Origin of the sequence: Pseudomonas cyclaminis, assembly GCF_015163715.1 — a bacterium.
Lineage (GTDB): Bacteria > Pseudomonadota > Gammaproteobacteria > Pseudomonadales > Pseudomonadaceae > Aquipseudomonas > Aquipseudomonas cyclaminis.
On sequence record NZ_JADDUM010000065.1, the window covers coordinates 1 to 49,011 of the forward strand.

Consider the following 49,011-nt stretch of genomic DNA (forward strand, 5'->3'; position numbering starts at 1 on the left):
AAAATCTCAGTTTTAGAGGTTTTTTTAACTCTTTAAAATCAGTAACTTATTTTATGTTTGATAAGAGGGGCCCCCATCTACACAACTCTCAAAGGCTTATACATAGCTCCGTGGTGAGCGGGCTTCTGTGTCAGCCTTTAAGAGTTGTTTAGATACCCATGCACAGTTGGATTCGTGGTCAGTTAAGGACGTCACTCAGGGGAATGAAATTGACCCGATCACCCACCTCCAGGGTCGTCCCTTCCAGCACTTCCACAAACCCCTCTGCCCACGCCGCGCTGCGCAGCACGCCGGAGCTCTGGTTGCGGTAGATGATCGCCTTGCCCTGCTCGATGCGCCCGCGCAGATACTCACGGCGGTTGCCCGGCTTGGGCCAGGTGAACCCCACCGGCACTTCGAAACGCAACGGTTCCACGTCGATTACCCCTTGGCGACGCAGAATGTACGGCCGCGCCAACAGGGCGAAGGTCACCAGGGTCGAGGCCGGATTACCCGGCAGGCCGATCACCGGCACACCACGGAAATGCCCGACCGTCAGCGGCTTGCCTGGTTTGATCGCGAGTTTCCACAGGGCCAGTTCGCCCTCTTCGCGCAGGGCGATGCCGAGGAAGTCCGCCTCGCCCACCGACACGCCGCCGGTGGACAGGATCAGGTCGACACTGCCCAGGCCCGCCAATTGCGTGCGGGTCTGTTCCAGGTCATCCGGGAGTATCCCCGCGTCGATCACTTCGCAGCCCATGCGCGCCAGCCAGCTGCACAGCACGCGCCGGTTGCTGTTGTAGATCTGGCCGGGGCCCAGCGGCAAACCAGGTTCGATCAACTCGTCACCGGTGGACAACACGGCCACACGCGGGCGACGCACGACATTCAAATGATCGCAGCCCAGGGAGGCAGCCAGGCCCAGTTCAATCGGACCCAGGCGCGTGCCGGCGGACAACACGCGTTCACCGACGGTGGTTTCCTGGCCCTGGGGGCGGATGTTCTGGTCGGCGTGCAGGGGCTCGGTAAAGCTCACGCGCTGATCGGCGTGGACCACGGCGTTTTCCTGCATCTCTACGCAGTCGGCGCCTTCGGGCACCGGCGCGCCGGTGAAGATGCGTGCACACGTGCCAACGGCCAACGGCTCAGGCGCTTGTCCGGCAAAGATGCGCTGGCTCACGGCCAGAGGCTCACCCGTCCAGTCCGCCAGGCGCAGGGCGTAACCGTCCATGGCGCTGTTGGGCCACGGCGGCAGGTCGAGGGTAGAGACCAGATCCTGCGCCAGTACCCGGCCATCACACTCGGCCAGGGGCAAGGCGTGCGGCTCGCGGATGGGCGCAGCTTCGGCCAGCGCCAGCAGGTGCCGTAGCGCTTCTTCCACCGGCATGAGGGCGCCGGTCTTGCCAGGCTTACCCACGGGATTCACAAGGCTCGGCCTGTTTCAGGTGCGGGACGAAGTTGCAGGGACGATGGCGGTTATCCAACTGCTCGGCAAGAATGCCGTCCCAACCGGTACGCACGGCATTGGTGGAACCCGGCAGGCAGCAGACCAGCGTGCCATTGGCCAGGCCGGCCAGGGCGCGGGATTGCACGGTGGAGGTGCCGATGTCGGCCACGGATATCTGGCGGAACAGTTCGCCGAAACCATCGACCTGCTTGTCCAGCAGGCAGCTCACGGCTTCGGGGGTGCTGTCGCGACCGGTGAAGCCGGTGCCGCCCGTGATCAGCACAACCTGCACCACGTCTTCGGCAATCCAGTGGGCAACCTGGGCGCGGATTTTGTAGAGGTCGTCCTTGAGCAGCACGCGCTCGGCCAGGTAATGACCGGCGGCGGTCAGGCGGTCGACGAAGACCTGGCCCGAGGTGTCGGTGTCCAGGGTGCGGGTGTCGCTGACGGTCAATACTGCAATGTTCAGGGGTACGAAGGGCGCATCTGCCTTGGCTTTCATGGCACGGTCCGGTTGTCGAAGGAACAGCCTGGTGTTATATCACAGGCCCCTGTTTACCTGCCGTAGCGGAACCCCTATGTCGATAGATTCTTCGCCCCTGCCCTGCTCGATTCTGCTCTTGTCCGGCGGACGCGGCCAGCGCATGGGCGGCCAGGACAAGGGCCTGCTGGTGTGGCGCGACCAGCCCTTGATCGCCCATCTGCAGGGCCTGGTGCGACCGCTGACGGATGACCTGATCATCTCGTGCAACCGCAACCAGGACCGCTACGCGCCCTATGCCGATACGCTGGTGAGTGACGACAGCCCGGACTTCCCGGGCCCCCTCGCCGGTATCCGCGCCGGGCTCGCCGTAGCGCGCCATGAGCACCTGCTGATATTGCCGTGCGATGTGCCGAATATCGACACACGACTACTGGCCGACCTGCGCGCGACCGCGCGGCAGAACCCATTGGTGCCCGTGATGGTACGTCACGGCGAATTCTGGGAACCCTTGATCTGCATCATCCCCACCCACCTCAAAAACGAGGTAGAACGGGCCTGGAACACGGGTGAGCGCAGCCCGCGCAAGATCTTCCTGCAGTTGGGCGGCGTGGGCCTGGCGTGCCCGGCAGATGACCCACGCTTGGCAAACCTTAATACGCCCGAGCTGTTAAAGCCGAGCGCTGACGTGTCAGAATGAACTTTCGCACAAGGAACTTTGGCGACGTCTTACGCGTCTCAAGGTCAGCAATCAAAAAGTATTCTCTCGGAGACAAACCCATGACTCAACGGACCATCGCCGCTCTCATGCTTGCACTGGGCCTCGCCACCCTCGCCGGTTGCGCTTCGCCAACAGTGATCACACTGAATGACGGTCGCGAAATCCAGGCCGTCGACACCCCGAAATACAACGAAGATTCGGGTTTCTACGAATTCGAACAACTTGACGGCAAGCGCACCCGCATCAACAAAGATCAGGTTCGCACCGTTAAAGATCTGTAAGTCTTAGCGCTTTCCACCAAGCCCGCCTCGTGCGGGCCTTGTTGTTTGCGGGGGTTACCAGTCGAGGGTGATCTGGCTGCGAAAATGGCGTTCTTCGCCGGTGACCGGGTCGATAAACCGCACGCCCTGGGCCAGCAGCTTGAGGGGGTTGGCGTAATCGTCGACGGCGTCCTGGAGCACGTCCGGGTAGAACGGGTCATTGCAGATGCTCGCCCCCAGCGCCGTCATGTGCACGCGCAGCTGGTGCTTCTTGCCGGTTACGGGAAACAGCCCATAACGCCATAGATCGCCATTTTTTTCCCGCACTTGCACGGCCGTTTCGGTGTTGCTGGCGCCCTCGCCTTCCTGCATGCGGAAGAAGGGTTCGCCATCCACCAAACGGCTTTTGTGCACCAATGGGAACGTTAGCCTTGGTAAGGCCGGGGCAATGGCTTCGTAGAACTTATCGATCTGGCGTGTGGGAAACAGCTGCTGATAAGCCGAGCGGCTGGCGGGGTTGGCCGAGAACAGCACCAGCCCGGCGGTGTGCCGGTCGATACGGTGCAGGGGCACCAGCGACGGGTTGTCCAGGCGACGAATCAGGCGGCGCAGCAAGGTTTGCTCGACGTACTCGCCGGCCGGGGTCACCGGCAGGAAGTGCGGCTTATCCGCCACCACCAGGTGCTCGTCGGCGTACAGGATGGTTTCCTGCACCGGGATCACCTTTTCGTTCGGCACTTCCCGGAAGTAGTAAATGCACAGACCTTCCTTGTAGGCCAGGTCCAGGTGGATGGGGCTGCCGTTGATATCCAACACCCGCCCACGGCCGATGCGGTCCAACCAGTGCTCACGGCTGATCGCCGGGAAGTGTTCGCACAGGCAATCGAGCACGGTCGCCCAAGGGCCAGGCGGCAGATACAGGGTGCTGGCTTGGTGTTGGGACGCGGAAAAACCGGAAGTGGACATGCCGATGCTCGAAGCCTTGAAAAACCGGCGGGCATTATCCCGCATGAAGCGGGACTCAGCCTAGGGCGGATCTCAGGCTTTGGCCAATTGCGCTCGCAGGACAGGCGACGCACTGGCCGCTTCGGTGAACTCCTTGAGCCAGCGCAGCACATCCACCGCTTCCCAGCGGCCCGGATCGTACAAGGCGTAAAGCAGTCCCTGATAACCCACCACATCCAGTTGCTTGTGGTAACCGGCGCGCTGGAACAACGCTTCGATCTCCGCGAAGCAGGTATTGAAATGCACTTTGTTAAAGGGCGTCTTGCCTTCCGTGACCAGGCCATCGAGGCGCAGCTCGTTCACCGCGTCGCGCACGACGTCGGCGGACATGCGATTGACGCTGCTTTTCAGTTGTTCAACATTCACCACGGGCGTTCCCTCTATTCAATCGCTGTACAAACATACAGTAACGTAATAATTGGAAACCCGCCATCGCAGAAGCGTCAGCGCAAGAAGGCGACAACCTGCTCAGTGTCGAAAGGCCAATCCAGTTCGGCACCGGTGTCCACCCGTCTAAGCACCGGAATCCGCAGGCCGTAGGCTTCTGTGAGGTCAGCGGGATCGGTGATATCCACCAGTTCCACCATCAACCCGTGTTCGACGAGCGGCATGATTTCGGCTTCGGCAATCTCACAAAGATGGCAACCCAGGGTGCCGAACAGCTGGCATTCAGGAAGCATGACGAAAGGACCTGATCAGAAAACAGATCAACATTCTAGGCCTGCTCAGTAGCCGTGGCGAGCCGATAAACCCTGATCCAGATCAGCATGGCCTATAACTGATTCAGCGATTCTCGCGGCTTTTTGCCCGCTCATCCTGCAACGGAGATGCTTGTGTTCGCCAACCTGCTGATCATTCTGGCCTCATCCCTGGTGGTGATTGCGTTGTTTCGCCGGCTGCAACTGCCGCCCGTGCTGGGCTACCTGTGCGTGGGCCTGGCGGTGGGGCCTACGGCGCTGGACTGGGTGAATGATAGCGAAGAGCTGCCCGATCTCGCCGAGCTTGGCGTGGTGTTCCTGCTGTTTTCCCTGGGCCTGGAGTTCTCCCTGACCAAGATGCTCGCCCTGCGCCGCGTGGTGTTTGGCCTGGGCAGTTTGCAGGTGCTGGGGTGCAGTGCGCTGCTGGGGGGCTTGTTGATGGGCTTTGGTGTGGCGCCCGGCATCGCCCTGCTGCTGGGGGCGGGGCTGGCGTTGTCCTCCACGGCGATCGTCAGCAAAGAGCTGGGCAGCCTTGGGGAAATCTTCAGCAGCCATGGGCAGAATGCGATTGGCGTACTGCTGTTCCAGGACGTGGTGGCCGTTTTGCTGTTGACCCTGGTGCCGGTATTTGCCGGCAGCAGCGACCAGGCCTGGTACTGGGCGCTGCCGGTGACCCTGGGCAAAACCGTGGTGCTGTTTGTTGGCCTGCTACTGGCCAGTCGCTGGTTGTTGCCGCGCCTGTTCCGTGAGGTCGCCGCGTCCCATTCGGCAGAACTGTTTGTGCTGCTGGCGCTGGTGATCGTGTTGCTGACCGCCTGGCTCACCCACTTGCTTGGCCTGTCCCCGGCCCTCGGTGCGTTCCTGGCCGGCATGCTGCTGGGAGAGAGCCATTACCGCCACCAGATCGAAGCGGATATCCGCCCGTTTCGCGACATCCTGCTGGGGCTGTTTTTCGTCAGCATCGGCATGTTGATTGACCTGCAGTTGTTCATCAGCCACAGCCTGCTGATCCTTGGCCTGACCCTTACACTGATGCTGGTTAAAGGTTGCGTGGTGGCGGTGCTGGTCAAGCTGCGCGGCAGCGACAGCGAAACAGCCTGGCGCAGCGGCCTGGCCCTCGCCCAAGGGGGTGAATTCTGTTTTGCACTGATGGCGCAGATGCAGCAAAGCCGGCTGATCCCGGACCAATTCAATGGCCTGCTGCTCGCCGCCACGTTTTGCTCAATGCTGCTGACGCCACTGCTGTTGCGTGCCGCACCGGCGATTGCCCTGCGCCTGCACCGCAAGCCCAACCAGCAAGTGCAACTGGAAGAAATCACCGCGCTCAATGCCGAGCTACGCGACCATGCGGTGATCTGTGGCTACGGCCGCGTCGGGCAGTCCATCGGGCGTTTTCTGCGCCGCGAGCAACAAGCGTTTATCGCCCTGGATGACGACCCGGAACGGGTACAGGAAACCGCAACCGAAGACAGCAGCGTGCATTACGGCGACTGCCGTCGCGGCGCCCTGCTCAGTGCGGTGGGGCTGGAGCGCGCGCGGTTGGTGGTGATTGCCGTGGACAACAGCGATGTCGCCCTGGTGGTGCTCAAAGAAGCGCGCCGCATCAACCCCGATGTGCCGATCCTGGTGCGTACCCGCGATGACAGCCAGTGGGCTGAGTTGAAAGCTGCGGGCGCCAGCGAAGTGGTGCCCGAGCTATTGGAGTCGAGCCTGATGCTTGCCTCCCACGCCTTGATCCTGTTGGGCCTGCCGGACCAACAGGTGCAGGCGCGGGTCGATGAAGTACGGCATAACCGCTATCGACTGCTCCATGGCTTTTACACGCCGCCGGACAGCGACGACGCGCCGATCAATCCTGACTGACCGCGCCGATCTTGTGGATCGACAGGTCCGCGCCGTAGTACTCCTGCTCCTGGCTCAGGCGCAGGCCGCCGACGCGCTTGATCACGCCGTACACCAGCAGGCCGCCGCCAAATGCGACCGCCACGCCGAGGCCGGTGCCGATCAACTGGCTGATCAGGCTCACGCCGCCCAGGCCGCCCAACGCCGTCTGGCCAAAGATGCCACAGGCAATCCCACCCCACACACCGCACAGACCATGCAGCGGCCACACACCCAGCACGTCGTCAATCTTCCAGCGATCCTGGGCGGCGATAAAGCACCACACAAACAGCCCACCGGCGACTACCCCAGTGACCAGCGCGCCCACCGGGTGCATCAAGTCGGACCCGGCGCAGATCGCCACCAGCCCGGCCAGCGGGCCGTTATGCAGGAAGCCTGGGTCGTTACGCCCGATCACCAACGCGGCCACCGTGCCACCGACCATCGCCATCAACGAGTTGACCGCCACCAGGCCGCTGACGCCGCTGAGAGTTTGCGCGCTCATCACGTTAAAACCGAACCAGCCGACGATGAGAATCCACGACCCGAGGGCCAGGAATGGAATGCTCGACGGGGCAAATGCGACCAGGCGCCCTTCCCTGTAGCGCCCATTACGCGGGCCGAGCAGCAACACCGCCGCCAACGCCAGCCAGCCGCCCATGGCGTGTACCACCACGGAGCCGGCAAAGTCATGGAAGCTGGCACCAAAGGTCGCAAGCAACCAGGCTTGCAGGCCGAAATTGCCGTTCCAGACCATGCCTTCGAAAAACGGGTAGATAAACGCCACGATCAATGCGGTGGCGCACAACTGCGGAGCGAACTTTGCACGCTCGGCAATGCCGCCGGAGATGATCGCCGGGATTGCCGCCGCAAATGTCAGCAGGAAGAAGAACTTCACCAGGCCATAACCGTGGTCGGCGCTGATCACCGCCGCCGGTTGCATGAAGCTGACGCCGTAGGAGATCCAATAGCCTATAAAGAAATAGGCCAGGGTGGAGATGGCGAAGTCGCTGAGGATCTTCGACAGTGCGTTGACCTGGTTTTTCTGGCGCACCGTGCCGACTTCCAGGAACGCGAAGCCCGCGTGCATGGCCAGCACCATGACCGCGCCGATCAGGATAAACAGGGTGTTTGAGCTGTGGACCAGGGTGTCCACCGCACTTTGCAAATTTTCCATGGAGGTTGGCAGGCCTGCATTAAGAGCAAAAAGCACCAAAGCGGTTCAGGCCACGATTGCACGCACTAAATTGGCACCGCCGGTTCCGCCCCTCTTGAGAGGGCGTGAACCGCTTTAGCGCAGCGATCAACACAACAGGCCGTTGCCGACAGGGTTTTTCCGCGGGTTTCAGTTATTTAAGGTAAGGTTTTTGATGGCTTGAGGCCTTACCGCCCAGATTCAGCGCAGGCACTCGTGCATGCGCACCATGGCAAAGCAAAAGCTGTACCACACAATTGCACTGAACCTTCACCGATGCGGGTGACTCGAAACCACACGTACCGATCAGCCAATCACGGAGATAACCATGGCCAGAAAAACAGCACAGACAGCCCAAGAAATACTGATGGCGGATTTTCAAACCCTGGTCAGTGACACCGAAAAACTGCTGGATGACACCGCGATCCTGGCCGGAGACCAGGCCGACGAGCTGCGCAGCAAGATCCATGACAGCCTGCTCAAGGCTCGCGAAACCCTGCAACTGACCGAAGACTCCTTGCGCGAGCGCGGCCAGGCGGCGGTCACTGCGACAGAAGATTACGTACAAGCCAACCCTTGGCAGTCGGTGGGTATCGCGGCCGGCGTGGGCTTTTTGATCGGCCTGCTGGCTACAAGGCGCTAATCATGTCTATCGGCGAAAGCGGCTCGGCTACGGGCGCAAGTTCTACCTCACGACGCCTGGGCGCGGCCGTTCTAGGCTTGCTGCACAGCCACGTCGAACTGTTCGGCATCGAATTGCAGGAGCAGAAAGCACGCACCGTCAGCCTGCTGCTGTTTGCCGGCTTGGCCTTGGTGTTTGCCCTGTTGTTGCTGGTGGGGTTGTCGACACTGGTGATGATCCTGGTCTGGGACACCGGCTACCGTCTGACCGGCATCATCTGCCTCTGCGTGTTCTACAGCTTGGCCGCCGCGTTCTGCGGGGTGCGCTTGAAAGCTGCGGTGTTCGATGAATCCACGCCCTTCCACGCCACGCTTGAAGAGCTGGCCAATGATCGGGAGCGCCTGCTGCCATGAGCCTGACTGAGATCCCGCACAACACATCCCGCCGGGAAATGCGCAAGGCACTGATCCGCCTGCGCATGGAAATGCACCGCCAGGAAATCCGTCACGAGTCCCAACAATTGATGGCACCGCTGCACAAAGTGCGCGACATGCGCCACAACTGGCAGGACAGCCTGGGTATCAAGCACGCGCCGCTGTGGGGCGTGGCGGCGGTGACGCTGATGGGCTTCTTTACCGGCAAGGGCTCCAAGGGCGGCAGTATCAGCAGCATCACCCGACTGGTGCGGCTGGGCGCCGGTTTGATCCCCCTGATCAAATTGGCGATGGCAGGTACTTCACGCAAAGGATAAGCCCTGCTGGCTGCATTCTTGCAAACAGAAACGGCCCGGCCTTCGTCATTGAAGGCGGGCCTCTTTTTTTCGCTATCTCTCATAAGGAGGCCCTGTGATTGACGGGCAACCGCTCGCCTGCTTCCAGCCGTTTATCGACACTGCCACCGGGCGCATTGCCGGCGTCGAGGCCCTGGGACGCCTGCGCCAGGCCGACGGCAGTTTGCAGTCCGTGGGCCCGTTGTTCGCCGACCCGCGCACGCCAGGCACGACCTTGCGCCGCCTCGACCGGCAGTTGCGCGACAATGCCTTGAGCCGTCTGCATGAAGCGCCCGAAGATTGGTTTCTGAGCCTCAACATCTCCCCGCGCTGGATCAACCGATTGCGTCCGGGCCAGGCCCTGCCGAGTCTGAAACAGATCCACGCCCATGGAGTTGACCCGCAGCGCATCGTGTTCGAGATCACTGAACTGGGCGGTGATATCCAGCGCCTGGCCGATGTGGTTGCGCGGTATCGCCAGGCCGGTGCACGCATCGCGATTGATGACTTCGGCGCGGGCTACTCCCAGCTTGACCGGGTACTGGCGTTGCAGCCGGATATCCTCAAGCTGGACATGCGCCTGTTCCAGGAAGCCGCCAAGGGCGGGCCAAGCAGTGATGTGGTGCGGGCACTGGCACAGATGGCGGAGAAGACCGGCTGCTGGATCATTGCCGAAGGCGTGGAAACCGAGGCACAACTGAGCTTTGCCCTGGAATGCGGCTCGCGCTATGTACAAGGCTATCTGTTTGCCCAGGCGCAGTTGGACTGGTTTGCCGCCGACGCTTTCGTACCGCGCTTTGCCCAACTGCGCACGACATACGTCCAGCAGAAACTGGCGGAGCGCGGGCGCATCATGCACCTGCGCCAGCAATTGACCGAGTTGATGAAAATCCTGCAAAGCTGGGCCCTGGGCCAGGCACCGCTTGACCAGTTGCCGCAATTGCCGGATTTCCCTTGGCTGCTGCGTTTTTATCAGTGCGACCGGCATGGCACGCAGCTCACGCCCAACCTGGAATGGCGCCATGACGCCTGGCAAGCCGACAACCGTTACCTGGGCCACAACTGGTCGTGGCGCCCGTATTTCTATCACCTGCTGGCCGAAGGTTGGGACGAGCGGCGCCTGACGCTGTCCTCGACTTATCGCGACGCCACCACCAACCAGTATTGCCTCACCGCCGGACAATTCTTCGATAACGGTCAGCGCTTGCTGTTAATCGATATCGACGCGGCCGGGTTGTAGATTTTCGCTTGCCCCGCCAGGACGGAACCGGGAAGCTGGGGGGGTCATTCACCGCACGGAGAGTACCCGCCTTGGATTGGCCTACCCTGCTTACCCGCGAACGGCTTGGAAAGCCCCTGCATAGCCCGGAAGAACTCGGCCGCAGCCCCTTTCACAAAGACCATGACCGCATTATTTTCTCCGGCGCGTTTCGCCGCCTGGGCCGCAAGACCCAAGTGCACCCGGTGTCCAGCAACGACCATATCCACACCCGCCTGACCCACTCCCTGGAAGTCAGTTGCGTGGGCCGCTCCCTGGGCATGCGCGTCGGCGAGACCCTGCGCAGCGCCCTGCCCGACTGGTGCGACCCGAGTGACCTGGGCATGGTGGTGCAATCGGCCTGCCTGGCCCACGACATCGGCAATCCGCCGTTCGGCATTCGGGGGAAGATGCTATCCGCCACTGGTTCCAACAGGCAGCCGGGCGCGGCTGGCTGGATGACATGAGCAGCGCCGAGCGCAATGACTTCCTCAATTTCGAAGGCAATGCCCAAGGTTTCCGGGTCCTGACCCAGCTCGAATATCACCAGTTCGACGGCGGTACGCGACTGACGTATGCCACCCTGGGCACTTACCTGAAATACCCCTGGACCGCGCGCCACGCCGACTCGCTGGGTTACAAGAAACACAAGTTCGGTTGCTACCAGAGCGAGCTGCCGATTCTCGAACAGATCGCCCACAAGCTCGGCCTGCCACAACTGGAAGAGCAACGCTGGGCCCGTCATCCACTGGTCTATTTGATGGAGGCGGCGGATGACATCTGCTACGCCCTGATCGACCTGGAAGACGGCCTGGAAATGGAGCTGCTGGAATACGCTGAAGTCGAGTCGCTGCTGCTTGACCTGGTGGGCGACGACCTGCCGCAGACCTATCGGCAACTGGGCTCCCAGGACTCGCGCCGACGCAAGCTGGCGATCCTGCGCGGCAAGGCCATCGAGCATTTGACCAACGCGGCGGCAAGAGCCTTCGTCGAACAGCAGGATGCCTTGCTGGCCGGCACCCTGCCCGGCGACTTGGTGGAGCATATGCACGGCCCGGCCAAACGCTGCGTGCTGGATGCCAAAGACATGGCGCGCAAGAAGATCTTCCAGGACAAACGCAAGACCTTGCATGAAATTGGCGCCTACACCACGTTGGAAATACTGCTGAATGCCTTTTGTGGCGCGGCGTTGGAGCAGCATGGCGGGCGTACGCCGTCCTTCAAGAACCGGCGCATTCTCGATCTGTTGGGCAACAATGCGCCGAATCCGGCTTGGCCGCTGCACGCCTCGTTCCTGCGCATGATCGACTTTATCGCCGGCATGACCGACAGCTATGCCACCGAGATGGCGCGGGAAATGACCGGACGTTCGAGCCCTCAGTAACGTCATTGATCAAGTTGCCTGTTCCCTGAAGAGAATCGCCCTACGACGGGAACAGAGCGGCCTGATCGAATTCGCACAAACACCCGAGGAATAATCGCGCACGCTCCGGGCAAATCTGGCGAACCGTTCTTGCGTGCCTCCCATCGACGCTGGACTCACCGTGTGCCTTCTATGCCCAAGTACCCCCTTCGGATCCTGTTGGTGGAGGATCACCCCTTTCAATTGCTCGCCACCCAATGCCTGCTGAAAAGCTTCGGCTTCGAGCACCTGACCCCGGCGGAAAACGCCGAACAGGCGATTCGCCTCATGACACAGGCCGAGGCGCCCTTCGACATCATCCTGTGCGACCAGTGCCTGCCCGATCTGCCTGGGCTTGAACTGATCGAAATCGCCAGCCGCCGTGGCTTTATCAAGGCCGCCATCCTGCTCAGCGGGCTGCCCGTGACAGAACTTTCAACGCTGCGGACCCTGGCGCTCAAACGGGGCCTGCCACTGCTCGGCTACTTGCCGAAGCCATTAAACAAAGATGAACTCGCGAGTTTAACCCTGCCATTACTCACACTATAAATGTAGGACTTAAAACATATAAACCCGTCGAAAACTGCACGCGTTACCTCCGCAAAGTTCCTGGCACCATGATTCAGTTCACCCCCCTGCGAAATGCAGGCATCTCGCCCTACAACGCCTTACCAACCGGTAGGCTTTCACCTTTTTTAATGTAGGAATTTTCCTGTTTTATATCTACTCCCCTTCAAGTTCATGCTCCTGCCTTAGCTTCTGAGCTAATGTGCCCGCTTTATTTGCATACGCATGGAATACGATCATGAACACAGTTTTTATTATTGATGACCACCCGGTTATAAGGCTCGCCATACGAATGTTGTTGGAACATGAAGAGAATTTCAAAGTAGTCGGCGAAACGGATAACGGGTGCGACGCCATCCAAATGGTCCGCGAATGCATGCCGGACCTGATCATCCTTGACATCAGCATTCCGAAGCTCGATGGACTGGAAGTGCTGTGCCGGTTCAACGCCATGAACACCTCGATGAAAACCCTGGTGCTGACGGCTCAATCGCCCACCCTGTTCGCCACCCGTTGCATGCGTTCAGGTGCCGATGGCTACGTGTGCAAGGAAGGCGACCTGAGTGAACTGATGAGCGCCATCCGTGCCGTCTTGTCAGGTTACAACTACTTCCCCAGCCAGGCCTTGAACCCCAATGACGAAAGCTGCAAGGAGCTTGAATTGTTCAAGGCCGTTAACGATCGCGAGTTAATGGTATTGCAACTTTTCGCACAAGGTCGCACGAACAAGGAAATCGCCAAAGGCATGTTTCTGAGTAACAAAACAGTAAGCACCTACAAAAAGAGGCTAATGCAAAAACTTCAAGCCAAGTCTTTGGTAGAACTTATCGAGATGGCAAAACGAAACGCGCTAGTGTGAGAAAGCGGATGCCCAGGCGTATAAAGGACTATTTGATTATATTGAGTGCCGGTTTGTGCTTCAGCACTGCCGTGCCTGCAACCCCTCCAGCGAGTCCGGAACATTTCGACTTATTGAGTCGCGCAAACTCCGTGCAACTGGAAACCCACCTGAACAAGGCCCAGCGCCAATGGCTCCAAAACAAACGGGAATTGGTGCTGGGAACGGCATACCCCGACTATCCGCCGTTTGACATGACCTCCAGCGGGCGCGACTACGAGGGACTCACTGCGGACTACGCCGGCCTGCTGGCCACGGCATTGGCCTTACCGATAAAGGTATTGCGCTACCCCTCCCGAGAAGCCGCCATTCGGGCCCTTGAAGCTGGGGATATCGATTTACTGGGCTCCTCCAACAGTTTTGAAGCGGCAAACCCCAACCTGACCCTGTCTGAGCCCTATGCCGCAGACCGGCCGGTACTGGTGACCCGCGAAGGCGAGACCCGCAGCCTGAGTGACGGACTGGCCGGGATGCGTCTGGCACTGGTCTACCACTACCTGCCGCTGGGCGAGGTGGAAAAGCTGTACCCCAAGGCGATCATCCGCGCCTACCCCTCTTATCAGAACGCGTTGAATGCGGTGGCTTTCGACCAGGCTGACGTTTTTCTCGGCGATACCATTTCCACCCACTACATGATCAACAAGGGCTACCTGAAAAACATCCGCATGGCGAACTTCGGCAAACATGAAGCCTATGGGTTCAGCTTTGCGATGCCCCAAGAACAGCAGTTACTGTTGAGCATCGTCGACACGGCACTGAGGGCCGTGCCTACCACCGAAAGGGAAGCGATCGCCAAGCGCTGGAGTGCCGGCAGCGACATCCTGTTGACCGACCAGAAGCTGCAACTGACGCAGCGCGAGGAACGCTGGCTCAGGGACAATCCGGTGGTCAGGGTGATCGTGAACCCCACCTTTGCGCCGCTGACGTTCTTCGATGCCGATGGCAATTTCCGCGGCGTCACCGCCGACCTGCTGGAACTGATTCGCCTGCGCACCGGGCTGCGCTTCGAGATCCAGAGCGGGCGGGATGTGAACGCGATGATCGAACAGGTCGAGACAGGCAAGGCAGACATCATCGGGGCGATCATCCCGAGCGTCGAACGCGAGGCTCAACTGAACTTCAGTCGCCCCTACCTGGAAAACTCCTACGTAATGCTGACGCGCAAGGACGGCCAGGCCCCCACAGGTCTGGAGGAAATGGAGGGCAAACGCCTGGCGGTCACTCAGGGCAGCCCGTTGAAAAAATTCCTGCGCGAGCAGTTCCCAAAGATCCAGCTGGTGGAAACGGGTGACACCTTCAAGTCAGCCGAGCTGCTCGTACAGGGCCATGTGGAGGGGGCCGTGAATACCCTGGTGGTCGCCAATTACTTTCTGACCTCACAGATGTTCCAGGACAAGGTTCAAATCAGCTTCAGCATTGGCACCATGCCCGCCACCTTTGGATTGGCGACATCACGCAGCGCCACGGAACTCAGCTCGATCCTCGACAAAGCCCTGCTCAGCATCGCCCCGGATGAGCTGGGGGTGATCAACAGTCGTTGGCGCGGCTATACCGCCGCCTCAGACAGTTACTGGCGTGACTATCACCAACTCATTGCACGCATCATCATCGGCACCGGGTTGCTGCTGCTGATTTCCCTGAGCTGGAACGCTTACATGCGCCGCCAGATCACGCACCGGAAAATGGCCGAGCGCGCCCTCAATGATCAGTTCGAGTTCATGCGCGCACTGGTCAATGAAACCCCGCACCCGATCTATGTTCGTGATAGCAGGGGCCTGCTGCAGACCTGCAATGACAGTTACCTGCAGGTGTTCGACGTCAAACGCGAAGACGTGATAGGCAAAAGTGCGGTCCAGATCAGCACAGCCCTTGCAACAGAAGCGGCGCAATACCATGCCGACTATCAACGCGTGGTGGCCGAAGGCGACCGATGATCCTGGACCGTACCCTGCATATTCGCGGAAAAAAACTGACGATCTACCACTGGATCCTGCCGTACCGTGACTCCGTCGGTGAAGTGCAGGGCATCATCGGTGGCTGGATAGACATCAGTGAGCGACGCCAGCTGTTCGACGAACTTCGTACCGCCAAGGAACGAGCCGACGAAGCCAACCGGGCCAAGAGCACGTTCCTCGCGACCATGAGCCATGAAATCCGCACACCGATGAACGCGGTGATCGGCATGCTGGAACTGACCCTCAAGCGGGCGGACCAGGGCCACCTTGATCGCCCGGCCATCGAAGTGGCCTATAACTCAGCCAAGGATCTGCTGGAGCTGATCGGCGACATCCTGGACATTGCGCGTATTGAGTCCGGGCGCCTGAGCCTGGCACCGGAGCGCGTCAACCTGAGGGAAGTGATCGAGTCGGTGGTGCGCGTCTTCGACGGCCTGGCGCGTCAAAAGACCCTTAGCCTGATGCTGGAGTTCACGCCAGACCTTGAAGACATTGAAGTCTTGATCGACCCGTTGCGCTTCAAGCAGGTGCTGTCGAACCTGGTCAGCAATGCCATCAAGTTCACCGAGCGTGGCCAGGTAAAAATCAAGGTGGGAGTATTACCCACTGAGCTGGCGCAACAGGTCGAGATGAAACTGGTGGTGGAAGACACCGGCATCGGTATCAGCCGGGACGACCAGAAACGCCTGTTCGAACCCTTTGCCCAGGCCGACAATTCCGGGCAATTGGCCAGGAGCGGCGCAGGCCTGGGGCTGGTGATCTGCCGCAGCCTATGCGCCATGATGGGCGGACAACTGAGTCTGAGCAGCGTGCCCATGGTGGGTACCCAAGTGCATGTGAGCCTGAGGATGACGCGCCTGCAGCCGGTGACGACGGCGGACGAACTCAAATCCGAGGCGCCTACCAGCGCGACGGTGCTCAATGTGCTGGTGGTGGACGATCACCCGGCAAACCGTTTGCTGATGTGTCAGCAACTCGGTTTCCTGGGCCACCAGTTCACTGCCGCCCAGAACGGGGCCACCGGCTTCCAGGCGTGGCGTCAGGAGCACTTCGACCTGGTGATCGCCGATTGCAACATGCCCATCATGAATGGCTACGAGTTGAGTCGATCGATCCGCGAATATGAACAACGCGAACACCTGAAGCCCTGCGTCGTGCTGGGCTTCACCGCCAATGCACAGCCCGAGGAGAAGCAACGCTGCGCAGAAGCAGGCATGAACGACTGCCTGTTCAAACCCATCAGCCTCACGGCGCTGGAACGGCAGCTGGCAAAGATCAGTCCGCAACCCACCCACATGGTCCTGGACCTCGGCAATTTCGAGAACCTTACCGGTGGCGACCCGCACATGAGCCGTCGCTTGCTTGAAGAGTTACTGAACAGCAGTCGTCAGGATCGCCAGGAATTGGTCGCACTGATGGCTGCGCAGGCCTCGGCCCAGGACATCATCGAACAGGCTCACAAGATCAAGGGCGCTGCCCGCATCGTTCAAGCCAGTACGCTGGCATCGCAATGCGAAGCCCTTGAACAGACCTGTGCCCACGGCGATGAACGCCCCCAGATCAATGCGGGTGTGAAATCCCTGGAAAAACTGATGTTGGAGATGGAAAGGATGCTGCAGATGCAGCTTCACGGGATGGATATTAAATAGGGGGCGGGCTGCGCCCCCTGCTGGATCAGCAGTCGGTCAAACGCAGGAAAATCGCCGCCAGTTGTTCGATCCCCGCCTGGTCCTGAGGGGTAAAGCGGGCCAGCGACGGGCTATCGAGGTCGAGGACGCCAATCAAGTTGCCGTCCTTGACCAGTGGCACCACCAGTTCGCTGTTGGATGCGCTGTCACAGGCGATATGCCCGGGGAACGCATGCACATCTTCCACCCGCTGGGTTTGCTGCGAGGCCGCAGCGGCACCGCAGACCCCTCGGCCAAACGGAATACGCACACACGCGATCTGCCCCTGGAAGGGGCCGAGTACCAGCTCTTCATTGCGGTTGAGGTAGAAGCCGGCCCAGTTCAGGTCATCCAACTGGCTGAACAGGAACGCGGAAAACTGCGCGCTGTTGGCGATGAAGTCGCGTTCATCCGCCAGCAGCGACTCCAACTGTGCGCACAGCAGGGCATAGCCACCGAGACCGGTGCCGGCTTGTTGTAAATCGATCATGGTTGACGCTCCAGCAATTTGAGGCCCACCCAGTAACGGGCGAATTGATACGCGCAACGGCCGTTGCGGTTGCCACGCCCGGTCGCCCAGCGCACGGCCAGGATGTCGAGGGTTTCATCGCGTTGCCACGGCAAACCAGCTTTGTTCGCCAGCTCGCCGATCCAGTGCTCGACCACATCCAGGAAATGTTCCTGGGTGAACGGGTAGAACGACAGCCACAAGCCAAAACGGTCGGACAGGGCAATCTTGTCTTCCACCGCCTCACTCGGGTGCAGTTCGCCATCCACCCGCTTCCAGTTGTCGTTGTCGCTCTGGTTTTCCGGCACCAAGTGACGGCGGTTGGACGTGGCATACAGCAGCACGTTTTCAGGCGCCTGTTCCAGGGAGCCATCCAGTACGCTCTTGAGTACCCGGTAGTCGCCCTCACCGGCCTCGAACGACAGGTCATCACAAAACAGGATGAAACGCTGCGGCAGCTTGAGCAGTTGCTCAACCACACGGGGCAAGTCGGCCAGGTGGTCACGCTCGATTTCGATCAGGCGCAAACCGGCCTTGGCATGTTGGGCGAGCAACGCGCGCACCATGGACGATTTGCCGGTGCCGCGCGAACCCCACAGCAACGCATGGTTGGCGGGCAGTCCATCCAGAAACTGCTGGGTGTTGCGCGCCAGTGTTTCACGCTGCTTGTCCACGCCGATCAGGTCGGACAGGCGCATGTCCAGGCTCACGTCCAGGGGCAACAGGAAACCACTGCGGCCTTCACGCTGCCAACGGGCGGCCAGGCACAGGTTCCAGTCGATGGCTTGGCGTGGCGCGGGCAACAAGGGTTCCAGACGAGCGAGCACTGCATCGGCCCGCTCCAAAAAGGCATTCAATCGAGAGTCCACGATTATTCCTCTGGCAAGTTCTTGTAAAAGATGGCGTATTGGCAACCCCACGACAGACCGTTTGGGGCTGCGTAAAAAACGATTTATGCCGGGCAAGCCTGAGCCTGTGGATGTTCAGCTATGCTTGCCGGGCGAAGGGAAACGTGAAGTGGTTCAACACTCTATGGATATCAAGTTCGCCCACCGCTTGTCTTATAAACAAGCTCGATTGACTGTGCTAGTCGGTTTTGTCTTAGGAACCTTGCTCAGTTTGATTCAAATCGGCATCGATTATGCCAGCGAAGACGCATCCATAAACCGTGAAATACGCTCGCTGATCGAAATCAGCCACAACCCCGCGTCGCGTATTGCCTACAACATCGATGCCGAACTGGCCCAGGAGTTGACCCTTGGCCTGCTGCACTCCCCCGCCATCATTCGTGCGCAGTTGATCGACAACAATGGCGTGGTATTGGCCGACGTCGACCGGCCACGCAAGGAAAGCACTTACCGGCCTATCAGTGACTTCATGTTTGGCGCCAACCGCCAGTTCGAGGACCAACTGTTCCTGAGCCATATGCCTAACGAGTCACTGGGCGCACTACGTCTGGATGTAGACACCTACGCTTTTGGCAGCCGGTTCCTGCGCCGCGCCGAGATCACCCTGTTCAATGGATTTGCCCGCAGCCTGCTGCTGACCGGGATTTTGCTGGGCCTGTTCTATGTGATGCTGACTCAACCGCTGGTGCGCATTATTCGTGAACTGAGCACCCGCAAGCAGGCCGCCTGGATTGCCCGCCGGGGCATGAGCACGATGAAATCGGCGTGTTGGTGAATGTCGCCAACCAGCAATTCGAAAACATGGAAACCGAAATCCAGCAACGCCGTCACGCTGAAGACCGACTCACGGAATACCTGGGGCAACTGGAAGACATCGTTTCCGCTCGCACCCTCGAACTCAAGGCCAGCAACCAGCGCCTGACCCAGACCAACAATGAACTTGAAGCGGCAAAGATGAATGCATTGGGCATGGCTCAGGCCCGGGCGGCCTTCCTTGCAAACATGAGCCACGAAATTCGCACCCCGCTCAACGGCCTGCTGGGCATGATCGCACTGTCGCTGGACAGCCCGTTGAACGCCGAGCAACGCCAGCAACTGTCTATCGCCCATGACTCAGGCAAAGTGCTGGTGGAGTTGCTCAACGATATTCTCGACCTGTCCAAGTTTGATGCCGGGCAGTTGGAGCTGGAGCGCATCCCGTTCGACCTCGGCGCGCTGATCGAAGACACCGCGAACCTGTTATCACAGAACGCAGCGCCGAGCGTGGAACTGACGTGCCTGATCGACCCGCAGTTTCCGGCCCAGGTACTGGGCGACCCGACCCGGGTGCGGCAGATCGTCAGCAACTTACTGTCCAACGCCCTCAAGTTCACACGCTTCGGTCGCGTTGATGTGCGCCTGCACACCCACGACGGCGGCGTGCGTATTGAAGTCTGCGATACCGGCATCGGCATTGCGCAGGATGCCCAAGTGAAGATTTTCCAGCCGTTCACCCAGGCCGGTGCCGGTATCACTCGCCAGTTTGGCGGGACGGGCCTGGGTCTGGCGCTGACCCACAACCTCTGTGAAGCCATGAAGGGACGGTTGAGTATCAGCTCGGAGGTGGGCTTTGGCAGCCAATTCTGCGCAGACCTGCCGCTGCCCACCCATTTGCCCGCCGTGCAGCCGCCGCCTCTCAGCGGCCAGGTCATCGCCATCACCAGCGCTGGCGGCGGTTTGACGGAGTTGCTCACCACACTGCTGCCCAGTTGGGGGCTGACACCGCGTTGTTTCACCATGGATGACGATTTGAGCGGGCAAACGCCTGACCTGCTGATTACCGACTGCCCGGAATGCCTGTTCCGCATACGGCCGGGCATTACCGCGCCCATTTTGCTGGTTACGGCCTATGGCAATTTCATGCCCAGCGAGGAAGTGGCGGCGCTGGTACCACTGCACCAACAAGCGCGCCCTTTGAGCCGCACCGCGCTGTATCAGATCCTGCTACGCAACATGCACAGAGGCACGCAGTTGATCCTTGATCCGATCCAACTGGATGCCGCCCCCCTCGCACATCGGGCGCGCATCCTGCTGGTGGAGGACAACCCGGTCAACCAACTGGTGGCCAAGGGCATGCTCAGCAAACTGGGTTGCGAGGTGATTGTGGCGGCCCATGGTGGCGAAGCGCTCAAACTCCTCGAAGAACAACCCTTCGACCTGGTGCTGATGGACTGCAACATGCCGGTGATGGATGGCTATGAAGCCAGCCGGCAGATTCGCCGCAGCGGGCGCTGGCCGGACCTGCCGATTGTCGCGTTGACGGCCAACGCGCTGTCCGAGGAGCGCGAGCGTTGCCGTGCGGCGGGCATGAATGACTACCTGGCCAAACCGTTCCGCCGCGAAGAACTCAATGCCCTGCTGGACTTGTGGGTGCCTCGCAAGACAACGCTCTGATCTGCGCCAGTAACTGATCCAGACCGTCGCGCAAGGCGTCAGCCTGGTTCAGGTCAACCCCACTGGCGCACAGCAGCCGAGTCTTCAGGGCGAGGGTCTGATCACGCAGTTGTACGCCGCTGTCACTCAGGCTCAGGTGCACCTCCCGCTCATCCTGGGCACTGCGCCGGCGCCGCACCAGCGCAAGTTGCTCCAGACGCTTGAGCAAGGGCGTCAACGTACCCGAGTCAAGCATCAGGCGTTCGCCCAGGGCTTTGACTGTGGGTTGCGGCGCTGGCGTATCGTGCCACTCCCACAACACCAGCATCACCACGTATTGAGGATAGGTCAGGCCCAGTTGCTCAAGCATCGGCTTATAGGCGCGGATAACGGCGCGGGAAGCAGCGTAGAGCTTGAAACACAACTGGTTGTCCAGGGCCAGGGAGACGGCGGGCAGTTCGATCATTTGAGCAGGGCTTCGATCTCTTGGGTCAGGTCCTGCGGCTTGGTGGTAGGGCCAAAGCGCTTGACCACCTGGCCGTCGCGACCAATGAGGAACTTGGTGAAGTTCCACTTAATGCCTTTGGAACCCAGCAGACCCGGCGCCTGTTTTTTCAGTTGCACGAACAGTGGATGGGCATCGCTGCCATTCACGTCGATCTTCTTGAACAGCGGGAAGCTGACACCGAAATTCAGCTCGCAGAATTCCGAGATCGCGCCTTCGTCACCGGGCTCCTGCTTGCCGAACTGATTGCAGGGAAAGCCCAGCACCACCAAGCCCTGATCCTTGTATTGCTGCCAGAGTTGTTCCAGCCCTTTGTACTGCGGAGTGAAACCGCACTTGCTGGCAGTGTTGACCACCAGCACGGCCTTGCCGGCGAAATCGGCCAAGGTCTTTTGCTCACCTTTGATAGTGGTGCAAGGGATGCTCAGCAGGTTGTCGCTCATGGCAGTGCCTCAAGAAAACGGGGAAGAAGGAGAAAGATAGTAGGCGATTCAATTGCGTGCAATTGAATTGATCAGAATGATGGTGCCTTATGGGCGCACGGAATGAGGGAGCAGGCTCCCTCACCACGAAGACTCAGCGCGGGACCAGGTCCAGGCACACCGAGTTGATGCAATAACGCAGACCGGTCGGCGGCGGACCATCCGGGAACACATGGCCCAGGTGCGCATCACACTTGGCGCAGGTGACTTCGGTGCGGATCATGCCGTGGCTGACGTCACGGATCTCGATCATCGCGCTGTCGGCAATCGGCGCGTAAAAGCTCGGCCAGCCGCAGCCGGAATCAAATTTGGTGGTGGAATCGAACAGCGGCTCATTGCAGCAGATGCAGTGGTAAACGCCATCGGTCTTGGTGCCGTTGTACTTGCCGCTGAACGGGCGCTCGGTACCTTTGAGCCGGCACACGTTGTACTGCTCGGGATCGAGCATGGCCTTCCACTCTTCAACGGTTTTCTGCAACTTATCCATCGGTACACCTCGGCAACTGAAAAAGCCTGATCTGTGTCTTTTCCATGGATCAGGCGGCACGTATGATTGCGCCTCTTCAAAACACCAGTCTGGCACCCGCGCTATCGGCATTCAAACGTATTTATGGGTGCGGGCCCCGCAGGTTTCACAGTACGGTAGTGTCCACACCGTCTGGATCGTTCATTTTCAGGATCACATCGCCATGCAGGTCAGCAAATCGAACAAGCTCGCCAACGTCTGCTATGACATTCGCGGCCCAGTGCTCAAGCACGCCAAACGCCTGGAAGAGGAAGGCCATCGCATCCTCAAGCTGAACATTGGCAACCCGGCGCCCTTTGGTTTCGAAGCGCCGGACGAAATCCTCCAGGACGTGATCCGCAACCTGCCTACCGCACAGGGCTACAGCGACTCCAAAGGCCTGTTCAGCGCACGCAAGGCGGTGATGCAGTACTACCAGCAAAAGCAGGTGGAAGGTGTCGGCATTGAAGACATCTACCTGGGCAACGGCGTGTCCGAGCTGATCGTGATGTCCATGCAGGCCCTGCTGAACAACGGCGACGAAGTGCTGGTACCGGCACCGGACTATCCACTGTGGACCGCTGCCGTGACCCTGGCCGGTGGCCACCCGGTGCACTACCTGTGCGACGAGGGCGCCGATTGGTTCCCGGACCTGGCCGACATCAAGGCCAAGATCACACCGAACACCAAGGCCCTGGTGATCATCAACCCGAACAACCCGACCGGCGCCGTGTATTCCAGGGAAGTGCTGCTGGGCATGCTCGAACTGGCCCGCCAGCACAACCTGGTGGTGTTCTCCGACGAGATCTACGACAAGATTCTCTACGACGACGCGGTCCATATCTGCACTGGCTCCCTGGCGCCGGACCTGCTGTGCCTGACCTTCAACGGCCTGTCCAAGTCCTACCGCGTGGCGGGCTTCCGCTCCGGCTGGATCGCCATCTCCGGTCCCAAGCACAACGCCCAGAGCTACATCGAAGGTATCGACATGCTGGCCAACATGCGCCTGTGTGCCAACGTGCCAAGCCAACACGCGATCCAGACCGCACTGGGCGGCTACCAGAGCATCAATGACCTGGTACTGCCCCAGGGCCGCCTGCTGGAGCAGCGCAACCGCACGTGGGAACTGCTCAACGCGATTCCGGGCGTGAGCTGCGTGAAACCCATGGGTGCGCTGTACGCGTTCCCACGGATCGACCCGAAGGTGTGCCCGATCCTCAACGACGAGAAGTTCGTGCTCGACTTGCTGCTGTCGGAAAAACTACTGGTGGTGCAGGGCACCGCGTTCAACTGGCCGTGGCCGGATCACTTCCGCGTGGTGACCTTGCCGCGCGTGGATGACCTGGATATGGCGATTGGACGTATAGGCAATTTCCTCAAGTCCTATCGCCAGTAGTGGATATGGCGCTGTACGACCGGCATTCGGTCGTACAGCGATTATCTGGCAACACTTCTCTGTCTTCCCCCTCCCCTCACACCGCCTTTGCCACTCTATAGCCCCAAGCCCCCTATAATTGTTGGGCCACAAGACAATGAACGACTTATAACGGGTAGCATTCCCGATCGGAAAATCCCTTCAAGACTCTACATTCGAGCTGTAGGACACAGTTTGAAATAGTCGCTCGGTTGAATCACCCCATGCCGCACCTTATATACCCCGCAGTACGCGACATATTAAGCATGAGGAGAACTCTACAACCATGATGCGCATCCTGCTGTTCTTGGCCACCAACCTGGCGGTCGTGCTGATTGCCAGCATCACCCTGAGCCTTTTCGGCTTCAACGGGTTCATGGCGGCCAACGGGGTTGATCTGAACCTCAATCAGCTGCTGATTTTCTGTGCGGTCTTTGGTTTTGCCGGCTCACTGTTCTCGCTGTTCATCTCCAAGTGGATGGCGAAGATGAGCACCAGCACCCAAGTCATCACCCAACCACGCACCCGCCATGAACAATGGCTGATGCAAACCGTGGAGCAGTTGTCCCAAGAGGCAGGTATCAAAATGCCCGAAGTGGGGATTTTCCCTGCTTATGAGGCCAACGCCTTTGCGACGGGCTGGAACAAGAACGACGCGCTCGTGGCCGTCAGCCAGGGCTTGCTCGAACGTTTCTCGCCCGATGAAGTGAAGGCAGTCCTCGCGCACGAGATTGGTCACGTTGCCAACGGCGACATGATCACCCTGGCACTGGTGCAGGGCGTGGTGAACACCTTCGTGATGTTCTTTGCGCGGATCATCGGTAATTTTGTCGACAAGGTGATCTTCAAGAACGAAGGCGGTCGCGGTATCGCCTACTTCGTGGCGACCATCTTCGCCGAAGTGGTACTGGGCTTCCTGGCCAGTGCGATCGTGATGTGGTTCTCGCGCAAACGCGAGTTCCGGGCAGACGAAGCCGGCGCACGCCTGGCGGGCACCAGCGCAATGATCAGTGCGCTGCAACGCCTGCGCTCCGAGCAGGGCCTGCCGGTGCACATGCCTGACAGCCTGACCGCCTTTGGCATCAACGGCGGTGTCAAACAGGGCCTGGCACGCATGTTCATGAGCCACCCACCGCTGGAAGAGCGTATTGACGCGCTACGTCGCCGGGGCTGATAACACGGCAAAGCAAAAAGGGGTGATCGGATCGCCCCTTTTTTGTGGGCGCCCCTTTATACCCGCGCCATTTTGTAGACGCGCTCGTCCAAGCCCGTGACGCCGTCCTGCACGAACTTCCAGCTCTCACCCAGGACGTCTTGCTCCTCGATCACCTGCAGGCTCCAGTGCGTGCCCAGCAGCACCTTCACCTCGTCATCCGTCACCGCAAACGGCGGGCCAGCCTTTTGCGTCTGGTCGTAGTCGAGGGTGATGAGCAACCCTTGGCAGCCTGGCCGCAGAAAGGCGTTCAGATGCTCGGCGTACTGCGCGCGCATCAGCGGTGGCAAGGCGATCAGTGCGGCGCGGTCGTAAAGCGCGGTGCAATCAGCCAGTGCCTCAGCGTCCATGGCGAAGAAATCGCCGCACCACACTTCGATCAAATCAGCCTGGTACACCTTGAACACGCCGTGCCGAGTGATTCGCGGCGTCAGGTTCTGCTCGGCGAAGAAGGCTTCAACCGCCTGGTCCGACAATTCAACGCCGAGCACACGATAACCGTGGCTGGCCAGCCACATCAGGTCCAGGCTTTTGCCACACAGCGGCACCAGCACTTTGGCCCCCTCAGCAAGCCCCAACGAAAGCCAATGCCGTTGCAGGTAAGGGTTGACCTCGGGCAGATGGAAGCCGATCTGATTGCGCGCCCAGCGCTCCTGCCAAAACTTAGGTTCCATGGATCCCCCAGAAATCTCGATCAAAAGGCACTAAAACTTATATTAGATTTAGATCAATGATCTGATTGAAGATGGGCCCATGTTAACGCTCAGGACCCCACTTATGCTCCCTAGCCTGTTTATCTCCCACGGTTCGCCCATGCTCGCCCTGCAACCCGGCGCCAGCGGCCCGGCGCTGCAACGCCTGGCGGCCGAGCTGCCCCGCCCGAAGGCAATCGTGGTGGTGTCGGCGCATTGGGAAAGCCAGGAGTTGCTCGTCAGCGGCAGCGCCGCACCGGAAACCTGGCACGACTTCGGCGGCTTCCCCCGTGAACTGTTTGCCGTGCAATACCCGGCGCCGGGCGACCCACAACTGGCCCGCGAGATTGTCCAACTGTTACACGCCGATGGCCTGAATGCGCGCATTGACGACCGTCGCCCCTTCGACCATGGCACCTGGGTGCCGCTGTCGCTGATGTACCCGGCGGCAGATATCCCGGTGGTGCAGGTGTCCCTGCCCAGTCACATGGGCCCGGCCCTGCAGACCCGCGTCGGGCATGCCTTGGCTAGCCTGCGCGAGCAAGGCGTATTGCTGATCGGTTCGGGCAGCATCACCCATAACCTCGGTGAGCTTGACTGGCACGCCGGACCCGAGACCATCACGCCATGGGCGCTGGCGTTTCGCGATTGGGTCGTCGACAAGCTGGCGGCCAACGATGAAACCGCATTGCACGATTATCGTCGTCAGGCACCGAATGCCGTGCGCAACCATCCCAGTGATGAACACCTGTTGCCGCTGTATTTTGCGCGAGGTGCCGGTGGCGATTTCAGCGTGGCGCACCAGGGCTTCACCCTGGGCGCGCTGGGCATGGATATCTACCGATTCGGTTGACAGGGCCGATAGCCCTGCAATATCAAGTACACAGGCTAGGCTTTCTTTTCAGAGCCCACGCCTTGAAAGGAGAAGTGGATTTCCTTTCCTGCACCGGACTCTTTGGTAATCTGCTCGTTACCCACCATCGAGTTCTTATACCTGCCGTAAAAACCATCACTGTTAATGACGCCCGTTTTAACATTGCCCTTTTCGTCTGTAGTAAAGGGTGCTGAAAAACTGCCGCCCGCTGGAGCAATCTGCGAACTTCGGTTTATTTTCGCGCCATACTGCTCAACAAACCCAACGTCTCTGCCAGCCAGTGCAACTTTTCTGTCGACATCAAGATCTTGAACGTGCTGCTTGGAGCCCAAGTTATCGGGATCCGTGACATCCTGAATATAAGCGCTCAACCGCTGGGGGTTTTGAGGGTCCCGCTCCACCGTCAGGTTATATTTATTCCCAAACTTAAAATCGACCAATGTGCTATTGCTGGCGCCCTTCCCCCCATCAAACTCGGCGCGACCTTGCGGCGCTTTGAAATGCGGACCGTATCCGGAAAATGTAACCAGCGCCTTGCCATCTCCACGTGGCTGCATCCCTATATAGCCGCCACCGAGACGCTTGCCACCGCTGTCATTAACGACAAATTGCATCGCGTGATAAATACCCGGATCCTTGTGTGTCTTTCTTTGGAGGCCTTCGTCAATACTCATTGGGAACGTGATATTGCTCAACCCAGGGTGCGGCGAGGGCACTGAGTAATTCACCTTATATAGCCCATTGGGGGCTGTGGCTTGCTTCTTGATTTCGAGTTTTGGATCGCTCACTGTATCAAGCTTTGAATTATGGACTGTGACCGTGGGCGAAACCGCTTGCGAGGAAACTTCTTTTTTTACACGCCTCGCAGCATCAGTCAACACACTAGAGCCCCCTGACGACCGAAAGCTATTTGTATGTTGTTGGTGCTGATCATTGCGTGGCTCACCAGCCGTATTAACGGATGGTTGCACGGGAGAATGAATAATGGGCTCAGGTATTTTTGATGGGGGACGGTGTGAGTTATCAACGCGCATAACAACTACAGCCTCTTTCCAGTGAGTTCAATCACTCGAAATTAATGACTTATTTACAAGCGGGCTGCCAGACAAGTCACCCATACACCCGGACTTTTCTTAAGCCTGACTTGATCATTAGCTGACAACGAAAACCTATATTTCAGAAAACACCTAACCACCCTCCACCCTATGAAGCACTACCCCACCAAGCGGGTAGCACTTGCGTACGCACCCAACGCCGGGCATAAAAAATCCCCGAACCAGTCGGGGATTTTTTATGTGCGATCAATCAGCCCAAGGGCGGATCAATCTTCGCGGTAGCGACGCAGCTTCAACTGCTTACCGGCAACGCGAGTGTCTTTCAGCTTGGTCAGCAGCTTTTCCAGACCGTCTTCCGGCAGCTCCACCAGGGAGAAGCTGTCACGGACCTGGATGCGACCAATGGCTTCACGTGCCAGGCCACCCTCGTTGAGGATAGCGCCCAGCAGGTTCTTGGCAGCGATACCGTCACGCGCACCCAGCGCGGTACGGCAACGAGCACGACCTTCAGCCAATGGAACCGGAGCACGACGCTCACGATCACCACGATCTGGACGGTCGCCAGTACGCTCTGGACGATCACCGCGTGGCGCGTTGTTCGGTACCAGCGGGCGCTCTTTCTCGATGGCCGCCAGGGTCAGGGCCTGACCATTGGTTGCCTTGCGCAGCAGGGCTGCAGCCAGGGCACGTGGGGTGCAGCCGATATCGGCGGTCAGGCGGTCCAGCAGGTCGCCGTGGGTCGATTCAGCGTCAGCCACCAGTGGCGACAGGCTGTTGGTCAGTTTCTTGATGCGGGCATCGAGAACAGCCTGGGCATCCGGCAGGCGGACTTCGGCAACTTTCTGACCGGTTACACGCTCGATCACTTGCAGCATGCGGCGCTCACGTGGAGTCACCAGCAACAGTGCGCGACCTTCGCGACCCGCACGGCCGGTACGGCCGATACGGTGAACGTAGGACTCTGGATCGTAAGGCATGTCAACGTTGAACACGTGGGTGATACGTGGAACGTCGAGACCACGAGCGGCTACATCGGTCGCTACAACGATGTCCAGACGGCCATCCTTGAGGGAGTCGATCACGCGCTCACGTTGGTTCTGGGCGATGTCACCGTTCAGCGCAGCGGCTTTGTAGCCTTTGGCTTCCAGGGCACTGGCCAGGTCCAGGGTCGCTTGCTTGGTGCGCACGAACATGATCAGGGCGTCGAAGTCTTCGACTTCCAGCAGGCTCAATACAGCCGAGGTCTTCTGGTCAGCGTGAACCAACAGGTGAGCCTGTTCGATCGCGGTAACGGTCTGAGTCTTGGTCTGAATCTTCACGTGTTGCGGATCGCGCAGGTGGCGTTCGGCAATGGCACGGATCGACTGTGGCAGAGTGGCCGAGAACAGTACGGTCTGACGGGTCGGTGGCAGCGCCTTGAAGATGACTTCCAGGTCATCCATGAAGCCCAGCTTCAACATTTCGTCAGCTTCGTCGAGAACCAGGTGGTTCACGGTCGACAGTACTTTTTCGTCGCGACGCAGGTGGTCGCACAGGCGGCCTGGGGTCGCCACAACGATCTGAGCGCCATTACGGATGGCTTTCAGTTGCGGGCCCATCGGCGCGCCGCCGTAAACGGCAACAACGGTAACGCCTGGCATTTGCTTGGCGTAGGTTTCAAAAGCGGTTGCTACTTGCAGCGCCAACTCTCGGGTTGGCGCCAGGATCAGGGCTTGCGGCTCGCGCTTGGCAGGATCGATGCAGTGCAGGATAGGCAGGGCGAACGCGGCGGTTTTACCGGTACCGGTTTGCGCCTGGCCAATCATGTCCTGGCCGGCCATGATGATCGGGATCGATTGCTGCTGAATCGCCGAAGGTTCTTCGTAGCCGGTCGCAATGACGGCAGCAAGAATGTTCGGGTTAAGATTAAAAGCGGCGAAGCCGCCGGTTTCCTGGGTCATGGGTCTGCCTCTAAGTGCATCCGCAAAGACCCATGCTCCAAAGCTGCGCATGCCGTGTTGAGACTCAAGAGTCGCCCTGGCTGCTTTGTCGGCGGGGATTTGCGAAAACGAATGAATGAAAAAGATTCGTCAAGGGAGAGTCCGCTGTGCGGACATGCAGCCGAAGCTGACTTCGGGGAATTGCGCTACCTAAACGCGGCCCGGTTAAAGGCCGGCGCGCACTATACCGGAAATACCTGAAAAAGGGAGCTTTTTTTATCGCAAAGCACCGATAAACCGCGCTGCGTCACAGTCTTTGCAGATAAGCCGGCCAGGGTCTATTTTTCAAAGGCCCGGCCCTGTTGGTGATAACGCTTAAACGATTCACCCCATGTTCGAGACCTTTGGTCCGAAATCCTTCCCTGCGCCCGAGGGCACACCCGATGAATCAAGCCAGCAGCAGCCGCGTCAGCCGTGAACTCCAGGGCCATGTCCTGCTGTTGGGCCTGGACCGGGTGGCCAAGCGCAATGCCTTTGACCTGAATTTGCTTAACGAGCTGAGCCTGGCGTATGGCGAATTTGATCGAAACGACGCAGCACGGGTCGCTGTCGTCTTTGCCCACGGCGACCACTTCACCGCCGGGCTGGACCTGGCCAATGTCAGCGCGGTGATGGCCGGCGGCTGGCAACCGCCGCTGGGGGGCTGCGATCCGTGGGGCGTGTTCGCCGGTCCGCGGGTAAGCAAACCGGTGATCGTCGCCGCCCAAGGCTACTGCCTGACCATCGGTATCGAATTGATGCTGGCGGCGGATATCAACCTCTGTGCGAGCAACACGCGCTTTGCGCAGATGGAAGTACAGCGTGGGATCTTTCCGTTTGGCGGTGCGACATTGCGCCTCCATCAGATCGCCGGATGGGGCAACGCCATGCGCTGGCTGCTCACTGGCGATGAGTTCGACGCCCATGAAGCCCTGCGCCTGGGTCTGGTGCAGGAAGTGATGGCCAGCGAAGACTTGCTGCCCCGCGCCATTGAACTGGCCAACCGCATTGCCCGCCAGGCGCCACTGGGCGTGCAGGCTACCCTGATGTCGGCACGGCTGGCGCGCATGGAGGGTGAGACGGTGGCCGCCGCCGCATTGCCGCCAATGGTCGACAAGCTGTTCAACAGTGCAGACGCCAAGGAAGGTGTACGGGCGATGATCGAGAAGCGGCCTGGGGTGTTCAAAGGCATTTGAGTGGGCAATACCGGCGCCATCGGGGGCAAGCCCCCTCCCACAGGGGAATGCAGTCCAATGTGGGAGCGGGCTTGCCCCCGATGGCGTCGATACAGGCGACTAAGTAGCCGGCCGAATCGCCTTGATCAACGGCTGCAACGAATAGCCCAGTCGGGGGGCAAGGGCTTGCGCGCGTGCCGACAGCGCATCGAGATCCAGGACCTGATCCAACTCCGAAGGCACCAGCAAAATCACATTGCCCTCCTTCACCGGCAGCTCCCAGTAATGCCGGTGATACAGCCCACGCAACAAAGCCGCGCCCAGTGGCTTACCGTCGTCAGTCGCCCACTGGTTGATCACCAGCCAACCACCGGGGTTGAGCTTTTTCTGGCAGTTTTCCAGGAAGGTCCAGGCCAGGTGGCCGACGCCTGGGCCCACATCGGTATAAAGGTCGACGAAAATCAGGTCGGCCGATTCGGCAGTCTCCAGCAATTCCAGGGCGTCGCCGATGCGGATATACAGGCGCGGATCATCGTCCAACCCCAAGTACTCGATGGCCAGACGTGGCACATCCGGGCGCAGCTCGATGGCTTCGACGTCTTCCAGGGGCAAGAACTTCAGGCACGCCTGGGTCAACGTGCCAGCGCCGAGACCGAGGAACAACGCGCTTTCCGGCTGTTCATGGCACAACGCGCCGATCAGCATCGCACGGGTGTAGTCGTACTCCAGCCAGCTCGGATCGGCGGTGAACACGCAGCTCTGCTCGATGGCGTCGCCGAATTCGAGAAACCGGTAATCGGCCACTTCGAGCACACGGATCATGCCGAAGTCATCATGGACCTCGGCCAGCAGGCGCTCGACACGCTCCTCTGTCATCACTACTCCTAACGGGTTTGCTCTACGCCAAAGGCGCGATTGTCGGCCAACCGGCAGCAGCAGGTCACGCACTAATTGCTGATAACATTGGCGCCCCACCGTCAATCAGCCAATCGAGTTCATGATGAGCCAACCCTGGAGCCCCGACAGCTGGCGCGCCCTGCCGATCCAGCAACAACCCCAGTACCCGGACGCTGCACACCTGTTGCGGGTGGAGCAGAGCCTGGCCAGCTACCCGCCGCTGGTGTTTGCCGGGGAAGCCCGTGAGTTGCGCCGCCAGTTTGCCGAAGTGACTCAGGGTCGCGCCTTCCTGCTGCAAGGCGGTGACTGCGCCGAAAGCTTCGTTGAGTTTTCCGCTGCAAAAATCCGCGACACCTTCAAGGTGTTGTTGCAGATGGCGATTGTGATGACCTTCGCCGCCGGCTGCCCGGTGGTGAAAGTCGGGCGCATGGCCGGCCAGTTCGCCAAGCCGCGCTCATCCAACGACGAGACCATCGACGGCATCACCCTGCCCGCCTACCGTGGCGATATCGTCAACGGCATCGGCTTTGACGAAAAAAGCCGCGTACCGGACCCGGACCGCCTGTTGCAGTCGTACCACCAGTCCACCGCCACCCTCAACCTGCTGCGCGCCTTCGCCCAGGGTGGTTTCGCCGACCTGCACCAGGTGCATCAGTGGAACCTGGACTTCATCGCCAACTCCGCTCTGGCCGAGAAGTACAGCCAACTGGCGGACCGCATCGACGAAACCCTGGCCTTCATGCGTGCCTGCGGTATGGACAGCTCGCCGCAACTGCGCGAAACCAGCTTCTTCACCGCCCACGAGGCGCTGCTGCTGAACTACGAACAAGCCTTCGTACGCCGTGACAGCCTGACCAACGACTACTACGACTGTTCGGCCCATATGCTGTGGATCGGCGACCGCACCCGTCAGTTGGATGGCGCCCACGTCGAATTCCTGCGCGGCGTAAACAACCCGATCGGGGTCAAGGTCGGCCCGAGCATGAACCCCGACGACCTGATCCGTCTGATCGACATCCTCAACCCGGACAACGATCCAGGCCGCTTGAACCTGATCGCCCGCATGGGCGCGGGCAAGGTCGGCGACCACCTGCCCAACCTGATCCGCGCCGTACAGCGCGAAGGCAAGCAGGTGCTGTGGAGCTCGGACCCGATGCATGGCAACACCATCAAGGCCAGCAGCGGCTACAAGACCCGCGACTTTGCGCAGATCCTCGGCGAAGTGAAAGAGTTCTTCCAGGTGCACCAGGCCGAGGGCAGCTATGCCGGCGGAATTCATATCGAGATGACGGGGCAGAACGTCACCGAGTGCATCGGCGGCGCGCGGCCGATTACCGAGGATGGCTTGTCGGACCGCTATCACACCCATTGCGACCCACGGATGAATGCCGATCAGTCGCTGGAGTTGGCGTTTTTGATTGCCGAGACCTTGAAACAGGTCAAGCGCTGAGACCTGGGTGGTCTGGGCGGACGCTATCGGGGGCAAGCCCCCTCCCACATTTGGAGCGGTGAACGCAGTCAAATTGTGGGAGGGGGCTTGCCCCCGATGGGGCCCTAGAGCCCAGCAAGCCGCAGCCGAGCGGCACTTGGCCGTTGGCAATTGATCTGCACCTGCCCAAGCCCCAGCCATTGCGCCATTTGCCACAGGTGCTGCGCCAGCGCCAGCATCCCTTCCTCATCCAGCCCCGGCTCTTCCTCGTGCACCGCATGCACCGCCAAACGCCCATTGGCGCGTTCGGCCCGCAGGTCGACGCGTGCGGCGATCCGCTCGTTGTGCAAAAACGGCAGTACGTAATAGCCATACACCCGTTTGTCTTGCGGGGTGTAGATCTCCAGGCGGTAACGGAAATCGAACAGGCGCTCAGTGCGGGCGCGCTCCCAGATCAACGAGTCAAAGGGCGACAGCAAGGCGCTGGCCGCTACTTTGCGCGGCACTTTTGGCTCCGGCAGGCAGTATGCCGACTGCTTCCAGCCCTGAACCCGGCAGGTCAGCAATTGGCCGTTCTCCACCAACTCAGCCAGACGGGCGCGACTGTCGGCAGGGTCGAGGCGAAAGTAATCACGCAAATCTTTTTCAGTGCTGACCCCCAGGGCAGTGGCACTGTGCAGCAACAACCCACGCTGGGCCTCGGCTTCCGCCAACGGGGTTTGCTGAAGAATGTCATCGGGCATGACGCGCTCGGGCAAGTCGTAGAGGCGCTCGAAACCGCGTCGACCGGCAACGGTGACCAGCCCGGCAGCGAACAACCATTCCAGCGCGTGCTTTTCATTGCTCCAGTCCCACCAGGGGCCGGCGCGCTCTTCACGGGTGGACAGGCTGCCGGCGCCGAGTGCGCCCTGTTGTTCAACGGTCTTGAGCACACGCTGAATGATGGCCTGCTGCTCGCGCCCAAAACGCGCCATCTGCGCATAAATACCCTGGCCCTGCCGCGCCCGCGCCATGCGCCACCGCATCAACGGGTATAACGCCATGGGCAATAGCGAGGCTTCATGCCCCCAGTATTCGAACAGCGAACGCCGCCGACCCCGGCTCCAGGCAGCCTCCTCAAGCAGTAAAGGGGAATAGTGACCCAGACGGGAAAACAGCGGCAGGTAATGGGAACGCACCACGGCGTTGACCGAATCAATCTGCAACACGCCCAGGCGTTCGATCAATCGGTTGAGGTGCGCGGCCTTGATCTGCGCAGGCGGCTGGCGCCCGGAAAAACCCTGGGCCGCCAGCGCCATGCGTCGAGCTTGCTTGAGTGAAAAGGACAGGTCGGCGAGCATGGAAATCTCCTTGAGGGCTCGCGACCTACCCTACTGCATCCCGGGTCATTTTCGCAGCGGGTCTTCCCAGAAATGCCGATGGGTTTCCTGCTCCACATCGGCGCGGCTGAGGCCGATGTCCTTGAGCGCATCATCGCTCATGCTCGCCAGCATCTGGCGTTCGTGGCGCAATGTCTGCCAGCGGGCAACCCTTTGAAACAAACCGGCAAAAGGCCGCTTCACCATCAACACATAACCTTTCTGACCTTTCATCTTCTCGCCCTCCCTTGGGGATGACGTCAGTGTGTGCGGGGCACTATGATCAATCCAACGAATGTTTCTTATGCAATACATCTCGGAGATTGATCGATTGTCCGACTACCCAAGCATCGACACTGAAGTGCTGCGCACCTTCGTCGCCATCGCTGACCAAGGCGGTTTCACCCGTGCCGGCGAACTGATCAACCGCACCCAGTCGGCGGTGAGCATGCAGATGAAGCGTCTGGAAGAAGACGTGTTGCAGCGCAAGCTGTTCGAGCGCGATGGCCGGCAGGTCCGACTGACACCTGAGGGCCAGGTGCTGCTGGGTTATGCGCGGCGCATCCTGAAACTGCACAGCGAGGTGTTCAACACCCTGCGCGAGCCGCATATGGTGGGGCTGGTGCGGATCGGCACGCCGGACGACTACGTGATGCGCTTCCTGCCGGGGATCCTCAAGCAATTTTCCAAGGCGTACCCGCTGATTCAGATCGAGTTGCATTGCGAGTCGTCAACGGTGCTGATGCAGCGGCGGGACCTGGCACTGACCGTGATCAGCCGCGAGCCCGGCAAAGAAATCGGCGAACTGTTGCGCACTGAGCGAATGGTCTGGGCCGCAGCGCCGTGCTTCTGCGTGGAGGAACACGATGCCGTGCCCCTGGCGGTTTCCGGCGACGACTGCCTGTATACGCAGTGGACCCGTGCCGCACTGGATGCCTCCGGCCGGGACTATCGCCTGGCGTACCACAGCACCAACGTCGCGGCGATCCAGGCGGTGGTGAGTGCCGGCCTCGCCGCGATGATCTGCATGGAAAGCCTGGTGACTGACGACTTGCGTGTGCTCGGCAGCGACGAGGGGTTCCCACCGCTGCCGTCGATGAATCTGCACTTGCTGCGCAACCCGCACATCACCTCGCCGATCACCGAATGCCTGGCCGAGTACATTCTGGAAGGCTTCAGACTTTAAATGTCAGCATCACCGCGCACACCACCAGGAAGCCGCAGAACAGGCCACGCAACAGACGCTCGGGCAATGCGTGAGCAACTTTCACGCCCCAACTGATACTGAGCAGGCCACCGACCGCCAGGGGTATGCCGATCATCCAATCCACTTCGTGGTGCCAGGCGTAGGTGACCAGGGTCACGCCGGTGCTGGGCAGGGCCAAGGCCAGGGACAAGCCTTGGGCGACCACTTGGGTGGTGCCGAACACACTGGTCAGTACCGGCGTGGCCACCACGGCCCCACCTACACCAAATAAGCCGCCCATGGCGCCGGACGCGGCGCCCAGCACGCCCAGCCAGGGCCAGGAGTAACGCATCTGCGCGGTCGGCGGTGCGTTGCGGGTGAACATGCGCAACAGGTTGTAGGCCGACAACGCCACCAGAAAAGCAATAAAGCCAATCCGCATCGCCCCCGCATCCAGGCCCACTGCCCAGATCGAGCCCAGCCAGGCAAAGCTGAAACCCATGATGCCCAGCGGCAGCGCGTGACGCAGTTCAATCCGGTTGCGCTGGTGATAACGCCACAGGGCGAGCATCACATTTGGCACCACCATCACCAGCGCGGTGCCCTGGGCGATCTGCTGATCCAGGCCAAACAATACGCCGAGCACCGGGATCGCAATCAGCCCGCCGCCGATGCCAAACAGCCCGCCTACCGTGCCCAGGGCCGCGCCCAATACCAGGTACATCGCTAAATCCCACACCGCTCGTTACTCCACATTCCAAGGCCTTGCATGCTACGCAGTCGGCCCTGGCGCGGAAACGCACAGCAACGCACAATGGCTGTGCCAATCTTGCATAAGCAATGAGCCATGAACCCCAATACCCTTACCGACCAGTTGAGTCTGTTTCTCGATGTACTGGAAACCGGCAGCTTTTCCGCCGCCGCACGCCGTCACCCGCTGACGCCCTCAGCGGTGGCGCGGCGCATCGACAGCCTGGAAAGCTCCGTGGGCAGCCGCTTGTTCCAGCGCAGTACCCACGCGGTAGTACCGACGCCGGCGGGTCTGGCGTTTGCAGAACGGGCGCGGCGGATTGTCAGCGAGTTGCAACTGGCCCGGGCTGAAGCGGTGTCCCTGAGCCACGCGCCGGAGGGTTTGATCCGCGTGGATGCGCCCGCAGCGTTTGGTCGACGGCACCTGGCGCCAGTGATTGCGGATTTCCTGAAGGTGTACCCCGGCCTGGATGTGCACCTGCATCTGATCGATAGTTTTGTGGATATGCAGGGCGCGCATCTTGGCAAGGTCGATCTGGTGCTGCGGGCCGGGCATATCGTCGATACCCGTCTGATCGCCACGCCCCTGGCCAGCATCGTGCGTATCGCCTGCGCCAGCCCGGCCTACCTCAAAAGCCGTGGCACACCGATCCATCCCCGGGAGTTGAGTGATCATGATGGCCTGGACTGGGACGGCCTGGCACCGATGTTCGCGTGGCGCTTCGAACTGGACGGGCGCCGTGCGACCTACCGCCCACAGCGCATCCGCATGAGCGCCAACAACGCCGAAGCGTTGCTCTCAGGCGCCTTGGCCGGCCTGGGTATCGCCCACCTACCCACTTGGCTGGCCAGCGAATACCTGGTGCGTGGCGAATTGCTGCCGCTGTTTTGCGAAGATGGTCTACCCAGCCCGGAAACCTCCGGGATCTATGCCCTGCGCCTGGAACAACAGGCCAACGCACGCAGCCGCTTGCTGCTGGAATACCTCAAATCCCGTTTCAGCCCTGTCCCGCCATGGGATCTGGCACTGCAGAGCGGCCTGGTCTGACCGCCTGGAGAGAATTGTCTGGCGCATTAAAGATTTGCTCGCTAGATTCCAGCCCATACACGTATTTAAGGCACCGCCATGAGCAAAAATCCTGATCCGTGCGAATCCCTGATGCTGAACAACCAGCTGTGTTTCGCGCTGCACTCCACTTCATTGCTGATGACGAAGGTCTACAAGCCCCTGCTGCAAGCGCTCGGCCTGACGTATCCGCAGTACTTGGCCATGATGGTGTTGTGGGAAGAGGACGGTTTGACTGTCGGCGAAATCAGCAGCCGCCTGCTCACGGACCCTGGCTCCCTGACGCCACTGCTCAAACGCCTGGAAGCCGAAGGCCTGCTCAGCCGCACCCGCAACCGCGAGGATGAACGCGTGGTGGTGGTGGAACTGACCACCGCCGGCCGTGCCTTGCAGGACAAGGCCATGGGTATTCCACAGTGCATCCTTGGGGCCAGCGGGTTGGAGTTGGAGCAATTGCGCAAGCTGCAAGCGGATCTGATTGTGTTGCGCAGCAACCTGCAAAGCGCCGTTTAACACGCCCAATAGCAATAAAAATGTGGGAAGGCGGTGCGACGATTCGATTTGTCCCTCCCACATGGATATTTGGCGGTTCACGAAAAATATTTCCAAATTTATCTTGCGCGCTAAACATTAGCGCTATACATTCGCCTCACCAACTACTTAGCGCGCAAACATTTAGCGCTAAATACCCAAGAGGACGACACCATGCAAACGCTCTATACCGCAGTAGCCACCGCCACCGGCGGCCGTGATGGTCGCGCTGTTTCCAGCGATAACATCCTCGACGTCAAACTCTCCACGCCAAAACAACTGGGCGGCGCCGGTGGCCAGGCGACCAACCCGGAACAACTGTTCGCTGCCGGCTACTCGGCCTGCTTCATCGGCGCCCTGAAATTCGTCGCCAGCCAGACCCAACGCAAAATCCCGGATGACGCCTCGATCACTGCCCACGTCGGCATCGGCCAGATCCCCGGCGGTTTCGGCCTGGACATCGACCTGCATATCAGCCTGCCAGGCCTGGCGCAGGATGACGCGCAAAGTCTGGTCGACGCAGCTCACCAAGTCTGCCCGTACTCCAACGCCACCCGTGGCAACGTCGACGTGCGCCTGCATGTAACCGTCTAACCCACGCTGCTGCTCAAGGAGAAGAACATGAACACATTTGGTAAAGCGCTCACCGGCACCCTGCTCGCCTTGTCCATCAGCCACGCTTTCGCCGCCAATGGCGACGTTGAGCACAACACCCAGGCTTTCCTGGATGTATTGAACGCCGGCACCGGCAAGCCGATGGAACAATTGACGCCCAAGGAAGCGCGTGCGGTGCTGACCGGCGCCCAAGCCGGGGTGAAGCTGACGCTGCCCAAGGCCGACGTGAGCCAAAAGACCATCCAGGTCGATGGCAAGCCGCTGGACCTGACCATCGTGCGTCCGGCCGGGGTCAAAGGCACATTGCCGGTGTTCATGTTCTTCCACGGCGGCGGTTGGGTGCTGGGGGATTATCCGACCCACGAACGCCTGGTGCGTGATCTGGTCGTGGGCTCCGGGGCGGTGGCGGTGTTCGTCAACTACACGCCGTCACCCGAGGCGCATTACCCAGTGGCGATCAACCAGGCGTACGGCGCAACGAAATGGGTGGCCGAACACGGTAAAGAGATCAATGTCGACGGCAAGCGCCTGGCGGTCGCGGGCAACAGCGTCGGCGGTAATATGGCGGCCGTGGTCAGCCTGATGGCCAAGGATAAGGGCACGCCGGCGATCAAATTCCAGCTGCTGTTATGGCCGGTGACTGACGCCAATTTCGAGACCGCGTCCTACAACCAGTACGCCGAAGGGCACTTCCTCACCAAAAATATGATGAAGTGGTTCTGGGACAACTACACCACCGACGCCAACCAGCGTGCCGAGATCTACGCCTCGCCGCTGCGGGCCACTACCGCGCAACTCTCGGGCCTGCCGCCCGCACTGGTGCAGACCGCCAGTGCCGATGTACTACGTGATGAGGGTGAGGCCTATGCCCGCAAACTGGATGAGGCGGGTGTGCCGGTGACCGCCGTACGTTACAACGGCATGATCCACGACTACGGTTTGCTCAACGTGGTCAGCCAGGTGCCGGCGGTGCGTTCGGCACTGCTGCAGGCATCGGAGGAGCTGAAGCAACACTTGAAGTAAAAAAACAGCGCCCATAAAAAAACCCGACTTATGGTCGGGCTTTTTATTTCGTACGGCAGGGCCAGAATTACTTCTTGGCGCGACCTTTGTACGAACCGCCTTCGCGGGTGTCGATCTCGATCAGGTCGTCGATTTCGATGAAGTCAGCTACCTGCAGCTCGGTACCGTTAGCCAGCTTGGCTGGCTTCATTACCTTGCCCGAAGTGTCGCCGCGAGCGGAGCCTTCGGTGTAGGCAACTTTACGCACGATAGTGGTCGGCAGCTCTACGGAAACCAGGCGCTCTTCGAAGAAGATCGCTTCGCAGATGTCTTCCATGCCTTCTTCCACGAACGGCAGAACGGCTTCGATATCTTCAGCGTTCAATTCGTACATGGTGTAGTCGGTGGTGTCCATGAACGTGTAGGTGTCGCCGCTGATGAAGGACAGGGTCGCTTCTTTACGGTCGAGGATTACGTCGTCCAGTTTGTCATCGGCGCTGTAGACGATCTCGGTCTTGTAACCGGTCAGCAGGTTCTTCAGCTTGGTCTTCATGATTGCGCTGTTACGACCAGACTTGGTGAACTCAGCTTTCTGAACCAGCCAAGGGTCGTTTTCGAGACGGATCACTGTACCGGGTTTCAGTTCTTTACCAGTTTTCATTGCATATATCCGAAATTTGGATGGGATTTACAAAAATCAAGGTGGCGTATCATATCCAACTTTCATAAAACTGTACCAGCGCCGTCGCAAGATCGGCCTGCAAGGCCTGCTCCAGACACCACGTTTCGGCGTTCTGGCTGACCTCTGGCCAGTGTTCCAGCAGCATTTTCCAAGGCTGTGCCATGTCGCCCTCGGTGTTCCAGGCCTGCCAAAGCGCGACCAGCGCCACCTTTGCAGCCGGTGACAAGGCGCCGGTGTACAGCTCCAGGAAGGCATCGAGCTTGTCGAGGTGGATGTCTTCGTCCTGGCGATAGATGTGCCACAGCAGCGGGCGCCCGGCCCACTGGGCGCGCACGAACGAGTCTTCACCGCGCACTGCGTTGAAATCGCAGCACCACAGCAGGTGGTCATATTGCTCCTGACGCACGAACGGCAGTATCTGCACGGTCAGTGCATCACGCTGATGAACATCCCCGGCGGCGAGCCCTTCAACTCCAAGCCAGCGCTCTACATCACCGAGGATGCGCCCTTCCGGCACCAATAGATGAGTGGCGCGCCGTCCGTCGACAATACGTCCAGCCAACTGGCCAGCCCGGCATTTTCATACGCAAACAGTGAGAACAGACGCGCACCATCAGTTGGAAACACCCCCAGCGATTGCAGGAATTGTCGCTGCGCAGCGATATCCCGCTGAAAAGCCCTACGTTGTTCCAGCAACCCGGCCTCACGCAACAGACCACCCGTACCAGGCCGGAAGCCAGGGAAAAAGAAGTATTTTTGTACCCCCTTGAACTTCACCGACGGCAGGCGATGACAGCCCACCACCCAATCCTCGGCGCTGAGATAATCCAGGTTCATCCACAACGGCGTGCGCTCACACTCGGCCATGGCTTCCATATAGTCAGGCGGTAACTGGCAAGCGAAAGCGGCAATCACCGCATCAGCGGCAGGGGTTGGCGACCAGTCGGCTGGCCAGTGGCGCACATCAACACCCTCTTGCCACTGTTGCTCGCGCTGCACATCCACCTCGGGGCACATGCGTTCGAAGGCCCGCAGGTCATCGACCCACAAACGCACCTCGCAGCCGTGCTCCACCACCAATTGCCGGGCCAGGCGCCACGTCACGCCGATGTCGCCGAAGTTATCGACAACGCTGCAAAAAATATCCCAGCGGGCTTTCATTCCGGGCTCCAACGCTCAAAGGCTCGATTGTCCGCATAAATGCGCCGATGCAGAAGGCTTGATCGCGATTATTCTGCATGGAGGCTGTGCGACAATCGCCGCCATTATCCCCGTAGCAAGGAGTTCCACATGCCCTCTAGCGCGCCTTTGTCGCTGCTCAAGCTGTGCATCGCTATCGCCTTGGGCGTATGGCTGGGGTTTATCGCCATTGCGCTGACCACTTGGCTGGCCTCGCGCTACCTGTTTGCGCAAAGCCTCGCGCCGGTGGCCGAGGCGGTCCAGCAATTGGGTAAACCGGCCGTTGTCGCGCCGGAGCCGCCCAACCGCATGTTCGAGCAGTACCAACAAAACCTGCAAAAACAGGAACAGCAACACAGCCTGGACCAAGCGCGTACCAACGCCCGTAACCTGTCCAACCCCAAATGCCAGTTCTGGCTGCAACAAGACCAGAATGCGCCCAACGAAAAGAGCCGGGCCAATGTCCTGCAATTCTGCGAATGATCAAGCACAGCCATGAATAAGCACGCCGTCCTCCAGTTGATCCTGGAAAAGCTCACCGTCGACCTCGATATAGCCCAACGCGCCGCGCAGACCGCCTACGAAACCGCGACTCATGAAGAAAATATCGCAGAGAACAAATACGACACCTTGGGGTTGGAGGCTTCTTATCTAGCGGCCGGGCAAGCCAAACGGGTCGAGGAAATCAAGCAGTCGCTGACGCTGTGCCAGAACCTGCCCCTGCGCGCCTACGATGATCAGCGAGGGATAGAAGTCGGTGCACTATTGGGTCTGGAGGACGAGAACGGTCGCCAGCAATGGCTGTTCCTGGCGCCTGATGCTGCGGGCTTGAAGGTGGATGTGGTCGGGCAACCGGTGACCGTCATCACCCCGCGCTCGCCCTTGGGCAAAAGCCTGCTGGGCAAGTTCGAAGGGGATGAGGTGGAGATTCTGGTGGCAGGCGCTCGGCAACTGTTTACGGTTACCGAGGCCCGATAAGCCACTCAGTGAACAGGCAGTTCAACGCCGTCGAACAGCTCTTCCAGCTCCTGCTTGTTGTGGCACTGGATCGCCTTGGCCATGACTTCGCGGGTCAGGTGCGGCGCAAACTTCTCGATAAAGTCGCACATGAAGCCCCGCAGGAACGTGCCACGGCGGAAGCCGATCTTGGTCACGCTGGATTCGAACAGCTCGCTGGCGTCGAGAACCACCAGGTCTTTGTCGAGGTTGGTGTCGACCGCCATCTTGGCGACGATACCCACGCCCAGGCCCAGGCGCACGTAAGTCTTGATCACGTCGGCGTCGGCGGCGGTGAACACGACTTTCGGCGTGAGGCCGCGATGGCTGAAGGCTTCGTCCAGCTTGGAACGGCCGGTGAAACCGAACACGTAGGTCACGATCGGGTATTCGGCCAGGGCTTCGAGGGTCAGCTTCGGCAACTTGGCCAACGGGTGACCCTGAGGCACCACCACGCAACGGTTCCAGCGATAGCACGGCATCATCACCAAATCACCGAACAGCTCCAGGGCTTCAGTGGCGATGGCAAAATCGACGGTGCCGTCAGCGGCCATCTCGGCGATCTGCATCGGCGAACCCTGGTGCATGTGCAGGGCCACGTCCGGATATTGCTTGATGAAATCGCGAATCACCGGAGGCAATGCATAACGCGCCTGGGTGTGGGTGGTGGCGATTGACAGGGTGCCTTTCTTCTCGTTGGAGAACTCCTGGGCAATCTGCTTGATGCTTTCGACTTTACGCAGGATCTCGCCGGCGGTGGTGATGATGCGCTCACCGGCCGGGGTGACGCGGGTCAGGTGCTTGCCGCTGCGTGCGAACACTTCAACGCCCAACTCGTCTTCGAGCAGGCGGATCTGCTTGCTGATACCGGGTTGCGAGGTGTACAGGCTTTGAGCAGTAGCGGAAACGTTGAGGTCGTGGTGCGCCACTTCCCAGATGTAGCGCAGTTGTTGAAGCTTCATATGTGTCCCTCAAAGCAGATAGACGCCACGGGTATCAGCGACGGTATATAACTATATTAAAGGTTAGACAGATAAATCTAGAACTTTTTATCGTTTCCTACCGATCACATGTCATCACTGCGTCGACGTTGTAACGACGGCACCAGGTAAACCGGCACGCTGGACAACTGCAGCACCCGTGCCGCGGTACGTCCCAGAGGCGTGGTCTCCCCCGTTGCATGGCTGTGACTGCCGACTATCAGCAGATCAACGGACAGTTTGCGCAGTTGGTCCAGAATCACCTCGCACGGATCTCCCTGGATCACCCGTACCGAACGGATCAACTTCAAGTCCTGCTCACCCTCCCCCAACTCCTCGCGGAAACTGTCGAGCACCCGCTGCTCGATAGTCGCCATCACCGTGTTCAGCCCCTGGCTCTGCCACTCGCTCAACGCGGCTTCATCAAGGTAGCTTTGCAACACCGATTCGGCGAACAGCCCGATCGGCTCGACCACGTGAATCACATACAGGTCAGCCTTGAACGTTCGCGCCAGCGCCAGCGCATGTTGCATCACATACGGCGCGTAAAGACCGAGGTCCGTGGCGTACAGCATCGAACGAATCATAAAACCTCCTGGACTGCCAGGCTGGAGGAGATTGAATGAGCTTAGCAGCGCGCCTAACTCTCGGCCTGAATCCTCAATTCATTACTGATGCCATGGGGCACGTGCCCAGTGGCCACCACTTCCCTGGCTTTCTCGCAATGACCGGCCTGGTCATCGAAAAACACATCAGCGGCAAACGCCTCCAGAAACGCGGACTTCTCCAGGCCGCCAAGGAACAACGACTCGTCCAGGCGAATATCCCACTCACGCAACGTGCGAATCACCCGCTCGTGAGACGGCGCCGAGCGGGCGGTGACCAGGGCCGTGCGGATCGGGCAGGCCTCGTCAGGGAACTCTCGCTGCAATAGGTTCAGCGCCGCCAGGAACCCCTTGAAGGGACCGCCTGGCAACGGCTGGCGTGCAGATTCGCGTTCGCTGGCCTGGAACGCCGCCAACCCGTCGGCCTGGTACACGCGCTCCGACTCGTCGGAAAACAACACTGCGTCACCATCGAAAGCGATGTGCAGTTCCTCGCTGGAGGCACGACGCGGCCCGCCTGACAGAATCGTCGCTGCTGCAAAGCCCGCATCCAGGGCACTGCGCACATCTTCAGCATGGGTCGAAAGAAACAGATGGCAACCAAATGCAGCCAAATAAGGATAGGGACTACGCCCTCCTACGAAAGCAGCGCGGGAAATATCCAGGCCGTAGTGCTGAATCGAGTTGAATACACGCAGGCCTGTATCGGCACTGTTGCGCGATACCAGCACCACTTCGACCCGGGCGCGCCCCAGGCTGGCATTGAGGCTCAGCAGCTTCTTGACCAGTGGGAAGGCGTCGCCGGGTTCGAGGATTTCTTCCTCGTGTTCGATCTGGTATTTGCGATAGGCCTCTACCCCTTGGGCAAGATAGACCTTGTGGCTGTCGCTCAGGTCGAACAAGGCCCGCGACGAAATCGCCAACACCAGTTTGTCGCCCAATCCCTTCGCCATGCGTTTACCCCCGACTCAGCGGTTATGCCGATCAATAAAGCTCAAGGCCTGGTACAGCGCCTGCATTCGCGGCAACTCGCAACCGGCGGCCTTGGCAGCGGCCAGCGGGCGGGCGTAGATCGCCGCCAGTTCCAGCGCACGTTTGTGCACGTGGTCGTGATACATGCTCGGCAGGTAGTCGTCCATGGATTCAGTCATGGTGAACATCTGCCCAGCGTAACTGGCGGGAATCTCATGGCCGCAGGCGTGCGCGCCCTGCACCACTTCGGCCATCAGCGCCTGGATCAGCTCGCGGCTGGATTCGTCCGCCATCATCGCCGTGGTGCCGCTGCCCAGCAAGACAGAGAGGCCGTTGAAGGGCACGTTCCAAACCAGCTTGTGCCAGCGCGCCAGATGCACATTGGCCATGGCCTGGGACTCGATGCCGGCCTGGTGAAACAAGGCGGCACCGGCCTCGACGATGGTCTTTTGAAGGTCTTCGTCGTTGGCCGCCGAACCGCTGTGATAGCCCAGGTTGACGCGCCCCAGCGCCTGATGCTCGACAATACCGGGGCCCGAGCGGTGCACACCGATATAGCACAGCCCACCCAGCAAATGCAGTGACGGCGGCAGGTGTTCGCGCAGGCTGTCCTCGACGTCCAGGCCGTTCTGCAGCAACACCACCTTGGCATCCGGCGCGGCGACCTGGGCGAGCGTCGGCGCAAGCTCCACGTTCCCCGTGGACTTGGTGCCCACCAGCAGCCAGTCGCAGGGCGGCATATCGGCAGCGCTTGCATACGCCTGCACCGGCTGCAAGTGCAACTGGCCATGCACGTGGCTGTTGACACGCAGGCCATGCTGGCTGACCGCCGCGTACTCGCTGCGCAACAGGAAGTGCACATCGAATCCGGCCCGCGCCAGCATCACACCGTAGAAACCACCAATGGCGCCGGTGCCGATAATACCGATGCGTGGCGATTGAGCTGTCATGGCAAGTCCTCAGGAATACGGGTAAGCGCTTGTTTTACAGCGCTGGCAAGGTCAGAACGTGTAAGACGTGTCTGTAATTGCCCGAGGAACTGACCCTCGCACACCACGAACAACGCGGGCAAATGAAAGATCTGGTAGCGTTCGACCGCGCCGCCGTTATGCCCGGCATCCACCCAGCACACGCGGTCCACCGGCAACTGCCAACCGGGCAACTGCTGGCGCGCCCAACGGCAACTGGAGCATCCTACGCTGGTGAACACCACGAGCGAAACTCCTGGCAATCCCAGCAATTGCTGGTCAATATCCAGGTCGGTCAATTCCAGTTCCTTCACTATACTGCTGCCACCGCCGTCTACAGGACGGTGCTCGGAGTCCGTGTACATGGGTCGTTTTTTACCTCACCCTGATGATGTTGCTGTCGAGTTAATCCAACGCCCCTCTCCCGCCATACCGCGCCAACGCCTGCTCACCAACGGCCTGGGTGGCATTGCCTGCAACTGGCCGCGCGCCTGGCGCCAGGGCACGGCGGTTGACTTGCGCATCCCTTCCCTGGGCGCCACCGCCCGATACCCCGGCTACATAGCATGGTGTCGCAAGGTGGAAAACGGCTACCGCGTCGGTATCTCATTTACCGATGAACATGCATTGTTTGGCGCGCGCATGGGCGAGCAAGCATGCCGGATAGAGCGCTACTGCCGCCAGCACGAAGATGCCGAACCGACGCCCGAGCAGATCGAAGCCCTGGCCCGGGAGTGGGTGTCGCGCCATGCAGGCGAGTTCTCCCATGAGGCGTTTGTGCAGCCAGCACTGGATTAAAGCGGGCTTTGCCCATTGTCGCGGGCCCGTGTTACGCGCTAAGGTTCCTCCCCCCTGCATCCAAATCATGCTGTGCTCCGCCGCACGGGGATGGCTGGCGGCCGGCACCCGTGACCCTGACGAGTAACACGATGGCTGATTTACCGATCAATGACCTAAACGTCGAATCCAACGAGACGCTGATCACGCCCGATCAGCTCAAGCGCGAAATCCCCCTGAGCGACGCTGCCCTGCAGACCGTCACCAAGGGTCGCGAAGTCATCCGTGAGATTCTCGACGGCACCGACCACCGCCTTTTTGTGGTGATCGGCCCATGCTCGATCCACGACCTCAAGGCCGCCCACGAATACGCTGAGCGCCTCAAAGTGCTGGCGGCAGAAGTGTCCGACACCTTGTACCTGGTCATGCGCGTCTATTTCGAGAAGCCGCGTACCACCGTCGGCTGGAAAGGCTTGATCAACGACCCGTACCTGGACGACTCGTTCAAGATCCAGGATGGCTTGCACATCGGTCGCCAGTTGCTGCTGGACCTGGCTGAAATGGGCCTGCCCACCGCTACCGAAGCACTGGACCCGATCTCCCCGCAGTACCTGCAGGACCTGATCAGTTGGTCGGCCATCGGCGCACGTACTACCGAGTCCCAGACCCACCGCGAAATGGCGTCCGGCCTGTCCTCGGCCGTGGGCTTCAAGAACGGCACCGACGGTGGCCTGACCGTGGCGATCAACGCACTGCAATCGGTCTCCAGCCCTCACCGGTTCCTGGGCATCAACCAGGAAGGCGGCGTTTCCATCGTGACCACCAAGGGCAATGCCTACGGTCACGTGGTGCTGCGCGGCGGCAACGGCAAGCCCAACTATGATTCGGTCAGCGTTGCGTTGTGCGAGCAAGCGCTGAACAAAGCCAAGATCAAGCCGAACATCATGGTCGATTGCAGCCACGCCAACTCCAACAAGGATCCGGCGCTGCAGCCGTTGGTGATGGAAAACGTTGCCAACCAGATCCTCGAAGGCAACCAGTCGATCATCGGTCTGATGGTCGAGAGCCATTTGAACTGGGGTTGCCAGGCCATTCCAAAAGACCTGGCCGACTTGCAGTACGGCGTGTCGATCACCGATGCCTGCATCGACTGGGCCGCCACCGAAAACACCCTGCGCAGCATGCACGCCAAGCTCAAGGACGTATTGCCGACACGCAAACGCACCTGAACCTGAATTGCGCACACAAAAACGCCGGGCTAAACCCGGCGTTTTTTATTGCTTGCTGATCGCTCAGAGCTTGGCGGCATGGCGCTGATGGCGCTCCATGTAGCGTTCGACATAGGAGCAGGACGGGATCACCGTGTAGCCAGCGTCTTCAGCGAACTTCAGGGCCTCTTCGGTCAGCGCCGCCGCAATGCCACGGCCCCGCAGTGCGTTGGGCACGAAGGTCCGATAGATATCCAGGGTCTGCTTCCCGAGGTCCATATAGGTCAGATAGGCACGATGACCGTCCACATTGGTCTCGAACTGATGACCAGCCTGGTCATGGTGGATGGACAACGCCTCGCTCATCACTACTCCTCGCGGGTCTTGAATTCTGACCCCTACCTTACCGATGTTTTTCCGGCGAAGGAACATCTACGCCACCCCGTGCCGGTTTCGACAACGAGAAAACCTTGAGCGCTCACAACCAGCACGTAGGGAATAGTAGGCACCAATCCTGCAATTGCTCAAGGCGCACTCGTCATCCCCTGCCGCTGGTGGATATAGAAAGGGCCTCGACCAAACACTGATCGAAAGCCTGAACATTGCCGGCAGTTGAACCTTGAGACGAACAGGCGCTCTTAAAGTCACCTCTACATGCGCAAAAGATGCCAGGCCCAGCAACGCCGAACGCAAGGTAAGTGTCGGCGCAGATATATAAATTTTCATCTGTTTACAAGGCTTAACACATGCAGGCCGGCCCTTTCAGCCTGGATCCAATCTTCACCCGAATGAAAAAAACTGGACGGTTTTTATACAAACCTCCAAAAGATTAGCCAAAATAGATTCGGCGCGAGAATTTTTTTTGCTTCTTGCGCTACGTCAGTTTACTTACTACAAGTAATGGGTAGTATGTACGCCGGCTATTTGCTCACTCTGAGAAAGTAGCCATTTAATAGAAAGTCCTTGAAGGGGAACACGATGAACAACGTTCTGAAATTCTCTGCTCTGGCTCTGGCCGCAGTTCTGGCTACCGGTTGCAGCAGCGTCTCCAAAGAAACCGAAGCTCGTCTGACTGCAACTGAAGACGCAGCAGCTCGCTCCCAGGCCCGTGCAGACGAAGCCTACCGTAAAGCTGATGAAGCTCTGGCTGCTGCTCAAAAAGCACAACAGACTGCTGACGAAGCTAACGAGCGCGCTCTGCGCATGCTTGAAAAAGCTAGCCGCAAGTAATAATCCCTCGGGGTTGTTATCAAGCCGATCCATTTATGGGTCGGCTTTTTTATTGCCTGAATGTGGGAGGGGCT

49 protein-coding genes and 4 pseudogenes are annotated in these 49,011 nt (G+C 59.8%); 27 read left to right on the plus strand and 26 right to left on the minus strand.

Going from position 1 to position 49,011, the window contains the following annotated elements; translation table 11 throughout:
- Positions 1–178: 178 nt before the first annotated feature.
- Together IQK56_RS10050 and moaB are read right to left on the minus strand one after the other, a co-directional pair.
- On the minus strand, positions 179–1,405 hold the full coding sequence (locus tag IQK56_RS10050) for a molybdopterin-binding protein (protein ID WP_193863246.1): 1,227 nt from the start codon (positions 1,403–1,405) through the stop codon (positions 179–181).
- The gene (moaB, locus tag IQK56_RS10055; protein ID WP_150761960.1) at positions 1,389–1,928 is read right to left on the minus strand and encodes a molybdenum cofactor biosynthesis protein B; all 540 of its coding nucleotides are present in this window, start codon (positions 1,926–1,928) and stop codon (positions 1,389–1,391) included. Before moaB ends, IQK56_RS10050 begins: the two co-directional genes overlap by 17 nt.
- 76 nt (positions 1,929–2,004) lie before the next feature.
- On the opposite strand from moaB, the gene mobA reads away from it, so the two are divergent.
- On the plus strand, positions 2,005–2,607 hold the full coding sequence (gene mobA / locus IQK56_RS10060; RefSeq protein ID WP_193863248.1) for a molybdenum cofactor guanylyltransferase MobA: 603 nt from the start codon (positions 2,005–2,007) through the stop codon (positions 2,605–2,607).
- 80 nt (positions 2,608–2,687) lie between these two features.
- Entirely contained in the window at positions 2,688–2,909 is a 222-nt protein-coding gene (locus tag IQK56_RS10065) for a YgdI/YgdR family lipoprotein (RefSeq protein WP_010211805.1), read from the plus strand.
- 54 nt (positions 2,910–2,963) lie between these two features.
- Here IQK56_RS10065 and IQK56_RS10070 read toward each other — a convergent pair whose 3' ends face one another.
- From IQK56_RS10070 to IQK56_RS10080, 3 genes are all read right to left on the minus strand, one after another.
- On the minus strand, positions 2,964–3,854 hold the full coding sequence (locus tag IQK56_RS10070; RefSeq protein ID WP_193863280.1) for a pseudouridine synthase: 891 nt from the start codon (positions 3,852–3,854) through the stop codon (positions 2,964–2,966).
- A 72-nt stretch (positions 3,855–3,926) separates the two neighbouring features.
- On the minus strand, positions 3,927–4,262 hold the full coding sequence (locus IQK56_RS10075) for a hypothetical protein (RefSeq protein ID WP_003189932.1): 336 nt from the start codon (positions 4,260–4,262) through the stop codon (positions 3,927–3,929).
- A gap of 74 nt (positions 4,263–4,336) precedes the next feature.
- Positions 4,337–4,573, minus strand: a complete 237-nt coding sequence (locus IQK56_RS10080; protein WP_122307809.1) for a glutaredoxin family protein — start codon at positions 4,571–4,573, stop codon at positions 4,337–4,339.
- A 147-nt stretch (positions 4,574–4,720) separates the two neighbouring features.
- Between IQK56_RS10080 and IQK56_RS10085 the strand changes: the two genes are divergently transcribed.
- The gene (locus IQK56_RS10085; RefSeq protein WP_193863250.1) at positions 4,721–6,454 is read left to right on the plus strand and encodes a cation:proton antiporter; all 1,734 of its coding nucleotides are present in this window, start codon (positions 4,721–4,723) and stop codon (positions 6,452–6,454) included.
- On the opposite strand, the gene IQK56_RS10090 is transcribed toward IQK56_RS10085, so the two are convergent.
- Positions 6,441–7,649, minus strand: a complete 1,209-nt coding sequence (locus IQK56_RS10090) for an ammonium transporter (protein ID WP_150761964.1) — start codon at positions 7,647–7,649, stop codon at positions 6,441–6,443. The two genes, IQK56_RS10085 and IQK56_RS10090, sit on opposite strands and share 14 nt — an antisense overlap.
- Before the next feature lie 346 nt (positions 7,650–7,995).
- Between IQK56_RS10090 and IQK56_RS10095 the strand changes: the two genes are divergently transcribed.
- The 8 genes and pseudogenes from IQK56_RS10095 (at position 7,996) to IQK56_RS10130 (ending at position 16,787) form a co-directional block, all read left to right on the plus strand.
- Complete coding sequence (locus tag IQK56_RS10095; protein ID WP_193863252.1) at positions 7,996–8,310, plus strand: ElaB/YgaM/YqjD family protein; 315 nt, start codon at positions 7,996–7,998, stop codon at positions 8,308–8,310.
- Positions 8,311–8,312: 2 nt separating this feature from the next.
- Positions 8,313–8,702, plus strand: coding sequence for a phage holin family protein (locus IQK56_RS10100; protein WP_099586785.1), 390 nt, complete (start codon positions 8,313–8,315; stop codon positions 8,700–8,702).
- On the plus strand, positions 8,699–9,040 hold the full coding sequence (locus IQK56_RS10105) for a hypothetical protein (protein WP_193863254.1): 342 nt from the start codon (positions 8,699–8,701) through the stop codon (positions 9,038–9,040). The genes IQK56_RS10100 and IQK56_RS10105 overlap by 4 nt, the downstream gene beginning before the upstream one ends.
- Before the next feature lie 94 nt (positions 9,041–9,134).
- Positions 9,135–10,298 (plus strand): EAL domain-containing protein, encoded by a 1,164-nt coding sequence (locus IQK56_RS10110; protein WP_122307807.1) that lies wholly within the window; start codon positions 9,135–9,137, stop codon positions 10,296–10,298.
- A gap of 71 nt (positions 10,299–10,369) precedes the next feature.
- Positions 10,370–11,700: pseudogene (locus IQK56_RS10115) on the plus strand (deoxyguanosinetriphosphate triphosphohydrolase).
- A gap of 171 nt (positions 11,701–11,871) precedes the next feature.
- The gene (locus IQK56_RS10120; RefSeq protein ID WP_193863256.1) at positions 11,872–12,267 is read left to right on the plus strand and encodes a response regulator; all 396 of its coding nucleotides are present in this window, start codon (positions 11,872–11,874) and stop codon (positions 12,265–12,267) included.
- Between the two features lie 256 nt (positions 12,268–12,523).
- On the plus strand, positions 12,524–13,144 hold the full coding sequence (locus tag IQK56_RS10125) for a response regulator transcription factor (protein WP_122307804.1): 621 nt from the start codon (positions 12,524–12,526) through the stop codon (positions 13,142–13,144).
- Positions 13,145–13,152: 8 nt separating this feature from the next.
- Positions 13,153–16,787: pseudogene (locus IQK56_RS10130) on the plus strand (transporter substrate-binding domain-containing protein).
- 25 nt (positions 16,788–16,812) lie between these two features.
- Here the strand turns inward: IQK56_RS10130 and IQK56_RS10135 are convergent.
- Together IQK56_RS10135 and IQK56_RS10140 are read right to left on the minus strand one after the other, a co-directional pair.
- Positions 16,813–17,295 carry a GAF domain-containing protein gene (locus tag IQK56_RS10135; protein ID WP_150761966.1) on the minus strand — a complete coding sequence of 161 codons (483 nt, stop codon included), beginning with the start codon at positions 17,293–17,295 and terminating at the stop codon, positions 16,813–16,815.
- The gene (locus IQK56_RS10140) at positions 17,292–18,182 is read right to left on the minus strand and encodes a DUF815 domain-containing protein (RefSeq protein WP_193901665.1); all 891 of its coding nucleotides are present in this window, start codon (positions 18,180–18,182) and stop codon (positions 17,292–17,294) included. The genes IQK56_RS10135 and IQK56_RS10140 overlap by 4 nt, the downstream gene beginning before the upstream one ends.
- Positions 18,183–18,345: 163 nt before the next feature.
- Here IQK56_RS10140 and IQK56_RS10145 point away from each other — a divergent pair.
- A pseudogene (locus IQK56_RS10145) lies at positions 18,346–20,654 on the plus strand (hybrid sensor histidine kinase/response regulator).
- Here IQK56_RS10145 and IQK56_RS10150 read toward each other — a convergent pair.
- The 3 genes from IQK56_RS10150 to msrB form a co-directional block, all read right to left on the minus strand.
- The gene (locus IQK56_RS10150) at positions 20,608–21,099 is read right to left on the minus strand and encodes a MarR family winged helix-turn-helix transcriptional regulator (protein WP_150761968.1); all 492 of its coding nucleotides are present in this window, start codon (positions 21,097–21,099) and stop codon (positions 20,608–20,610) included. The pseudogene IQK56_RS10145 and the gene IQK56_RS10150 sit on opposite strands and share 47 nt — an antisense overlap.
- Entirely contained in the window at positions 21,096–21,581 is a 486-nt protein-coding gene (locus IQK56_RS10155; RefSeq protein ID WP_099586796.1) for a glutathione peroxidase, read from the minus strand. Before IQK56_RS10155 ends, IQK56_RS10150 begins: the two co-directional genes overlap by 4 nt.
- 133 nt (positions 21,582–21,714) lie before the next feature.
- Positions 21,715–22,107: a peptide-methionine (R)-S-oxide reductase MsrB gene (gene msrB / locus IQK56_RS10160; protein ID WP_056857170.1), complete on the minus strand. Its 393-nt coding sequence runs from the start codon at positions 22,105–22,107 to the stop codon at positions 21,715–21,717.
- Between the two features lie 202 nt (positions 22,108–22,309).
- Here msrB and IQK56_RS10165 point away from each other — a divergent pair, with 202 nt between their 5' ends.
- On the plus strand, positions 22,310–23,521 hold the full coding sequence (locus tag IQK56_RS10165; protein ID WP_027607001.1) for a pyridoxal phosphate-dependent aminotransferase: 1,212 nt from the start codon (positions 22,310–22,312) through the stop codon (positions 23,519–23,521).
- Positions 23,522–23,825: 304 nt separating this feature from the next.
- Positions 23,826–24,713, plus strand: coding sequence for a protease HtpX (gene htpX / locus IQK56_RS10170; protein WP_065939969.1), 888 nt, complete (start codon positions 23,826–23,828; stop codon positions 24,711–24,713).
- 56 nt (positions 24,714–24,769) lie between these two features.
- Here the strand turns inward: htpX and IQK56_RS10175 are convergent, their stop codons facing one another.
- On the minus strand, positions 24,770–25,426 hold the full coding sequence (locus IQK56_RS10175) for a thiopurine S-methyltransferase (protein WP_193863260.1): 657 nt from the start codon (positions 25,424–25,426) through the stop codon (positions 24,770–24,772).
- Positions 25,427–25,529: 103 nt separating this feature from the next.
- Here IQK56_RS10175 and IQK56_RS10180 point away from each other — a divergent pair, with 103 nt between their 5' ends.
- The gene (locus IQK56_RS10180; protein ID WP_193863262.1) at positions 25,530–26,297 is read left to right on the plus strand and encodes a DODA-type extradiol aromatic ring-opening family dioxygenase; all 768 of its coding nucleotides are present in this window, start codon (positions 25,530–25,532) and stop codon (positions 26,295–26,297) included.
- Positions 26,298–26,332: 35 nt separating this feature from the next.
- Here IQK56_RS10180 and IQK56_RS10185 read toward each other — a convergent pair whose 3' ends face one another.
- Positions 26,333–27,199: a hypothetical protein gene (locus IQK56_RS10185; RefSeq protein WP_224793992.1), complete on the minus strand. Its 867-nt coding sequence runs from the start codon at positions 27,197–27,199 to the stop codon at positions 26,333–26,335.
- Between the two features lie 440 nt (positions 27,200–27,639).
- Positions 27,640–29,313 carry a DEAD/DEAH box helicase gene (locus IQK56_RS10190; RefSeq protein WP_027606997.1) on the minus strand — a complete coding sequence of 558 codons (1,674 nt, stop codon included), beginning with the start codon at positions 29,311–29,313 and terminating at the stop codon, positions 27,640–27,642.
- 422 nt (positions 29,314–29,735) lie between these two features.
- On the opposite strand from IQK56_RS10190, the gene IQK56_RS10195 reads away from it, so the two are divergent.
- The gene (locus tag IQK56_RS10195) at positions 29,736–30,527 is read left to right on the plus strand and encodes a crotonase/enoyl-CoA hydratase family protein (protein WP_122307796.1); all 792 of its coding nucleotides are present in this window, start codon (positions 29,736–29,738) and stop codon (positions 30,525–30,527) included.
- Between the two features lie 99 nt (positions 30,528–30,626).
- Here IQK56_RS10195 and IQK56_RS10200 read toward each other — a convergent pair whose 3' ends face one another.
- Positions 30,627–31,382 carry a spermidine synthase gene (locus IQK56_RS10200; RefSeq protein ID WP_122307795.1) on the minus strand — a complete coding sequence of 252 codons (756 nt, stop codon included), beginning with the start codon at positions 31,380–31,382 and terminating at the stop codon, positions 30,627–30,629.
- A 124-nt stretch (positions 31,383–31,506) separates the two neighbouring features.
- Here IQK56_RS10200 and IQK56_RS10205 point away from each other — a divergent pair, with 124 nt between their 5' ends.
- Positions 31,507–32,853 (plus strand): class II 3-deoxy-7-phosphoheptulonate synthase, encoded by a 1,347-nt coding sequence (locus IQK56_RS10205; protein WP_122307794.1) that lies wholly within the window; start codon positions 31,507–31,509, stop codon positions 32,851–32,853.
- A 104-nt stretch (positions 32,854–32,957) separates the two neighbouring features.
- Here IQK56_RS10205 and IQK56_RS10210 read toward each other — a convergent pair whose 3' ends face one another.
- Together IQK56_RS10210 and IQK56_RS10215 are read right to left on the minus strand one after the other, a co-directional pair.
- The gene (locus IQK56_RS10210; protein ID WP_193863264.1) at positions 32,958–34,172 is read right to left on the minus strand and encodes a winged helix-turn-helix domain-containing protein; all 1,215 of its coding nucleotides are present in this window, start codon (positions 34,170–34,172) and stop codon (positions 32,958–32,960) included.
- Positions 34,173–34,217: 45 nt separating this feature from the next.
- Positions 34,218–34,424, minus strand: a complete 207-nt coding sequence (locus tag IQK56_RS10215) for a DUF1127 domain-containing protein (protein WP_246500190.1) — start codon at positions 34,422–34,424, stop codon at positions 34,218–34,220.
- Between the two features lie 70 nt (positions 34,425–34,494).
- Between IQK56_RS10215 and IQK56_RS10220 the strand changes: the two genes are divergently transcribed.
- The gene (locus IQK56_RS10220; RefSeq protein WP_122307792.1) at positions 34,495–35,376 is read left to right on the plus strand and encodes a LysR substrate-binding domain-containing protein; all 882 of its coding nucleotides are present in this window, start codon (positions 34,495–34,497) and stop codon (positions 35,374–35,376) included.
- Here the strand turns inward: IQK56_RS10220 and IQK56_RS10225 are convergent.
- Positions 35,366–36,115 (minus strand): TSUP family transporter, encoded by a 750-nt coding sequence (locus tag IQK56_RS10225; RefSeq protein ID WP_122307791.1) that lies wholly within the window; start codon positions 36,113–36,115, stop codon positions 35,366–35,368. The two genes, IQK56_RS10220 and IQK56_RS10225, sit on opposite strands and share 11 nt — an antisense overlap.
- A 108-nt stretch (positions 36,116–36,223) precedes the next feature.
- On the opposite strand from IQK56_RS10225, the gene IQK56_RS10230 reads away from it, so the two are divergent.
- The 4 genes from IQK56_RS10230 to IQK56_RS10245 all read left to right on the plus strand — a co-directional run bounded on the left by IQK56_RS10230 (position 36,224) and on the right by IQK56_RS10245 (position 39,361).
- The gene (locus IQK56_RS10230) at positions 36,224–37,174 is read left to right on the plus strand and encodes a LysR family transcriptional regulator (RefSeq protein ID WP_150676785.1); all 951 of its coding nucleotides are present in this window, start codon (positions 36,224–36,226) and stop codon (positions 37,172–37,174) included.
- Positions 37,175–37,252: 78 nt separating this feature from the next.
- A complete protein-coding gene (locus IQK56_RS10235) occupies positions 37,253–37,705 on the plus strand; it encodes a MarR family winged helix-turn-helix transcriptional regulator (RefSeq protein WP_122307789.1) in 453 nt (150 codons plus the stop codon).
- Between the two features lie 192 nt (positions 37,706–37,897).
- Positions 37,898–38,317 carry an organic hydroperoxide resistance protein gene (locus tag IQK56_RS10240; protein WP_122307788.1) on the plus strand — a complete coding sequence of 140 codons (420 nt, stop codon included), beginning with the start codon at positions 37,898–37,900 and terminating at the stop codon, positions 38,315–38,317.
- Positions 38,318–38,344: 27 nt separating this feature from the next.
- On the plus strand, positions 38,345–39,361 hold the full coding sequence (locus tag IQK56_RS10245; RefSeq protein ID WP_150761975.1) for an alpha/beta hydrolase: 1,017 nt from the start codon (positions 38,345–38,347) through the stop codon (positions 39,359–39,361).
- A gap of 67 nt (positions 39,362–39,428) precedes the next feature.
- Here IQK56_RS10245 and IQK56_RS10250 read toward each other — a convergent pair whose 3' ends face one another.
- Together IQK56_RS10250 and earP are read right to left on the minus strand one after the other, a co-directional pair.
- Positions 39,429–40,001, minus strand: a complete 573-nt coding sequence (locus IQK56_RS10250; RefSeq protein ID WP_032889016.1) for an elongation factor P — start codon at positions 39,999–40,001, stop codon at positions 39,429–39,431.
- 49 nt (positions 40,002–40,050) lie between these two features.
- A pseudogene (gene earP / locus IQK56_RS10255) lies at positions 40,051–41,183 on the minus strand (elongation factor P maturation arginine rhamnosyltransferase EarP).
- A 129-nt stretch (positions 41,184–41,312) separates the two neighbouring features.
- On the opposite strand from earP, the gene IQK56_RS10260 reads away from it, so the two are divergent.
- Together IQK56_RS10260 and IQK56_RS10265 are read left to right on the plus strand one after the other, a co-directional pair.
- Positions 41,313–41,684: a hypothetical protein gene (locus tag IQK56_RS10260; RefSeq protein ID WP_150676781.1), complete on the plus strand. Its 372-nt coding sequence runs from the start codon at positions 41,313–41,315 to the stop codon at positions 41,682–41,684.
- Between the two features lie 12 nt (positions 41,685–41,696).
- A complete protein-coding gene (locus IQK56_RS10265; protein ID WP_150676780.1) occupies positions 41,697–42,179 on the plus strand; it encodes a GreA/GreB family elongation factor in 483 nt (160 codons plus the stop codon).
- 5 nt (positions 42,180–42,184) lie between these two features.
- Here IQK56_RS10265 and cysB read toward each other — a convergent pair whose 3' ends face one another.
- The 5 genes from cysB to IQK56_RS10290 form a co-directional block, all read right to left on the minus strand.
- The gene (gene cysB / locus IQK56_RS10270) at positions 42,185–43,159 is read right to left on the minus strand and encodes an HTH-type transcriptional regulator CysB (RefSeq protein WP_003189876.1); all 975 of its coding nucleotides are present in this window, start codon (positions 43,157–43,159) and stop codon (positions 42,185–42,187) included.
- Between the two features lie 104 nt (positions 43,160–43,263).
- A complete protein-coding gene (locus IQK56_RS10275; RefSeq protein ID WP_150676779.1) occupies positions 43,264–43,764 on the minus strand; it encodes a universal stress protein in 501 nt (166 codons plus the stop codon).
- A 53-nt stretch (positions 43,765–43,817) separates the two neighbouring features.
- Positions 43,818–44,735: a 5'-nucleotidase gene (locus tag IQK56_RS10280; RefSeq protein ID WP_122307782.1), complete on the minus strand. Its 918-nt coding sequence runs from the start codon at positions 44,733–44,735 to the stop codon at positions 43,818–43,820.
- 15 nt (positions 44,736–44,750) lie between these two features.
- Positions 44,751–45,704 (minus strand): putative 2-dehydropantoate 2-reductase, encoded by a 954-nt coding sequence (locus IQK56_RS10285; RefSeq protein ID WP_122307781.1) that lies wholly within the window; start codon positions 45,702–45,704, stop codon positions 44,751–44,753.
- Positions 45,701–46,087, minus strand: coding sequence for a YbbN family protein (locus tag IQK56_RS10290; RefSeq protein WP_122307780.1), 387 nt, complete (start codon positions 46,085–46,087; stop codon positions 45,701–45,703). The genes IQK56_RS10285 and IQK56_RS10290 overlap by 4 nt, the downstream gene beginning before the upstream one ends.
- Here IQK56_RS10290 and IQK56_RS10295 point away from each other — a divergent pair.
- Positions 46,086–46,520 carry a PilZ domain-containing protein gene (locus IQK56_RS10295; protein WP_193863268.1) on the plus strand — a complete coding sequence of 145 codons (435 nt, stop codon included), beginning with the start codon at positions 46,086–46,088 and terminating at the stop codon, positions 46,518–46,520. The two genes, IQK56_RS10290 and IQK56_RS10295, sit on opposite strands and share 2 nt — an antisense overlap.
- A gap of 131 nt (positions 46,521–46,651) precedes the next feature.
- The gene (locus tag IQK56_RS10300) at positions 46,652–47,728 is read left to right on the plus strand and encodes a 3-deoxy-7-phosphoheptulonate synthase (protein WP_032888996.1); all 1,077 of its coding nucleotides are present in this window, start codon (positions 46,652–46,654) and stop codon (positions 47,726–47,728) included.
- 63 nt (positions 47,729–47,791) lie between these two features.
- Here the strand turns inward: IQK56_RS10300 and IQK56_RS10305 are convergent, their stop codons facing one another.
- Entirely contained in the window at positions 47,792–48,073 is a 282-nt protein-coding gene (locus tag IQK56_RS10305) for a GNAT family N-acetyltransferase (protein WP_064451529.1), read from the minus strand.
- 612 nt (positions 48,074–48,685) lie between these two features.
- On the opposite strand from IQK56_RS10305, the gene oprI reads away from it, so the two are divergent.
- A complete protein-coding gene (gene oprI, locus IQK56_RS10310; RefSeq protein ID WP_003172710.1) occupies positions 48,686–48,937 on the plus strand; it encodes an outer membrane lipoprotei OprI in 252 nt (83 codons plus the stop codon).
- The last annotated feature ends 74 nt before the right edge of the window (positions 48,938–49,011 follow it).

Coding starts and splice junctions, on each gene's coding strand:
- IQK56_RS10295 (WP_193863268.1), top strand. CDS start 46,086: ATGGGTCGTTTTTTACCTCACCCTGATGATGTTGCTGTCGAGTTAATC.
- IQK56_RS10245 (WP_150761975.1), top strand. CDS start 38,345: ATGAACACATTTGGTAAAGCGCTCACCGGCACCCTGCTCGCCTTGTCC.
- IQK56_RS10300 (WP_032888996.1), top strand. CDS start 46,652: ATGGCTGATTTACCGATCAATGACCTAAACGTCGAATCCAACGAGACG.
- IQK56_RS10305 (WP_064451529.1), bottom strand. CDS start 48,073: ATGAGCGAGGCGTTGTCCATCCACCATGACCAGGCTGGTCATCAGTTC.
- IQK56_RS10265 (WP_150676780.1), top strand. CDS start 41,697: ATGAATAAGCACGCCGTCCTCCAGTTGATCCTGGAAAAGCTCACCGTC.
- IQK56_RS10290 (WP_122307780.1), bottom strand. CDS start 46,087: ATGTACACGGACTCCGAGCACCGTCCTGTAGACGGCGGTGGCAGCAGT.
- IQK56_RS10250 (WP_032889016.1), bottom strand. CDS start 40,001: ATGAAAACTGGTAAAGAACTGAAACCCGGTACAGTGATCCGTCTCGAA.
- IQK56_RS10190 (WP_027606997.1), bottom strand. CDS start 29,313: ATGACCCAGGAAACCGGCGGCTTCGCCGCTTTTAATCTTAACCCGAAC.
- msrB (WP_056857170.1), bottom strand. CDS start 22,107: ATGGATAAGTTGCAGAAAACCGTTGAAGAGTGGAAGGCCATGCTCGAT.
- IQK56_RS10180 (WP_193863262.1), top strand. CDS start 25,530: ATGCTCCCTAGCCTGTTTATCTCCCACGGTTCGCCCATGCTCGCCCTG.
- IQK56_RS10120 (WP_193863256.1), top strand. CDS start 11,872: ATGCCCAAGTACCCCCTTCGGATCCTGTTGGTGGAGGATCACCCCTTT.
- IQK56_RS10125 (WP_122307804.1), top strand. CDS start 12,524: ATGAACACAGTTTTTATTATTGATGACCACCCGGTTATAAGGCTCGCC.
- IQK56_RS10235 (WP_122307789.1), top strand. CDS start 37,253: ATGAGCAAAAATCCTGATCCGTGCGAATCCCTGATGCTGAACAACCAG.
- IQK56_RS10200 (WP_122307795.1), bottom strand. CDS start 31,382: ATGACAGAGGAGCGTGTCGAGCGCCTGCTGGCCGAGGTCCATGATGAC.
- IQK56_RS10280 (WP_122307782.1), bottom strand. CDS start 44,735: ATGGCGAAGGGATTGGGCGACAAACTGGTGTTGGCGATTTCGTCGCGG.
- mobA (WP_193863248.1), top strand. CDS start 2,005: ATGTCGATAGATTCTTCGCCCCTGCCCTGCTCGATTCTGCTCTTGTCC.
- IQK56_RS10210 (WP_193863264.1), bottom strand. CDS start 34,172: ATGCTCGCCGACCTGTCCTTTTCACTCAAGCAAGCTCGACGCATGGCG.
- htpX (WP_065939969.1), top strand. CDS start 23,826: ATGATGCGCATCCTGCTGTTCTTGGCCACCAACCTGGCGGTCGTGCTG.
- cysB (WP_003189876.1), bottom strand. CDS start 43,159: ATGAAGCTTCAACAACTGCGCTACATCTGGGAAGTGGCGCACCACGAC.
- moaB (WP_150761960.1), bottom strand. CDS start 1,928: ATGAAAGCCAAGGCAGATGCGCCCTTCGTACCCCTGAACATTGCAGTA.
- IQK56_RS10175 (WP_193863260.1), bottom strand. CDS start 25,426: ATGGAACCTAAGTTTTGGCAGGAGCGCTGGGCGCGCAATCAGATCGGC.
- IQK56_RS10095 (WP_193863252.1), top strand. CDS start 7,996: ATGGCCAGAAAAACAGCACAGACAGCCCAAGAAATACTGATGGCGGAT.
- IQK56_RS10080 (WP_122307809.1), bottom strand. CDS start 4,573: ATGCTTCCTGAATGCCAGCTGTTCGGCACCCTGGGTTGCCATCTTTGT.
- IQK56_RS10285 (WP_122307781.1), bottom strand. CDS start 45,704: ATGACAGCTCAATCGCCACGCATCGGTATTATCGGCACCGGCGCCATT.
- IQK56_RS10240 (WP_122307788.1), top strand. CDS start 37,898: ATGCAAACGCTCTATACCGCAGTAGCCACCGCCACCGGCGGCCGTGAT.
- IQK56_RS10155 (WP_099586796.1), bottom strand. CDS start 21,581: ATGAGCGACAACCTGCTGAGCATCCCTTGCACCACTATCAAAGGTGAG.
- IQK56_RS10065 (WP_010211805.1), top strand. CDS start 2,688: ATGACTCAACGGACCATCGCCGCTCTCATGCTTGCACTGGGCCTCGCC.
- IQK56_RS10260 (WP_150676781.1), top strand. CDS start 41,313: ATGCCCTCTAGCGCGCCTTTGTCGCTGCTCAAGCTGTGCATCGCTATC.
- oprI (WP_003172710.1), top strand. CDS start 48,686: ATGAACAACGTTCTGAAATTCTCTGCTCTGGCTCTGGCCGCAGTTCTG.
- IQK56_RS10195 (WP_122307796.1), top strand. CDS start 29,736: ATGAATCAAGCCAGCAGCAGCCGCGTCAGCCGTGAACTCCAGGGCCAT.
- IQK56_RS10090 (WP_150761964.1), bottom strand. CDS start 7,649: ATGGAAAATTTGCAAAGTGCGGTGGACACCCTGGTCCACAGCTCAAAC.
- IQK56_RS10105 (WP_193863254.1), top strand. CDS start 8,699: ATGAGCCTGACTGAGATCCCGCACAACACATCCCGCCGGGAAATGCGC.
- IQK56_RS10085 (WP_193863250.1), top strand. CDS start 4,721: ATGCTTGTGTTCGCCAACCTGCTGATCATTCTGGCCTCATCCCTGGTG.
- IQK56_RS10205 (WP_122307794.1), top strand. CDS start 31,507: ATGAGCCAACCCTGGAGCCCCGACAGCTGGCGCGCCCTGCCGATCCAG.
- IQK56_RS10215 (WP_246500190.1), bottom strand. CDS start 34,424: ATGAAAGGTCAGAAAGGTTATGTGTTGATGGTGAAGCGGCCTTTTGCC.
- IQK56_RS10100 (WP_099586785.1), top strand. CDS start 8,313: ATGTCTATCGGCGAAAGCGGCTCGGCTACGGGCGCAAGTTCTACCTCA.
- IQK56_RS10230 (WP_150676785.1), top strand. CDS start 36,224: ATGAACCCCAATACCCTTACCGACCAGTTGAGTCTGTTTCTCGATGTA.
- IQK56_RS10070 (WP_193863280.1), bottom strand. CDS start 3,854: ATGTCCACTTCCGGTTTTTCCGCGTCCCAACACCAAGCCAGCACCCTG.
- IQK56_RS10150 (WP_150761968.1), bottom strand. CDS start 21,099: ATGATCGAACTGCCCGCCGTCTCCCTGGCCCTGGACAACCAGTTGTGT.
- IQK56_RS10220 (WP_122307792.1), top strand. CDS start 34,495: ATGCAATACATCTCGGAGATTGATCGATTGTCCGACTACCCAAGCATC.
- IQK56_RS10135 (WP_150761966.1), bottom strand. CDS start 17,295: ATGATCGATTTACAACAAGCCGGCACCGGTCTCGGTGGCTATGCCCTG.
- IQK56_RS10165 (WP_027607001.1), top strand. CDS start 22,310: ATGCAGGTCAGCAAATCGAACAAGCTCGCCAACGTCTGCTATGACATT.
- IQK56_RS10275 (WP_150676779.1), bottom strand. CDS start 43,764: ATGATTCGTTCGATGCTGTACGCCACGGACCTCGGTCTTTACGCGCCG.